At 42.5% G+C, this 57,671-nt stretch carries 54 protein-coding genes (2 of these 54 only partly in view); 48 read left to right on the forward strand and 6 right to left on the reverse strand.

The window, feature by feature from the left end; translation table 11 throughout:
- Together ACQVGT_RS02890 and wecB are read left to right on the forward strand one after the other, a co-directional pair.
- A protein-coding gene (locus ACQVGT_RS02890; RefSeq protein WP_015483776.1) for a glycosyltransferase crosses the window boundary here: on the forward strand, positions 1 to 890 show its end. The gene continues 1,021 nt to the left of window position 1, outside the view; only the last 890 of its 1,911 coding nucleotides appear in the window; its start codon lies beyond the left edge, outside the window; its stop codon occupies positions 888 to 890.
- Between the two features lie 22 nt (positions 891 to 912).
- Entirely contained in the window at positions 913 to 2,055 is a 1,143-nt protein-coding gene (gene wecB / locus ACQVGT_RS02895; protein ID WP_015483775.1) for a non-hydrolyzing UDP-N-acetylglucosamine 2-epimerase, read from the forward strand.
- A gap of 39 nt (positions 2,056 to 2,094) precedes the next feature.
- Here the strand turns inward: wecB and tagU are convergent, their stop codons facing one another.
- Positions 2,095 to 3,015, reverse strand: a complete 921-nt coding sequence (gene tagU / locus ACQVGT_RS02900; protein WP_015251104.1) for a polyisoprenyl-teichoic acid--peptidoglycan teichoic acid transferase TagU — start codon at positions 3,013 to 3,015, stop codon at positions 2,095 to 2,097.
- Between the two features lie 212 nt (positions 3,016 to 3,227).
- On the opposite strand from tagU, the gene lytA reads away from it, so the two are divergent.
- From lytA to ACQVGT_RS02965, 13 genes are all read left to right on the forward strand, one after another.
- Complete coding sequence (gene lytA, locus ACQVGT_RS02905; protein ID WP_015384797.1) at positions 3,228 to 3,551, forward strand: acidic lipoprotein LytA; 324 nt, start codon at positions 3,228 to 3,230, stop codon at positions 3,549 to 3,551.
- 27 nt (positions 3,552 to 3,578) lie between these two features.
- Entirely contained in the window at positions 3,579 to 5,732 is a 2,154-nt protein-coding gene (locus ACQVGT_RS02910) for a SpoIID/LytB domain-containing protein (protein WP_015483774.1), read from the forward strand.
- Positions 5,733 to 5,819: 87 nt separating this feature from the next.
- Positions 5,820 to 7,307, forward strand: coding sequence for an N-acetylmuramoyl-L-alanine amidase (locus ACQVGT_RS02915; protein WP_015483773.1), 1,488 nt, complete (start codon positions 5,820 to 5,822; stop codon positions 7,305 to 7,307).
- Between the two features lie 219 nt (positions 7,308 to 7,526).
- Complete coding sequence (gene tarQ / locus ACQVGT_RS02920; protein ID WP_015483772.1) at positions 7,527 to 9,431, forward strand: (poly)ribitol-phosphate teichoic acid beta-D-glucosyltransferase TarQ; 1,905 nt, start codon at positions 7,527 to 7,529, stop codon at positions 9,429 to 9,431.
- Positions 9,432 to 9,665: 234 nt separating this feature from the next.
- A complete protein-coding gene (locus ACQVGT_RS02925) occupies positions 9,666 to 10,325 on the forward strand; it encodes a sugar transferase (RefSeq protein WP_003242561.1) in 660 nt (219 codons plus the stop codon).
- 55 nt (positions 10,326 to 10,380) lie between these two features.
- On the forward strand, positions 10,381 to 11,832 hold the full coding sequence (gene tuaB, locus ACQVGT_RS02930; protein WP_015483771.1) for a teichuronic acid biosynthesis protein TuaB: 1,452 nt from the start codon (positions 10,381 to 10,383) through the stop codon (positions 11,830 to 11,832).
- Positions 11,829 to 12,998 (forward strand): teichuronic acid biosynthesis protein TuaC, encoded by a 1,170-nt coding sequence (tuaC, locus tag ACQVGT_RS02935; RefSeq protein WP_015483770.1) that lies wholly within the window; start codon positions 11,829 to 11,831, stop codon positions 12,996 to 12,998. The genes tuaB and tuaC overlap by 4 nt, the downstream gene beginning before the upstream one ends.
- A gap of 61 nt (positions 12,999 to 13,059) precedes the next feature.
- Complete coding sequence (gene tuaD / locus ACQVGT_RS02940; RefSeq protein ID WP_047183590.1) at positions 13,060 to 14,445, forward strand: UDP-glucose 6-dehydrogenase TuaD; 1,386 nt, start codon at positions 13,060 to 13,062, stop codon at positions 14,443 to 14,445.
- Between the two features lie 84 nt (positions 14,446 to 14,529).
- Entirely contained in the window at positions 14,530 to 15,996 is a 1,467-nt protein-coding gene (tuaE, locus tag ACQVGT_RS02945) for a teichuronic acid biosynthesis protein TuaE (RefSeq protein WP_041518083.1), read from the forward strand.
- Positions 15,997 to 16,024: 28 nt separating this feature from the next.
- The gene (gene tuaF, locus ACQVGT_RS02950; RefSeq protein ID WP_015483768.1) at positions 16,025 to 16,705 is read left to right on the forward strand and encodes a teichuronic acid biosynthesis protein TuaF; all 681 of its coding nucleotides are present in this window, start codon (positions 16,025 to 16,027) and stop codon (positions 16,703 to 16,705) included.
- A 23-nt stretch (positions 16,706 to 16,728) separates the two neighbouring features.
- The gene (gene tuaG, locus ACQVGT_RS02955) at positions 16,729 to 17,487 is read left to right on the forward strand and encodes a teichuronic acid biosynthesis protein TuaG (protein WP_003242619.1); all 759 of its coding nucleotides are present in this window, start codon (positions 16,729 to 16,731) and stop codon (positions 17,485 to 17,487) included.
- 28 nt (positions 17,488 to 17,515) lie between these two features.
- On the forward strand, positions 17,516 to 18,709 hold the full coding sequence (gene tuaH, locus ACQVGT_RS02960; RefSeq protein WP_080030751.1) for a teichuronic acid biosynthesis protein TuaH: 1,194 nt from the start codon (positions 17,516 to 17,518) through the stop codon (positions 18,707 to 18,709).
- A gap of 144 nt (positions 18,710 to 18,853) precedes the next feature.
- Positions 18,854 to 19,930, forward strand: a complete 1,077-nt coding sequence (locus tag ACQVGT_RS02965) for an MraY family glycosyltransferase (protein WP_003227975.1) — start codon at positions 18,854 to 18,856, stop codon at positions 19,928 to 19,930.
- Between the two features lie 72 nt (positions 19,931 to 20,002).
- Here the strand turns inward: ACQVGT_RS02965 and tagV are convergent, their stop codons facing one another.
- Both tagV and ACQVGT_RS02975 read right to left on the reverse strand, forming a co-directional pair.
- Positions 20,003 to 21,178, reverse strand: coding sequence for a polyisoprenyl-teichoic acid--peptidoglycan teichoic acid transferase TagV (gene tagV / locus ACQVGT_RS02970; RefSeq protein ID WP_015251114.1), 1,176 nt, complete (start codon positions 21,176 to 21,178; stop codon positions 20,003 to 20,005).
- Complete coding sequence (locus tag ACQVGT_RS02975; protein WP_003227979.1) at positions 21,178 to 21,831, reverse strand: YigZ family protein; 654 nt, start codon at positions 21,829 to 21,831, stop codon at positions 21,178 to 21,180. Before ACQVGT_RS02975 ends, tagV begins: the two co-directional genes overlap by 1 nt.
- A 216-nt stretch (positions 21,832 to 22,047) precedes the next feature.
- Between ACQVGT_RS02975 and degS the strand changes: the two genes are divergently transcribed.
- From degS to minJ, 30 genes are all read left to right on the forward strand, one after another.
- Positions 22,048 to 23,205: a two-component sensor histidine kinase DegS gene (gene degS, locus ACQVGT_RS02980; RefSeq protein WP_003227983.1), complete on the forward strand. Its 1,158-nt coding sequence runs from the start codon at positions 22,048 to 22,050 to the stop codon at positions 23,203 to 23,205.
- Between the two features lie 82 nt (positions 23,206 to 23,287).
- Positions 23,288 to 23,977, forward strand: coding sequence for a two-component system response regulator DegU (gene degU / locus ACQVGT_RS02985; RefSeq protein WP_003219701.1), 690 nt, complete (start codon positions 23,288 to 23,290; stop codon positions 23,975 to 23,977).
- Between the two features lie 97 nt (positions 23,978 to 24,074).
- Positions 24,075 to 24,920, forward strand: coding sequence for a DegV family protein (locus ACQVGT_RS02990; protein ID WP_003227986.1), 846 nt, complete (start codon positions 24,075 to 24,077; stop codon positions 24,918 to 24,920).
- A 105-nt stretch (positions 24,921 to 25,025) separates the two neighbouring features.
- Positions 25,026 to 26,417 carry an ATP-dependent helicase ComFA gene (comFA, locus tag ACQVGT_RS02995; protein ID WP_015384785.1) on the forward strand — a complete coding sequence of 464 codons (1,392 nt, stop codon included), beginning with the start codon at positions 25,026 to 25,028 and terminating at the stop codon, positions 26,415 to 26,417.
- A gap of 59 nt (positions 26,418 to 26,476) precedes the next feature.
- Positions 26,477 to 26,773 (forward strand): late competence protein ComFB, encoded by a 297-nt coding sequence (gene comFB, locus ACQVGT_RS03000; RefSeq protein WP_015483764.1) that lies wholly within the window; start codon positions 26,477 to 26,479, stop codon positions 26,771 to 26,773.
- Positions 26,737 to 27,459: a comF operon protein ComFC gene (comFC, locus tag ACQVGT_RS03005; RefSeq protein ID WP_015384784.1), complete on the forward strand. Its 723-nt coding sequence runs from the start codon at positions 26,737 to 26,739 to the stop codon at positions 27,457 to 27,459. Before comFB ends, comFC begins: the two co-directional genes overlap by 37 nt.
- Before the next feature lie 73 nt (positions 27,460 to 27,532).
- Positions 27,533 to 27,952 (forward strand): TIGR03826 family flagellar region protein, encoded by a 420-nt coding sequence (locus ACQVGT_RS03010; protein WP_003227995.1) that lies wholly within the window; start codon positions 27,533 to 27,535, stop codon positions 27,950 to 27,952.
- Between the two features lie 80 nt (positions 27,953 to 28,032).
- Positions 28,033 to 28,299 (forward strand): flagellar biosynthesis anti-sigma factor FlgM, encoded by a 267-nt coding sequence (gene flgM / locus ACQVGT_RS03015; RefSeq protein ID WP_015384783.1) that lies wholly within the window; start codon positions 28,033 to 28,035, stop codon positions 28,297 to 28,299.
- A gap of 15 nt (positions 28,300 to 28,314) precedes the next feature.
- The gene (gene flgN, locus ACQVGT_RS03020) at positions 28,315 to 28,797 is read left to right on the forward strand and encodes a flagellar protein FlgN (RefSeq protein ID WP_014481048.1); all 483 of its coding nucleotides are present in this window, start codon (positions 28,315 to 28,317) and stop codon (positions 28,795 to 28,797) included.
- An 18-nt stretch (positions 28,798 to 28,815) separates the two neighbouring features.
- Positions 28,816 to 30,339, forward strand: a complete 1,524-nt coding sequence (flgK, locus tag ACQVGT_RS03025; protein ID WP_015384782.1) for a flagellar hook-associated protein FlgK — start codon at positions 28,816 to 28,818, stop codon at positions 30,337 to 30,339.
- Between the two features lie 10 nt (positions 30,340 to 30,349).
- On the forward strand, positions 30,350 to 31,246 hold the full coding sequence (gene flgL / locus ACQVGT_RS03030) for a flagellar hook-associated protein FlgL (RefSeq protein ID WP_014478126.1): 897 nt from the start codon (positions 30,350 to 30,352) through the stop codon (positions 31,244 to 31,246).
- A gap of 46 nt (positions 31,247 to 31,292) precedes the next feature.
- Positions 31,293 to 31,868, forward strand: a complete 576-nt coding sequence (locus ACQVGT_RS03035; RefSeq protein WP_015384781.1) for a DUF6470 family protein — start codon at positions 31,293 to 31,295, stop codon at positions 31,866 to 31,868.
- A gap of 20 nt (positions 31,869 to 31,888) precedes the next feature.
- The gene (gene fliW, locus ACQVGT_RS03040; RefSeq protein ID WP_003228007.1) at positions 31,889 to 32,320 is read left to right on the forward strand and encodes a flagellar assembly protein FliW; all 432 of its coding nucleotides are present in this window, start codon (positions 31,889 to 31,891) and stop codon (positions 32,318 to 32,320) included.
- Positions 32,314 to 32,538, forward strand: coding sequence for a carbon storage regulator CsrA (gene csrA, locus ACQVGT_RS03045; RefSeq protein WP_003219727.1), 225 nt, complete (start codon positions 32,314 to 32,316; stop codon positions 32,536 to 32,538). The genes fliW and csrA overlap by 7 nt, the downstream gene beginning before the upstream one ends.
- Before the next feature lie 144 nt (positions 32,539 to 32,682).
- On the forward strand, positions 32,683 to 33,504 hold the full coding sequence (gene hag / locus ACQVGT_RS03050; protein WP_029725988.1) for a flagellin Hag: 822 nt from the start codon (positions 32,683 to 32,685) through the stop codon (positions 33,502 to 33,504).
- Positions 33,505 to 33,742: 238 nt separating this feature from the next.
- Positions 33,743 to 34,072 (forward strand): flagellar protein FlaG, encoded by a 330-nt coding sequence (gene flaG, locus ACQVGT_RS03055; RefSeq protein ID WP_009968250.1) that lies wholly within the window; start codon positions 33,743 to 33,745, stop codon positions 34,070 to 34,072.
- Positions 34,073 to 34,089: 17 nt separating this feature from the next.
- Positions 34,090 to 35,586 carry a flagellar hook-associated protein 2 gene (locus ACQVGT_RS03060; protein WP_015384779.1) on the forward strand — a complete coding sequence of 499 codons (1,497 nt, stop codon included), beginning with the start codon at positions 34,090 to 34,092 and terminating at the stop codon, positions 35,584 to 35,586.
- A 21-nt stretch (positions 35,587 to 35,607) separates the two neighbouring features.
- Positions 35,608 to 36,009, forward strand: a complete 402-nt coding sequence (gene fliS / locus ACQVGT_RS03065) for a flagellar export chaperone FliS (protein ID WP_014481041.1) — start codon at positions 35,608 to 35,610, stop codon at positions 36,007 to 36,009.
- Complete coding sequence (fliT, locus tag ACQVGT_RS03070) at positions 36,006 to 36,347, forward strand: flagella biosynthesis regulatory protein FliT (protein WP_014481040.1); 342 nt, start codon at positions 36,006 to 36,008, stop codon at positions 36,345 to 36,347. The genes fliS and fliT overlap by 4 nt, the downstream gene beginning before the upstream one ends.
- 9 nt (positions 36,348 to 36,356) lie before the next feature.
- A complete protein-coding gene (locus ACQVGT_RS03075) occupies positions 36,357 to 36,734 on the forward strand; it encodes a DUF8042 domain-containing protein (protein ID WP_003244377.1) in 378 nt (125 codons plus the stop codon).
- Between the two features lie 190 nt (positions 36,735 to 36,924).
- Positions 36,925 to 37,494, forward strand: coding sequence for a ribosome hibernation promotion factor (gene hpf, locus ACQVGT_RS03080; protein WP_003228031.1), 570 nt, complete (start codon positions 36,925 to 36,927; stop codon positions 37,492 to 37,494).
- A 167-nt stretch (positions 37,495 to 37,661) separates the two neighbouring features.
- Positions 37,662 to 40,187 (forward strand): preprotein translocase subunit SecA, encoded by a 2,526-nt coding sequence (secA, locus tag ACQVGT_RS03085; protein ID WP_003228033.1) that lies wholly within the window; start codon positions 37,662 to 37,664, stop codon positions 40,185 to 40,187.
- A 69-nt stretch (positions 40,188 to 40,256) separates the two neighbouring features.
- Positions 40,257 to 41,358, forward strand: a protein-coding gene (gene prfB / locus ACQVGT_RS03090) for a peptide chain release factor 2 (RefSeq protein ID WP_010886623.1) whose coding sequence is annotated in 2 segments (ribosomal slippage) — positions 40,257 to 40,328 and positions 40,330 to 41,358 — 1,101 coding nt in all. Because the reading frame shifts where the segments join, the coding sequence is not laid out codon by codon here.
- A 165-nt stretch (positions 41,359 to 41,523) separates the two neighbouring features.
- Positions 41,524 to 42,369: a YitT family protein gene (locus ACQVGT_RS03095; RefSeq protein WP_015483762.1), complete on the forward strand. Its 846-nt coding sequence runs from the start codon at positions 41,524 to 41,526 to the stop codon at positions 42,367 to 42,369.
- Positions 42,370 to 42,417: 48 nt separating this feature from the next.
- Positions 42,418 to 42,756 (forward strand): cytochrome c551, encoded by a 339-nt coding sequence (gene cccB, locus ACQVGT_RS03100; RefSeq protein WP_015483761.1) that lies wholly within the window; start codon positions 42,418 to 42,420, stop codon positions 42,754 to 42,756.
- Positions 42,757 to 42,989: 233 nt separating this feature from the next.
- Complete coding sequence (gene ftsE, locus ACQVGT_RS03105; protein ID WP_003228039.1) at positions 42,990 to 43,676, forward strand: cell division ATP-binding protein FtsE; 687 nt, start codon at positions 42,990 to 42,992, stop codon at positions 43,674 to 43,676.
- Positions 43,669 to 44,559 (forward strand): permease-like cell division protein FtsX, encoded by an 891-nt coding sequence (gene ftsX / locus ACQVGT_RS03110; protein WP_009968247.1) that lies wholly within the window; start codon positions 43,669 to 43,671, stop codon positions 44,557 to 44,559. Before ftsE ends, ftsX begins: the two co-directional genes overlap by 8 nt.
- A gap of 139 nt (positions 44,560 to 44,698) precedes the next feature.
- Positions 44,699 to 46,141 carry a carboxy-terminal processing protease CtpB gene (gene ctpB / locus ACQVGT_RS03115; protein ID WP_003228041.1) on the forward strand — a complete coding sequence of 481 codons (1,443 nt, stop codon included), beginning with the start codon at positions 44,699 to 44,701 and terminating at the stop codon, positions 46,139 to 46,141.
- Between the two features lie 383 nt (positions 46,142 to 46,524).
- Entirely contained in the window at positions 46,525 to 46,878 is a 354-nt protein-coding gene (gene swrA, locus ACQVGT_RS03120; RefSeq protein WP_015251121.1) for a swarming motility protein SwrAA, read from the forward strand.
- A gap of 78 nt (positions 46,879 to 46,956) precedes the next feature.
- Positions 46,957 to 48,150 (forward strand): cell division topological determinant MinJ, encoded by a 1,194-nt coding sequence (gene minJ, locus ACQVGT_RS03125; protein WP_015384773.1) that lies wholly within the window; start codon positions 46,957 to 46,959, stop codon positions 48,148 to 48,150.
- A 47-nt stretch (positions 48,151 to 48,197) separates the two neighbouring features.
- Here minJ and ACQVGT_RS03130 read toward each other — a convergent pair whose 3' ends face one another.
- From ACQVGT_RS03130 to ACQVGT_RS03140, 3 genes are all read right to left on the reverse strand, one after another.
- Complete coding sequence (locus ACQVGT_RS03130) at positions 48,198 to 49,532, reverse strand: MFS transporter (protein ID WP_015384772.1); 1,335 nt, start codon at positions 49,530 to 49,532, stop codon at positions 48,198 to 48,200.
- Positions 49,533 to 49,562: 30 nt separating this feature from the next.
- The gene (locus ACQVGT_RS03135) at positions 49,563 to 50,132 is read right to left on the reverse strand and encodes a TetR/AcrR family transcriptional regulator (protein ID WP_003244088.1); all 570 of its coding nucleotides are present in this window, start codon (positions 50,130 to 50,132) and stop codon (positions 49,563 to 49,565) included.
- 75 nt (positions 50,133 to 50,207) lie between these two features.
- The gene (locus ACQVGT_RS03140) at positions 50,208 to 52,703 is read right to left on the reverse strand and encodes a PEP/pyruvate-binding domain-containing protein (RefSeq protein WP_015483760.1); all 2,496 of its coding nucleotides are present in this window, start codon (positions 52,701 to 52,703) and stop codon (positions 50,208 to 50,210) included.
- A 446-nt stretch (positions 52,704 to 53,149) separates the two neighbouring features.
- Between ACQVGT_RS03140 and ACQVGT_RS03145 the strand changes: the two genes are divergently transcribed.
- The 3 genes from ACQVGT_RS03145 to uvrA all read left to right on the forward strand — a co-directional run.
- Positions 53,150 to 53,380 (forward strand): CsbA family protein, encoded by a 231-nt coding sequence (locus ACQVGT_RS03145; protein ID WP_003228053.1) that lies wholly within the window; start codon positions 53,150 to 53,152, stop codon positions 53,378 to 53,380.
- Between the two features lie 185 nt (positions 53,381 to 53,565).
- Positions 53,566 to 55,551: an excinuclease ABC subunit UvrB gene (gene uvrB / locus ACQVGT_RS03150; RefSeq protein WP_015384769.1), complete on the forward strand. Its 1,986-nt coding sequence runs from the start codon at positions 53,566 to 53,568 to the stop codon at positions 55,549 to 55,551.
- A gap of 7 nt (positions 55,552 to 55,558) precedes the next feature.
- On the forward strand, positions 55,559 to 57,671 hold the 5' portion of the coding sequence (gene uvrA / locus ACQVGT_RS03155; protein ID WP_014478114.1) for an excinuclease ABC subunit UvrA. The gene runs 761 nt beyond the window's last position; the window shows 2,113 of its 2,874 coding nt (coding positions 1-2,113); its start codon is at positions 55,559 to 55,561; its stop codon lies off the right edge, out of view.

Consider the following 57,671-nt stretch of genomic DNA (forward strand, 5'->3'; position numbering starts at 1 on the left):
ATCCCAGCCTTATCTCATATCATTTGGCAGAGAATGAACGGATTGTTGATGACAGAAACAAAATCAGTCATTACGTGAGCGAATTTCAAATGAAGGACAACACCTTCACATTAAGAGGGTCGGTTACCCACACGGCTTTACAACCAGAGCATCAAGCTATGCAAACTTTATACGGCATTTGGGTGCACCGTGATAGAAAAACTGAAAAAATCATTTCCCCAGTGTATTCTAAGGACGGAGAATTTGAATTTCTCACGAAGTTTACTGATTTGGCTATTCATGAAGAAGATATTGGTGTTTGGGATTTCTTTATTGAATCGGAGATAGACGGCTATAAAAAACGCGTCCGAATTGGCAGCAGCAGAGAACCGTATCCTTATTCAAAACATGCTAAATATATTGGGAATAACGGGGAATATGCTTTCAGCGCACGGCCGTACTTTACTAAAACCTATGATAATTTGTCGGTGGATATCAGAAAGCAGGAAGTTCTGAAAGTCGAATTCAGAGATAATGATTCGGACCAGCATTTAACGTTCGTATTTCCTGGAAGCCAATTGTTTTTTCCGAAGCAATCTTTATTATTGCTCGAATGCAATAACCAAGAGTTTTTAATACCAATAAAAAATCAAATCAGTTCAGCTGATGGGACAGTGATACAGGTTGATCGGAATCTCGTTCAGCAAAAGTTTGCTCCGGCTTATTTACAAAACACCAATATTGTTTTATCCATTAATTCTTATAAAACCACATTGGTTCCGAAAAAGGATGTCAGTGTGTACTTTTGCAGTAAAAATATTGAAAAAAAGCTATGGTGCTTTAAAATAAAGAAGAAAGTAGATCTATTTATACAATCGGACCAATCGAAATTCTATCTAACAGCCCGTTAAACAAAGAAACCAGGTGACAAATATGAAAAAACTAAAAGTGATGACCGTTTTCGGGACCAGGCCTGAAGCGATCAAGATGGCACCGCTTGTGCTTGAATTGAAAAAATATCCTGAAATAGATTCCTATGTAACGGTCACTGCACAGCACAGACAGATGCTCGATCAGGTGTTAGATGCGTTTCATATCAAGCCTGACTTCGATTTGAACATTATGAAGGAGCGGCAAACACTGGCAGAGATTACGTCTAACGCACTTGTAAAATTGGATGAGTTGTTTAAAGATATCAAACCCGATATTGTGCTTGTCCATGGTGATACGACGACGACGTTTGCCGGAAGCCTAGCCGCTTTTTACCATCAAATTGCTGTCGGTCATGTGGAGGCGGGGCTCCGTACAGGGAATAAGTATTCCCCGTTTCCGGAAGAGCTCAATCGACAGATGACAGGGGCGATTGCTGATTTGCATTTTGCTCCGACAGGCCAGGCGAAAGACAATTTATTAAAAGAAAACAAAAAGGCCGACTCTATTTTTGTAACGGGCAATACAGCGATTGACGCACTCAACACAACGGTTAGGGATGCTTACTCACATCCTGTTCTCGATCAGGTGGGTGAGGATAAAATGATTCTCTTGACCGCTCACCGCCGGGAAAATTTGGGTGAGCCAATGGAAAACATGTTCAAGGCCATCCGCAGAATTGTAGGGGAATTTGAAGATGTACAAGTCGTTTACCCTGTGCACCTGAATCCTGTTGTCCGGGAAGCGGCTCAGAAGCATTTTGGTGATTCTGACAGAGTGCATCTGATTGAACCTTTAGAGGTGATTGATTTCCATAACTTTGCAGCGAAATCGCATTTTATATTGACAGATTCGGGCGGCGTGCAGGAGGAAGCCCCATCTCTCGGGAAACCGGTGCTTGTTCTGCGTGATACGACGGAACGGCCTGAAGGAGTGGAAGCGGGAACGCTGAAACTTGCAGGGACGGATGAGGAAAACATTTATCAGCTGGCAAAACAGCTGTTAACTGATCATGATGAGTACAAGAAAATGTCCCAGGCTTCTAATCCGTATGGAGATGGAGAGGCTTCCCGCCGGATTGTGGAAGAATTGCTGTTTCATTACGGGTATCGGAAAGAACAACCGGATTCATTTACAGGCAAATAAAAAAGAAGCTTTGCACATTGTGCGAAGCTTCTTTTTGTTTTACTTTTCGAGGCTTTCCTTCAGCTCTTTTGTAATATCGGAAAGGGCGCTTTCATCAGCTTGGTAGTAGTAAATTCCATTGATTTTCGTGCCTGTACCTTTTAGTTCGTGCTGTTTAATATGTTTCCGGGCACCTTTGTAATCGGACTGGATATCCCACATGTTATCGAAGGTCAAGTTCGTTTTCACATTATCTTCAACAACTTTAAACATATCTCCGAATTTCGTGATAGAAGAAATATTAGCGCCTTTATTAATAATACCTTGGATGACTTGGCGCTGGCGGTCCTGGCGTCCGAAGTCGCCTCTCGGATCTTCTTTTCTCATCCGGGTATAAGCGAGTGCTTCTTTTCCATTCAGCGTGATTTCTCCTTTGCCGAACGAATAACCGTCATAACTAAACGCGAATGTGCTGTTAACTGTAATGCCGCCAAGTGTATCAACAACGTCTCTAAAGCTTTCCATGTTCACTTTTACAAAATAATCAACCGGGACATCGAGGAAGTTCTCAACAGTGTCTACCGTCATCTGCGTGCCGCCGAAAGCGTATGAATGGTTGATTTTATCCATTGTGCCTTTTCCGATAATTTTTGTATACGTGTCACGCGGAATGCTGACCATGTCGGTTGTATTCGTTTTTGGGTTAACGGTCATATAAATGAGCGTATCGGCACGGCCCTTATCGCCGTCGCGTTCATCCACACCCATGATTAAGACGGAAAAAGGATCTTTTTTATTGATACTGACTTCTTTATCCCTCTTTTTCGATTTATCAATGCTTTCATGAATACTTGCCACGGTTGAAGCTGCTTTATGCCATAAGTAGTATGCATAGCCGCCTGTTCCGAGTACAAATACGGCCACAATGGCTAAAATGACAAGTAACGCCTTTCTTTTTTTCTTTCTTTTTTCAGCTCTCATAATAAAGTCCTCGCTTTTTTGTAATCTAGTACGATTATAAGTTTCTTAATATTTGAAAACAACTAAAATTTGTCTGATTCTTTACAATAGACGGATCCTTGTAACAAATGTTTCGGTATTTTAAGAAAATCCGCAAAAATTTTTCGTTGTTTTGAAAGAAATCTTAAAATAAGCTTAAAATTGTCGATAAAAAGTGGAGAGGTGATATAGGAATGAAAAAAATTGCTATTTTAATGTTCTCAATGCTGCTTCTTTTGTCTGCGTGCGGCACAGCTCAGAACTCATCAGGAGCAGAAACAAATTCAGACAGCCAGGATGCGGCTGCAGAAGAGACAGTAACGAAGGAAGGCACTTTTGCCGGTTTGGCGGACAGCCATACAATTGCAGTCACTATTGATGATAAAGAGACGTCGATTCAGGTTGGTTCAGACCTTCAGGACAAAATGAACAGCATTTCAGAAGGGCAAAAAGTTGTTGTCAAATATACAAAAGATTCAAATGGCGCTTTAATGCTTAAGGATCTTGAGACAAAGTAATAAAAAACTCTTAGGGGGTTCCATGTTTTGAAAAAAATGAAGCTCTTGCTTCTATCGTCAGTCACTGCGGCGGCTGTAGCATGTCCGGCGTTTATGCAGACTGCGAAAGCCGCTGATAAAACCATTTCGGTTAAGCTGAGTAATTATGTAGGCAGCAAATCAAGTTTGGATGTCGATATCATAGGCGGATATGAAATTCCCGGCTCAAGAATTGCGGATACGGAGCGATATGGAGGAGCAACCCGTTTTGATGTTGCCAATAATGTCGCCTCTGCCGGATGGACAAATCCAACGACTGTGGTCATTGTGAATCGGGACGCTTTTGCCGATGCGCTCTCAGCAACCCCGCTTGCCAAAAAGTACGATGCACCGATTTTATTAACAGATGCAGATTCGCTAACACCAAAAACAGAAAGCGAAATTGCAAAATTAAATCCTGACAATATTCTCATCATTGGTGGGACAATCAGTGTTTCTAAAAATGTAGAAAATACATTAAAAAAATATGGTTCTATCGATCGGATTGGAGGAGCAACCCGTTACGAGGTTTCTAAAAACATAGCCGATCGGATGGGGAATTACAGCCAGGCAGTAGTGGCCACAGGCATGGTCTTTACGGATGCCCTGTCAATCGCGCCATATGCTGCAATGAACGGTTATCCGATTTTACTTGCGGGAGACAATAACATCCGCAGTGATTACAAAATTCCAAGCAAGGTTACAATTGTCGGCGGTCCGTTGAGTGTCAGCACTGGTGTGGAAGCTGCATTAAAAAAGAAGGCAACTGTGAAACGGATTGGCGGCGTTTCCCGATATGAGGTATCTGCCAATATCGTTAAAGAATTAAATATGAAAGCAACAAAGGTATTTATGTCAAACGGCCAAACATTCGCGGATGCATTAACGGGATCTGTGCTTGCAGCAAAGCAGGGAAGCCCTTTACTGCTGGTTGAATCAGGCAGCCTGCCGTCACCAGTCGCTGATGTAGTAGCGTCAAAAGGAACTCAGTCATTTGCGCTGCTTGGAGGAAGCATTTCCATCAGTGATACGCTAAAGAACAAACTGGCAGATACTTTTGCAGGAACTGGATATACAGTCAAGTTAACCGGCGGAAACCTAGTGCTTTATAAAAACAGTACTGCAATCAAGACGCTTGGAACGTCTTTTACAGCACAGCCTAAAAAATATGCAACTGCAAATTCTATCAGTCTGAACGGAACGCCATATCTCGGAAACATGAAATTTACAATAGAGTCAGGCAAATATGTTCGGCCAATCAATGTGAATATCCCCTTTGAAGATTATTTAAAGGGTGTTGTTCCTCATGAAATGCCGGCCAGCTGGCAGAAAGAAGCGCTTAAAGCCCAAGCTGTCGCAGCGAGAACTTATTCCATCAGTTCGGCCGGAAAAGAAGTACAAGACACCACCGCTTTTCAGGTATATGGCGGATATGACTGGAATTCAAAAACTTCAGAAGTGGTCGAAGCTACAAAAGGAAAAGTTTTGAAATACAATGGGAATTTGATTTCAGCTACGTATTCCTCAAGCAACGGCGGCTACACAGAAGCGAGCGGTGAGGTGTGGAGCAGCCAGCTTCCTTATTTAATCGCCAAAAAAGATACGTACGACCCGCAAATCAGCTGGTCTCTGTCTTTAAATAAAACCCAGCTTGATAAGAGCAGTCTGAATCTGAAAAGCCCGGGTTCTTGGTGGAGCTCTAAAAATGAAACAAACTCATCATATTTGAGCGGTTTGAAAAGCTGGTTTATTAAAAATAAATACAGCAATGCCGAGTCTATCAAAATCACGAAAATATCCAGTGTGAAATTCAGCACGGAGAAAACTGCCGGTCAGCGGCCGGAAACAGCAAGCGTCACATTCTCATATTTCGTGAAAGAAAAATCAAATGGCTATATTCTGTCAAATGGAAGCCTCAGTGAAAAAACAGCAACAATTACTGTACCTGCAGCAGAGCTGAGAACGATGCTTGGCGCTTCCAATATGAAGAGTACATATGCTTCTGTCTCAAGCAATACAAACGCCTTTCTCATTAGCGGTAAAGGATACGGACACGGCATAGGCATGAGTCAGTACGGAGCCAATGCCAGAGCAGCTGCCGGACAATCTTATACAACAATTTTAAGTTTTTACTATCCGGGAACAACTCTATCAAGCTATTAAAAGATTGTTAGAGTCAAAGGAGGCGAGATGCCTCCTTTGTTCGTTATTTGATTTATGAATCATTATGAATCTTTGGAGGGACTATCTTTGCGGATCTTTCTTAAAAGCATACCTATGCTGATACTAGGAGTCGTGTTATTTGTACCAAATGCGTTTGCGGCCAACTCTGTTACAAGGCTGGATGGAGCAAGCAGATATGAGGTTGCAGTAAATGTATCAAAACAAGGCTGGAGCAGTGCAGGCACGGTTGTTATAGCAAACGGAACAGCATATGCCGATGTATTAACTGCTGCACCTTTGGCTTACAAATACAATGCCCCGATTCTATTGACGGAATCATCTAAACTGACTGCACCGACGAAAGACAGAATCAGCCAGCTTAAACCGAGCAAGGTCATCGTCATTGGCGGAACGATCAGTGTTTCTAACAACGTTGTAAGCGACATTAAAAAATTGGGTATTTCCAATGTGGAACGGATCGGCGGAAGAAGCCGCTATGAAGTTGCTCAAAATATTTCTAAAAAATTGTCTTCAAATTCAAAAGCAGTAATCGCAAATGGAACGGCATATGCTGACAGTCTGGCAATCGGTTCTTATGCTGCCCGTAATGGTATTCCAATTCTTCTGACGACTGAAAGCTCTATTCCCGAACCAACGAAAAATGCGATGAACAGCAAAGGAACAACATCGACTATTGTGGTCGGGGGAGAAATCAGTGTCTCAAAAAGCGTTTACAGCCAGTTGCCATCACCAACAAGGATCGGCGGGAACAGCCGTTTTGAAGTGGCTGCCAACATAGCGAAAAAGTATTATTCTTCATCAAAAGCTGCATTTGTCAGCAATGGCTATCAATATGCAGATGCTTTAGCGGGTTCTGTGCTGGCGGCGAAGCAAAATCGCCCAATGCTATTTACTGACGCCGGTTCATTGCCGACTGCGACAAGAACAGTCATCGGATCAAATAGCAAGAACACTTTCACAGTTCTTGGGGGAACCATTTCAGTTACCACAAATGTTGTGAATCAGCTGAAAAATGTGATTGTTGGCAAAAAGGTATTTGTGGATGCAGGACATGGTGGTTATGACAGCGGCGCGGTAGGTAATGGTTTAAAGGAGAAAGATGTTAACCTTGCCGTTGCTAAGCTTGTAAACAGCAAACTTTCCAATGGTGGAGCCATTCCGATTATGGCCAGATCTACAGATGTTTTCTTGGAGCTTTCAGAGCGGGTTGCAAAAGCAAAAAGCAATAATGCAAACCTGTTTGTGAGTATTCACGCCAATTCAGCGAGCCCAGCAGCAACCGGTACTGAAACCTACTATTATACAAAATATGAGTCAGAAAACAGCAAACGGCTTGCGACAGAAATACAAAACAGACTCTATAAAGCACTCAATACTCAAAACCGCGGCGTGAAAATCGGGAATTTCCATGTCATCAGAGAATCAACGATGCCGAGCAGTTTAGTGGAGCTGGCGTTCATTTCAAATGCGAACGACGCAAGTAAGTTAAAGAGTGCTTTGTATCAAGAAAAAGCAGCTCAAGCAATATATGAAGGAATCATTGGATATTATTAGGGGATTAAATTAGTAGACATCAATAGCGGCTTGCCGGCAGAACCTATCAGGAATTGCCGGCAAGCTTTTTTATACGATAAAATGAGAAAAATTTTAAACCACATATGCTATGTAAAAGTTTAACAAAATTTAAGGTTAGGCCTATTCTTATTGACAGATGTTTTTGATATAATTATCAGGCAAAAATATAACCGATCCATTAGGGTAGTGAGGTAATCGATGAAAATAAGCATTGTTATCCCTGTATATAATTCAGAAGATCTTATTTCCGAATGTCTTGATAGCTTAGTTAACCAAACGATGCCAAAAGAGGATTATGAGATTATATGTGTCGATGATAAATCTACGGATTCATCTTTAGACATTTTGAATCGATATAAAAAGAAATATGACAATATTGTTGTTGTTGAAAGAACCGTAAATTCAGGCGGTCCAGGTGCGCCGCGGAATGATGCAATAAAAATTGCCAAAGGTGAATACATCCTGTTTGTTGATTCCGATGACTATCTAGGCAATGAAGCATTGTTAAGATGGTACAATTTCTCAAAAGAGAATGATTCAGATATTACTTTAGGTAAGTTAAAAGGGATAAACGGCCGAGGTGTTCCCAAATCAATGTTTAAGGAAACAAACCCAGATGTTGATTTGGTTGATTCCAAAATTGTTTTCACATTGGGACCCCAAAAACTGTTTAAAGCCTCACTTTTAAAAGAAAATCAAATCATCTTCCCTACTCACATAAAAGCAGCGGAAGATCAAGTCTTCACAATGAACGCTTATTTAAAGGCAAAGAAGATTTCTGTTTCAGCTGACTATGATTATTACTATCTGGTCAAAAGAGACGGTGAACATATGAGTGTTGCTTATGTTCCCCCAGAGAACTTTTATGGAGCAATGGAAGATATTATTTCTGCTATCAAGGCTAGTGACCTGGAAGAAGGAAGAAAAATTAAACTGATGGCAGTATTTTTAAACAGGCATTTCGATTTTTCGCGGACAAAAAATGTCACAATAAAAATGAAGACCGATGAAGAAAGAGCTGAATGGTTTAAATATTTGTCTTCATTTATTCATGCAGTACCTGAAGAGGCTGATCAATTTGTGCTTCCGCATATCAAATTGCGTCTGCTGTTTATTCGGAATAATGATTTGCAGGGGTTAACCCAGTATGAGCGTGAGGAACAAGACATTAAAAAGTTCTGTGTTGTATATAACGGGGATTTAATTGCACGTTATCCGAGCTTAGAGCGATATCCAATTTCTGAAGAACTATTAAAAGTGAATTATAAAAATAAGCTTGAGCATTATCTGCAAAATATTGAATTTAACGATCGCAGCCTCAGCATTCAAGGAACCATTAAACACAAATTGGTTGATGATGAAATGAATCAAAATCAATCTCTGACAGGAGTATTTGTTCATCGCGATACAAAGGCGGAAAAATACATTTCGCCGGCTAAGTATGAAAATTCAACATTTACATTTGAGTGCAAGTTTGATGAACTGGCATCTGCAGAAGAAGATTTAGGCGTTTGGGATTTCTTTATTGAATCGTCGATAGACGGCTACAAATTAAGGGCGAGAATCGGAAACAAGCGTGCTGCGTATAAGTATTCTACAAAAACGATGTATTTAGGGCATAATGCTTTGTTTGTCTTCAGTGCAAGACCATATTTCACAATGAACTACGATAATCTTTCGATTGATATAAAGAAACATGCCTATACAGAAGCAGAACTTTCATATGAAACAGAATCAAAAGATTTATCATTTATTTTTAAAGATAAGCAAATCTGTTTGCCAAATCATTCAAAAATCATTGTGAATACCGGACAGTCTGAAATCTCATTACCGGTAAAACGTATAGAGTTAGAGCCTAATTGTACAAAATTGACGGTAAACGTGCAGAGTTTGCTTGAACAGCTAGTTCATGTAAAGAAAGAGCGATTAATTGAATTTGCGATAAATACTTCCCAAAATAAAATCAGTGCAAAAGTGGATAACCAAACAATTGTCCTGGACACACGGAACGTGGAACGAAAATCCATGTTATTCTTTAGTAAAATGGTTGAGGTTCAATACAAGCTGTTAACCTCTAAATCAAAGTTTTATTTTCAATATTAAATGCTTCTCAACGAAAAGAGACAAATCAGTAAAATGATTTGTCTCTTTTTTTAAACAATATGCTTAATTTTTAAAAAAAGTGTCTAAAACAATAAAAAGTTTACGGATAAATGTCAGAAAAAATAACAAATTCACACTTCTTAACATACCATTTACATCCAATTAACATCCGTCTGCTAAACTGACTGGCATAGGTCATCATAACATCCCAAACAAATCGTGAGGTGTGTGTCAGTGAGTGCAGAGAAAAGCATGAATGTGAGTCGTGAATTCTCAGTTCAGCAAATACATTCTTTTACATTATCTGAAAAGACGGCTCGTTATTTGGCAATAAAGCGCGTAATGGATATTTGGTTTGCGCTCATTGGGTTGGCGATTGCGCTGCCAATGATTGCGGTATTTTCAATATTGATTTGTTTGGAGACGCCGGGGCCTGCCATTTATACGCAGGAACGCGTAGGGAAAGGCGGGAAACCATTTAAGCTTTATAAGCTTCGTTCCATGAAAATAGATGCCGAGAAGTCTGGGGCGGTTTGGGCACAGAAGCAAGATCCGCGGGTGACAAGGATCGGAGCTTTTATCAGAAGAACGAGAATTGACGAACTTCCTCAGCTGTTTAATGTGCTGAAAGGCGATATGAGTATGATTGGCCCTCGTCCGGAACGGCCTGTATTTACGGAAAAATTCCAGAATGAGATTCCAGGCTTTACACAGCGTCTGGCTGTTAAACCGGGATTGAGCGGCTGGGCTCAAGTGAACGGCGGTTACGATATGACGCCGAAGGAAAAGCTGATATTTGATTTATATTACATTCGCAATCTGACTTTCACTTTAGAATTAAAAATTATGTTAAAAACTTGTAAAGTAGTTTGGACGGGTGATGGTGCAAGATAAAACAGAATGCCATTATTCACCATCAATCTGAGCTTAAAAAGAAGTAGGGAATATGATGCCAAGTATTACAAAACAAATCATGAGCGGTGCAAAGTGGACAAGTATTTCAACTATGTGTATTACAATCATACAAATTGTTCAGTTTGCCCTGCTTGGAAATATGATGACCTTAACAGAATTTGGGCTTGTCGGCATGATCACAACGGTTACAGTTTTCGCCCAGATTGTGCTCGATATGGGTTTTGGCGCAGCATTAATTCAGAGAGACGACGCGACGGAGCGCCAGCTGTCAACATTGTATTGGCTTAACATTATGACGGGCGTTTTGCTGTTTGTTCTTTTATATGTGAGCAGTCCTGTCATTGCGGGATTTTATCAAAGAGAAGAGCTGGTGTTTCTGGTTCGGATTCTGGCGATTATGTTTTTGATCGCGCCAATTGGACAGCAATATCAGTATATGCTGCAAAAGCAGCTGCACTTTAATACGTTAAGCAAAATAGAGATTTTTTCAAATGTATTGTCATTCGGATATTTAGCGATAGCGGTTTTTATGATGGATGCGATTTTGGCGTACGTGATTTCTCAAGTCCTGCTGCAGTCCAGTAAAGGGATTTTATATTGGGCTGTATACCGAAAAAAGTGGCATCCTGCTTTTGTTTTTGATTTGAGAGGCATGAAGGATTTCTTTTCTTTTGGAGCCTTTCAGCTTTCATCCCGTCTTGTGAACAGACTGGGAGCAAATATCGACATGATTTTGATCGGCCGGTTTATTGGTGCTGAAGCATTGGGGATTTATAACCTCGCTTATCAGATTGTCACCATTCCGGTTTTGAAGATCAATCCGATTGTCACACGGGTGGCATTCCCTGTTTTCGCAAAAAACAAATATGAAAACAGCGTGATCAGAGAAGGCTTTCTGAATATGACAAAAATGCTGGCGCTTGTTTCGTTTCCGCTGTTAATCGGGCTCGTGTCTGTGTCAGACGCCTTTATCACAGCGGTTTTCGGAGAAAAGTGGCTTGCTGCTGTTCCGATCCTGAATGTTCTGGCCATTGTCGGGATACTAAGAGTGCTCATGAATCCAAATGGATCTGTACTGCTGGCAAAAGGAAGAGCTGACTTAGCGTTTTATTGGGATTCCGGCGTACTGCTGCTGTACGGATTATCACTGTTTGCAGCTGTACAGACGGGAAGCCTGCTGACAGTCGCATGGGTGTATGCCATTATCAGCGTTGTTAATTTCCTGATCGGGCGCTGGCTCCTGGCATATGTCATCAAGCTTAACCTTTCAGCTTATTTCCAGTCGATTATGAAGCCATTTCTGATTACTGCGGCGATGGGCATCATCGCGTTTGGTGTAAGCCTCAGTACCGAACACTTCAGTATGCAGGCAGAAATGCGGCTGGCCATTTCAGTTGCGGCCGGGGCGCTGTGCTATCTCTTTCTTTTGGTAAAAGCGTACCCTCAAACGAAAAACAAACTACTAAGAAAAGGGCGTTTGTCATGAAGATTTTGTGGATCACAAGCGTATATCCGAGCAGTATGAAACCCGGAGAGGGTGTGTTTCATGAGACACAGGTGCAAGAGCTGCAAAAACTCGGGCTTGATATCACTGTGATATGCCCACGGCCTTTTCATTCAGCACCTGTCCGCATGCTGAAAAAGACATATCGAAAAAAGGATGCCAGACCGGAGTATGAGATTAGAAAAGGGATACCGGTTTACCGGCCTTTCTATCGGGCAGTTCCCGGCCAGCTGAAGTGGGCGCAGCCTCATCGGAGAATCGCATCAGCCGTTTTAAAAACAATGAAACAGCGCGACCTATATCCGGATCTGATCCATGCTCATTTTGCCATGCCATCGGGCGGGGCTGCGGCAGTCGTGTCAGAGTCAGCGCAAATTCCTTATATCCTGACCTTGCATGGCAGTGATGTGAATGTCTATCCGCATTATAGCAAAGGAGCGTTTAAAGCCTTCAAGCGTGCCGTAGGTTCTGCGTCAGTTGTTTTAGCAGTCAGCCACAAGCTTCAGGAAGAAGCCAAAAAGCTTTCGGGCTTTGACAGCTCGGTTTTGCCAATTGGCATACAGCTCAGCCGTTTTCAGGAGAATGAGGAGACGAAAGAGGAAATCAGAGAAAGACTCGGACTCCCGCTTGATCAGCGTCTGGCTGTCTATGTCGGCCGGCTGGTCAGAGAGAAAGGCATTTTTGAACTGTCTGAAGCGATCGAATCGCTGCAGGACCCACCTCAGGCAGTCTTTGTCGGGGATGGTCCCGCAAAATCGACGCTGACGCAGAAGGGGCATATCGTCACAGGCCAAGTGCCGAATCATCATGTAAGAGACTATTTACTTGCGGCAGATCTATTCGTGCTTCCTTCTTACAGTGAGGGGATGCCGACTGTTGTGATTGAGGCGCTGGCGCTAAGGGTTCCTGTTATCTGTACGGATGTTGGCGGAGTGTCGTCTTTATTCGGAAAGCACCAACATCTGCTGATTAAACCGAAATCCGCTCAAGCCTTGGCGGAAGCGATCACTCGGTACGAACATGAGCAAATATGGAAGCCGGAAGTAGCAGATGACTTGTATGAAACCGTGCAGGCTCAATTTGACGCAGGAAAAAACGCCAAGGCTTTGCATCATCAGTATCAGACGGTCACGAAAACGTCCGTTTAATCGTAAGAAACTGCGACCAATATAAATAGGAAGATCATTTTACAGGAGAGGGATGAGCGCTGTGAAAAAAATAGCTGTCATTGGAACAGGTTATGTAGGACTCGTATCAGGCACTTGCTTTGCGGAAATCGGCAATAAAGTTGTTTGCTGTGATATCGATGAATCAAAAATCAGAAGTCTGAAAAATGGGGTAATCCCAATCTATGAACCAGGGCTTGCAGACTTAGTTGAAAAAAATGTGCTGGATCAGCGCCTGACCTTTACGAACGATATCCCGTCCGCCATTCGGGCCTCAGATATTATTTATATTGCAGTCGGAACGCCTATGTCCAAAACAGGTGAAGCTGATTTAACGTATGTCAAAGCGGCGGCGAAAACAATCGGTGAGCATCTTAACGGCTACAAAGTGATCGTAAATAAAAGCACAGTCCCGGTTGGAACAGGGAAACTGGTGCAATCTATCGTTCAAAAAGCCTCAAAGGGGAGATACTCATTTGATGTTGTATCTAACCCTGAATTCCTTCGGGAAGGGTCAGCGATTCATGACACGATGAATATGGAGCGTGCCGTGATTGGTTCAACAAGTCATAAAGCCGCTGCCATTATTGAGGAACTTCATCAGCCATTCCATGCTCCTGTCATTAAAACAAACCTAGAAAGTGCAGAAATGATTAAATACGCCGCGAATGCATTTCTGGCGACAAAGATTTCCTTTATCAACGATATCGCAAACATTTGTGAGCGAGTCGGCGCAGACGTTTCAAAAGTTGCTGATGGTGTTGGTCTTGACAGCCGTATCGGCAGAAAGTTCCTTAAAGCGGGTATAGGATTCGGCGGTTCATGTTTTCCAAAGGATACAACCGCATTGCTTCAAATCGCAAAATCGGCAGGCTATCCATTCAAGCTCATCGAAGCTGTCATTGAAACGAACGAAAAGCAGCGTGTTCATATTGTAGATAAACTTTTGACTGTTATGGGAAGCGTCAAAGGGAGAACTATTTCAGTCCTGGGATTAGCCTTCAAACCGAATACGAACGATGTGAGATCAGCTCCAGCGCTTGATATTATCCCAATGCTGCAGCAGCTGGGCGCCCATGTAAAAGCATACGATCCGATTGCTATTCCTGAAGCTTCAGCGATCCTTGGCGAACAGGTCGAGTATTACACAGATGTGTATGCTGCGATTGAAGACACTGATGCATGCCTGATTTTAACGGATTGGCCGGAAGTGAAAGAAATGGAGCTTGTAAAAGTGAAAACCCTCTTAAAACAGCCAGTCATCATCGACGGCAGAAATTTATTTTCACTTGAAGAGATGCAGGCAGCCGGATACATTTATCACTCTATCGGCCGTCCCGCTGTTCGGGGAACGGAACCCTCTGAAAAGTATTTTCCGGGCTTGCCGCTTGAAGAATTGGCTAAAGACTTGGGAAGCGTCAATTTATAAAAAGAAAAAGTGTTACTTGGTTGAAGCTGCCGGCTGCTAGGCTCGGCCGCCGGCTCCTGAAACATCAGGAAAGGGGTTAAACATGTGAGTATCAAACGATCAGCGGTCCATACGCTAGCGTTACTGGCCGCTGCTATATTTGGAGTCGTCCTATTGCTGGGAGCCATCCATAAAGATATAGGTTTCATGCAGATGGCTGCTGTGCTTGCGGTGTTGGCAATTGGCCTGTTTTTACTGACGCTTGCAACCGCATTTACAACAAGAGAACGGCTCTTTATGGCTGTAATCTATATTTTGATCGGCTGCACTTTTTTAAATAATGCATTTTTCGCTATACATCTTGGATTTTTCAGTTTGTTCCTTTACCGGCTTCTGCTCATTGCAGCGGGTTGCCTTCATATTTTCGGCATGGTTCGGAATCGAACCCATATTGAAAGATGGCATGGGCTGCAAGTAAAAGGGATATTGCTCTTTTTCGCCTTTTGGTTTATATATGGCCTTGTTTCTCTGCTGTGGGCCAAGTCGGTAACAGTTGGCCTCAAGTATTTAGCCTTATTGGCAATGGGAATTTTCTTCATTTATCTTATTGTCATGTACGTGCAAAAAATGGAGCGGCTGATGATTGTTTATGCCATTTGGCTGGTGATGACGGTATTTCTGATGATCATTGGTTTTTACAATCATATCACCCACCATCATCTTGCGAGTTCCACATTGTACAGCGGACCGGAGTATAAGCAGCATTATCCGACATCGGTCTTTTTTAATCAAAATGACTTTGCGACCTTTTTATCCATCAGCTTCTTTTTTTACATCACGATGATGAAAAACATTAAGAATGGATACATCAAGGCAATTGGCCTTGTGCTCTCGCTCTGTGCGTTGTATTTAATTTTTGCCACTGGTTCAAGAGCCAGCCTTCTGGGGATTTTTGCAGGTATTGCTGTCTACATCTTCATTGTATTGCCGCCTGTTTTAAAGAAAATGGCTATATGGCTGTCGGCGGCAGGAATTGCTCTTTTCGCGGTTCTTTTCGCCAGCAAAATCTATTCAAAGTTTTGGGAGCTGTTTCTGGCCCCGCAGACGCTGCATTCATTTCATGACAGGCTTCCATCAAATGTGGCTCGGGCAAATCTGCTGAAAAACGCTTGGCATTTTTTCCTTGATTCATACGGATTCGGAGTCGGAGCAGGAAATGTATCCTATTATCTTGAGCATTATGCTGTATATGATACTGACAATGTGGCAGAGGTGCATAACTGGCTTGTTGAAATTCTTGCTAATTTTGGCTTGTTCATCATGCTGGGATATCTGTCCGTTTATGCCTACCTCATATGGGTGCTTTACAAGTTTTATGAAAGAAAATTAGAAAATCAGTCAAAACTGATCACAGAAGGACTTATTACCGCTATGGTCAGTTTCCTGGTATCAAGTATCAGCCCAAGCTCTGTTTCAAATTTATTTTTCCATTGGGTGTTTATGGCGCTCGTCATCGCCGCCGTGAATGTGTTAAGGCGGTCCAGACAAATGCCTGAGCTGATGTACAGATAAACAGACTACAAAAAGCAGGGAGACTTATATGAACGATATATTGATAAGAATAACCCGTCGCATAAAAAAAAATATCATTTGGATCATAGCGGTGCCAATTATATTAGGTGCGGCGGGGTATATCCTGCCGTCACAGATCGCTGATCAAAAGAGCTATACAGCTGAAGATACTTTGGCTGTGGGGAGCTATGATCATCCGGTTTATAACAGCACAGAAGAGATTCCGCTTCTGCTAAAGAGCGACTCTTTTTTGAAGGAGGCGCTTCCTGATGAAAAGGATGAAGATGTAGCAGAAATCAAAGAGAAGCTTACCATCAAAACGGAATCCAAATCGTTACTGACTTTAAGCTATAGCGACGAGGATAAGGATAGAACGGAATCTGTCTTAAACGCCATATCCTCCACCTTTCTCAAAAACGATCAAAAGCTGTATGCAGAAAGAGAAGCCGTCATCCGCAGCAGCATAGACGCGCTTGAAGGCGAGTCGGTGAGCGAGGATTCCAAAGTGGATAAAGAGAGATTTTTGTATGAGCTCAAAAACACACAGCTTAACCTGAAAGCGGCAAGTGTTACTGATTCCGAAACCGTAAGTGAGACAGCAGGCGGCGGAATGTCTCCGAAAAAGAAAGCAGTTCTCGGCGTTATGATTGGCCTTACGATTGCCTTTATGTTCGTTGTCATTCCTGAATTTTTCAGAGAATCCTTTTAAAATCATACGATGGAGATGTGATCATGACCAATTGGAAACCTCTCGTATCTGTCATTACACCTTCCTATAATGCGCGTGACTATATTGAAGACACGGTTCATTCGGTATTAGATCAGAGCCATCCTCATTGGGAAATGATTATCGTGGATGATTGCTCAACGGATGGGACCCGCGACATTTTACAGCAGTATGAAAAAATAGACGAAAGAATTCATGTGGTGTATTTGGAAGAGAACTCCGGAGCTGCGGTTGCTCGCAACAAAGCGTTGGAACGCGCTCAAGGGCGCTACGTAGCATTTTTGGACAGTGATGACAAATGGAAAAAAGACAAACTGGAAAAGCAGCTTGAGTTTATGATGGAGCGCTCCTGTGCGTTTTCTTTCACGGGCTACAGCTTAATGGCGCAGGACGGGACCCCACTCGATAAATTTATTCATGCGCCGGAAAGCCTGACGTACGATGACGCCCTGAAAAATACAATTATCGGCTGCTTGACGGTGATGATTGACAGGGAGCAAACGGGACAGATCCAAATGCCGAATATCAGAACGAGACAGGACTTAGCCACATGGCTGTCTCTTTTAAAAAAAGGATTTACTGCCTATGGAATGAATGAATGCCTGGCTGAATATCGGCTTGTCAATAACTCAATTTCCAGCAACAAATGGAAGGCTGCGAAAAAAACGTGGTTTGTCTACAGGGAGATCGAACGGCTTCATTTTATGAAAGCAACATGGTGTTTTGTTCAATATGCAAAAAACGCGGTAAAAAAAAGATTATAGCCGCAAACAGAGAGAAAAGGTGATGAAGGTGGAAACAAAAGAAGCAATCATTCATGTCATCGTTGCCACTGCTGAATGGGGAAAAGACCAATTGAGATACAGAAGGCACCGGCTGGCAGAATTTTTAGCTGCTCAGGAGGAAACGAAGGAAGTTATTTGGGTATGTCCGGCTCCGCGTGCCCAAGGGAAAGAGTTTCAGGAAGTCCATTCTGGCATCAGGCAATTCGCTGTCAAAGACCTGCTGCAGAAAAAAATGTTTCGTTTCGGACGATATACAGATGTCTTTTACAGACATAAGCTCTCCCCATTACTCGATGAGCTTACATTAGCTTCTGCAAACGGTGAACGCTGCTGTTTATGGTACACGTTTCCCGGATTCCCGCTGCTGTCTTCGCTGTATCCTTGGGATCAGGTCATTTATGACTGCAGTGACTTATGGGCGGCGCCGATCAGCGGCCGCTCAAATCTGCTGTCTGAATTTCGGCGAAAAGTCATTAAATCGGCAGAGCTGAGAATTATACAACGAGCAGATTCAATAACCTGTTCATCAGATTATCTTCACAAGGAAGTAGACAAAAAACTGACTGCAGGACGAGAGAAGGTTCATACTGTGGAAAACGGTGTGGAGTATGAGCTGTTTTCTGCAAATAAACAAGCTCCCGATCGCAGTATACTGCAGGGGAGAGAAGGAACAGTGTTAGGTTTTATCGGCGGAATTAAACCGAAGCTCGATTTTAAAATGATTGAAGAAGCCGCCCTGCAAAAGCCTGATTGGACATTTTTATGGGTTGGCCCGGATGCCACCAATGGTGACGTTTCGTTTCAAGAGCTGCTGAGGCTTCCAAATGTCATATGGACCGGCCCGGCAGATCCGAAAGAAGTTCCGCATTTTATGGAGCTTATCGACATTGGCATCATGCCTTATAAAAAATCATCGTATAATCAAGCTGTATTTCCGCTGAAACTATTTGAATTTTTAGCGGCAGGAAAACCTGTCGTCGGCTCTAATCTTCCGTCAACCTCAAAAATGCAAAAGCCGTATGTATACGAATATGTAGAAGGTGATCATCCAATTGATTTTATAGCAGCTTGTGAAAAAGTTCTCGAACAAAACGGAGACGAAACCTATAAAGAAATGCGCCGAAACATCGCTCGCACACAAGATTGGAATTGCTTATTTAGACAAATTATGAAATATACAGGGATTCAAAAACATGCGTAGTCCTATAAATTGGGATGCGCGTTTTTTGATTATACGTGTTTCTTTTTGATGAAGCTTGTTATAATAACTAAGGAGAAGGTATAATGGAAGGAACGGTTCTCTATATAAATAAAGACTTCATTTAATTCCAAAGGAGACTTCTTTATGCTTGACGAACGCATGATTCGCATTGTTGTTGCGTTTATTGTCTCGCTGCTGACAGTTTTAATCATAACCCCAATCGTAAAAAGGATTGCGATTAAAATAGGTGCAGTTGACCAGCCCAGCAATCGAAAAGTACATGACAAAATCATGCCCCGCATGGGCGGGCTGGCCATATTTATCGGGGTGGTTGCAGGCGTGCTTGCATCCGGTATTTACACAGAAACAAGGATGACGGCAATTACAGTCGGAGCATTCATCATTATTGTGTTAGGTATTCTTGACGATAAATATCAATTAAGTGCAAAAGTTAAGTTTTTGATTCAATTAGGTGTAGCCATTATGATTGTAAGCACTGGCTTAAAAATGGATTTTTTCTCAGTACCTTTTTTAACAGAACGGTTTGAGTTAGGGTGGATGGCTTATCCGCTGACGGTATTATGGATTGTCGGCATCACGAACGCAATTAACCTGATTGATGGATTGGATGGCCTTGCTGCCGGTCTTTCTGTTATCGGCCTGTCCACGATCGCTGTCATGGCGCTATCCGGCGGAAAAGTGCTCATTCTGTCACTCTCATTAGTCGTTATTGCCAGCACGCTGGGGTTTTTGTTTTACAACTTCCACCCGGCAAAAATCTTTATGGGAGATACGGGATCACTTTTTTTAGGGTATAGTATTTCGATTCTTTCATTATTAGGCCTGTATAAAAGTGTCACATTGTTCAGTATCGTTATCCCGATTATTATATTAGGCGTACCGATTTTTGATACAACATTTGCTATCATCAGGAGAATATTAAACAAACAGCCGATTTCAGCGCCTGATAAGTCGCATATTCACCATAGACTGATGGCCTTTGGCCTTTCACATCGGATGTCGGTCTTAGTTATTTATTTGATTGGATTTATTTTCAGTATCAGTGCGATTGTACTTAAAAGTGCCACAATTTGGCTTTCTTTGTTTATTATCTTCATTTTAATTATTTTTATGCAAATCATAGCAGAAGTGACAGGACTCGTGAATGAAAAATTTAAGCCGTTTACAAAGTTTTATAAACGGCTGGTGAAAAGGAATTAAAAATTCCGGCTTATGTGCCGGAGTTTTTTTCTGCGCAAAAATGCCCGATCCTCTAAAAGGACCGGGCATTTTTTAATAGGATGAATCAGTTGTTGAATTCGTTGTACTGTTGTTTGAGCTTGTGCTGCTGTCATTCGAATAGCTGCTTCCGCTCGTCGTCCCGTCAGTTGTTGTGCCAGTGCTGCCAGAACTGCTTGAGCTGTCAGTCCCGTCTGTGGCACTTCCGGTACCGGAAGTGCCAGTGCTTGTATCAGGAGTATAATCTAAATGCTCTTGAAGCGTTTTTCTGACTTTCTCGAGATTTGTAGCATCAGGTTCAAAGTAATATGTGTTGTTAGGCCCTAAATACAAATCAGAACCTGTAATGCTCAATGTGTCGATTTTTTTGCTGGTAAAGCCGCTGTAAATCTGCTGAAGCGCTAAACCTTCAGTAATGCGAATATTGGTTTCAACGTTTTCGCTGGCTTTTTCTGCGATTTTATCAATTTTAGCAATGTTGCTTGCACTTGACATTCGATCAATCAGCGCGTTTAAGATTTGTTTTTGTCTGTCATTACGGCCAAAGTCTCCGCGTTTATCCTGTTTTCTCATCCGGGCATATGCTAAGGCTTCTTCGCCGTTCAAATGCATCTCGCCTTTTTTGAAGTAAATCCGTTTGCTTTCGTCTACATCACTTTTTTCATCGAAATCGAAAGGCACGTCAACATCAATACCGCCGACTTCATTAATCACATCTTTAAATCCGTCAAAATCAACTGTGACATATTTATCAATCGGGATTTGCAAGAAGTTTTCAACAGTTTCAACTGTCTCATCTTTACCGCCTTTGCTGTAAGCGGCATTGATCTTCGTCTTGCTTCCCGTTGTGTCACCAGCTAATTGCACACGTGTGTCACGCGGAATGCTCAGCATTTTCATGGTTTTATTTTTGGGATCCAGGGTAACAACAATAAGAGAGTCTGATCTCCCTTTTTGTCCTTTAGTCGCGTAATCCTCTATTCCCATAAATAAAATAGAAAACGGTTTTTTCTTCATGTCTACAACTTCGTTGCGAAGATTTGATTTATTCCCGCGGGATAGGGCATCGTACGATTCATCCGCAGCGTTAATGGTTTTATAAAGTTTATACCCGCCAAGCCCTACAACTACCAATAGTGCAAGGGCGAACAATAACATAATTCTTTTTAAAATTTTCCTGCGTTTGCTCTTTTTCTTTTTTCGCACACGCACTCTAACGCGTTCAGCCATTATTCAGTCTCCTTTATGTGATTGACGGCTTTTTCAAGATACGTCAACTCTCCCTCTTTAATATCACTCTTTCCATTTGTCAGTTCCGTCATCCATTCAGAAAAAGCGTTTGTTTCTTTTTCTTCGACGTATGTTTCGAATTCAACATTTTCTGAATAATGGATTTCCTTTAACAGAAATTGTGACTCCCTTAATTCGTTTTCAATCTTGCCAAGCCATGTGTAATCTGCAGAAGTATGCATGATTCGCATAAGCTTCCGTTCTACAACACCTATATGATTTAATCCTTCAGACACTGATTTCCCATAAGCACGAATTAATCCGCCAGCACCAAGCTTAATGCCTCCGAAGTAGCGTGTAACGACGGCGCAAGTATCCTTCAGTCTGCGTTTTTTTAAAACCTCGAGCATCGGCACTCCCGCTGTACCGCTTGGTTCCCCATCATCATTGGCTTTTTGGATATGATCATTCTCGCCAATAACATAAGCCGAGCAATTATGAGTCGCATTCCAGTGCTGTTTCTTTATTTTCTGTATAAATTCCTGTGCCTCTTGTTCGGTAGAAACACGGCTTAAATGACAGATAAAACGCGATTTTTCTATAACAATCTCGTGTTCTCCTGCTTCTTTCACAGTAAAATAGCTGTGCAGCATGCTAGCTGACCCTCCTGCTAAGCATAAAAGACTGCCTATACAAATTCGTACAGTCTTTAGAATTTTTGTGCGTATTTTGGTATCATAAAGAGTAGATAGTATATAAAAATGTTTTTTTCTAGAATATACGCATTCTTTCATTATAATTCGACATAATTTGCAGATCAATTACATTTATAATAAAAATATATGACAACGCCGTGACGGAGGGAAATTATGAATAAAACAAAGATGGATTCCAAAGTGCTGGATTCTATTTTGATGAAGATGCTGAAAACCGTTGACGGGAGCAAGGACGAGGTTTTTCAAATTGGGGAGCAGTCACGCCAGCAGTATGAACAGCTGGTCGAAGAACTGAAACAAATTAAACAGCAGGTGTATGAAGTGATCGAGCTTGGCGATAAACTTGAAGTGCAAACCCGCCATGCGAGAAACCGTTTATCCGAGGTCAGCCGTAATTTTCATAGATTCAGTGAAGAGGAGATCCGCAATGCTTATGAAAAAGCCCATAAGCTGCAGGTAGAATTGACGATGATCCAGCAGCGTGAGAAGCAATTGCGCGAACGGCGGGACGATTTGGAGCGCAGATTGCTAGGGCTTCAGGAAATCATTGAGCGGTCAGAATCATTAGTAAGCCAAATTACAGTTGTGCTCAACTACTTGAATCAGGATTTGCGCGAAGTTGGACTGCTTCTTGCTGATGCTCAGGCAAAACAGGATTTCGGCTTAAGAATTATTGAGGCGCAGGAAGAAGAGCGAAAAAGAGTCTCAAGAGAAATCCATGACGGACCCGCTCAAATGCTGGCGAATGTTATGATGAGATCGGAATTAATCGAGCGGATTTTCCGTGACCGGGGCGCAGAGGACGGATTCCAAGAAATTAAAAATCTACGCCAAAATGTTCGGAATGCCCTTTACGAAGTGAGAAGGATTATATATGATTTAAGACCGATGGCCCTTGATGACCTAGGCCTGATTCCAACTTTAAGAAAATATCTATATACAACCGAGGAATATAACGGGAAGGTCAAAATACATTTTCAGTGCATTGGAGAAACAGAGGATCAGAGGCTAGCGCCTCAGTTTGAGGTTGCGCTCTTCAGGCTCGCACAGGAAGCTGTGTCTAATGCGCTAAAGCATTCTGAATCTGAAGAAATTACAGTCAAAGTTGAGATCACAAAGGATTTTGTGATTTTAATGATAAAAGATAACGGTAAAGGGTTCGACCTGAAGGAAGCGAAAGAGAAGAAAAACAAATCATTCGGCTTGCTGGGCATGAAAGAAAGAGTAGATTTATTGGAAGGAACGATGACAATAGATTCGAAAATAGGTCTTGGGACATTTATTATGATTAAGGTTCCGTTATCTCTTTGACTATGATTTGTAAAATAGAGCCAAAAGGCATATTGACCGAATGCTAGAGTATATAGAACAATAATACAAGGAGGCGTGGCTTGTGACTAAAGTAAACATTGTTATTATCGACGACCATCAGTTATTTCGTGAAGGTGTTAAACGGATATTGGATTTTGAACCTACCTTTGAAGTGGTAGCCGAAGGTGATGACGGAGACGAAGCGGCTCGTATTGTTGAGCACTATCATCCTGATGTTGTGATCATGGATATCAATATGCCAAACGTAAATGGTGTGGAAGCTACAAAACAGCTTGTAGAGCTGTATCCTGAATCTAAAGTAATTATTCTATCAATTCACGATGACGAAAATTATGTAACACATGCCCTGAAAACAGGTGCAAGAGGTTATCTGCTGAAAGAGATGGATGCTGATACATTAATTGAAGCGGTTAAAGTAGTGGCTGAGGGCGGATCTTACCTCCATCCGAAGGTTACTCACAACCTCGTTAACGAATTCCGCCGCCTTGCAACAAGCGGAGTTTCTGCACACCCTCAACATGAGGTTTACCCTGAAATCCGCAGACCATTACATATTTTAACTAGGCGGGAATGTGAAGTGCTGCAGATGCTTGCAGACGGAAAAAGCAACCGCGGAATTGGTGAATCATTGTTTATCAGTGAGAAAACCGTTAAAAACCATGTCAGCAATATTTTACAAAAAATGAATGTAAACGACCGGACGCAAGCCGTTGTGGTCGCCATTAAAAATGGTTGGGTAGAAATGAGATAGTATAATAGGAGACTTGCCTTTTTCTAGGCAGGTCTTTTTTTAGGCTGCCGTTTCCCTTACAATAGAGTTATAAAGCAATAAGGCAGGTATCGAAGCTATGAATATTGCAGTCGTAACAGACAGCACGGCATATATTCCGAAAGAAATGCGTGAACAACATCAGATACATATGATCCCTCTCCAGGTTGTTTTTGGGGAGGAGACTTACCGTGAAGAAATTGAGTTGGACTGGAAAAGCTTTTACGAAGAAGTGAAAAAACATAATGAGCTCCCGACGACTTCTCAGCCGCCAATCGGCGAGCTGGTTGCGTTGTATGAAGAGCTTGGCAAGTCTTATGATGCGGTTATCAGTATCCATCTTTCCAGCGGGATCAGCGGAACATTCAGCAGTGCAGCAGCGGCTGATTCGATGGTCGACAATATTGATGTGTATCCATTTGACTCAGAGATCAGCTGCTTGGCTCAAGGCTTTTATGCCCTTAAAGCTGCTGAATTAATCAAAAACGGAGCATCATCGCCGGAAGATATTATAAAAGAACTGGAAGAAATGAAAAAAACAGTTCGAGCTTATTTTATGGTAGATGACTTAGCTCATCTTCAGCGCGGCGGGCGATTAAGCAGCGCCCAAGCCTTCATTGGTAGTCTTCTAAAGGTAAAGCCTATCCTTCATTTTGACAATAAGGTAATTGTGCCTTTTGAGAAGATTCGCACACGTAAAAAAGCAATTTCGCGTATTTATGAGCTTTTAGACGAAGATGCGAGTAAAGGGTTGCCTATGCGAGCTGCTGTTATCCACGCTAATCGAGAGGAAGAAGCAGCGAAAATCATTGAAGAGCTTTCTGCAAAATATCCTCATGTTGAATTTTATAACAGCTATTTTGGCGCGGTAATCGGCACTCATTTGGGTGAAGGTGCGTTAGGAATTTGCTGGTGTTTTAAATAATGTAGAATCTCCGTTTTTTAGAGCGGAGATTTTTTATATTCTTATTTTAATAGTTGGACAGAAAATATTCATTCAGGCATACTGTCTCGAAAGGAGGCGTGCTATGTGAATGTGCCAGTTGAAAAAAACAGTTCCTTTTCAAAAGAATTGCAGCAGACGCTTCGGAGCCGTCATTTGCTCAGGACTGAACTCTCATTTTCCGATGAGATGATTGAATGGCATATCAAGAATGGATATATCACTGCTGAAAATTCTATATCCATAAATAAACGGGGATATAGATGTAATAGGTGCGGCCAAACTGATCAGCGGTATTTTTCTTTTTATCACTCATCTGGAAAGAATAAGCTGTATTGCCGTTCCTGTGTCATGATGGGCAGAGTGAGTGAGGAGGTTCCTTTATATTCATGGGAAGAGGAAAATGAACCAAACTGGAAGTCAATTAAACTGACATGGGATGGCAAGCTTTCAAGCGGACAACAAAAAGCCGCCAATGTATTAATTGAAGCAATATCAAAAAAAGAAGAGCTCCTCATCTGGGCGGTTTGCGGCGCTGGCAAAACAGAAATGCTGTTTCCTGGTATTGAATCAGCGTTAAATCAAGGACTGCGTGTATGTATTGCAACACCTCGCACCGATGTTGTATTAGAGCTTGCTCCAAGACTCAAGGCTGCCTTTCAGGGTGCTGACATTTCAGCGCTTTACGGAGGAAGCGATGACAAAGGGCGGCTATCTCCGCTTATGATTTCCACTACGCATCAGCTTTTGCGATATAAAGATGCAATCGATGTTATGATCATTGATGAAGTTGACGCTTTTCCATATTCTGCTGATCAAACCCTTCAATTCGCTGTTCAAAAAGCAAGAAAGAAAAACAGCACCCTCGTTTATTTAAGTGCAACACCTCCTAAAGAATTAAAAAGAAAAGCACTGAACGGACAGTTACATTCAGTTCGCATCCCCGCAAGACACCACCGGAAACCTTTACCCGAACCGCGCTTTGTATGGTGTGGAAACTGGAAGAAGAAATTAAACCGAAATAAAATTCCGCCAGCGGTGAAAAGATGGATAGAGTTTCATGTAAAAGAAGGGAGGCCTGTTTTTTTATTCGTTCCTTCCGTTTCTATTCTGGAAAAGGCTGCTGCGTGTTTTAGAGGTGTTCATTGCCGAACCGCATCTGTGCACGCGGAAGACAAGCATAGAAAGGAGAAAGTGCAGCAATTCAGAGATGGTCAGCTCAATCTATTAATCACAACAACAATACTGGAAAGAGGCGTCACAGTCCCCAAGGTGCAAACGGGTGTACTAGGAGCGGAATCACCTATCTTTACGGAAAGCGCACTTGTTCAAATTGCAGGAAGAACCGGCCGGCATAAAGAATATGCGGACGGCGATGTCATTTTCTTTCACTTCGGCAAAACAAAGAGTATGCTCGATGCAAGAAAGCATATAAAAGAAATGAATGAATTGGCAGCAAAAGTTGAATGTACAGACTAGCCATTATTTGAAAACGTGGTACAGTATACTCATATAACCGATGATGAGGAGCTGTAAAAATGCTTGTCAATTCAAAAGAAATCGTAATGAAAGAACTGCTCGACCGATATATGGACCAGCTTCATATGGCCTGTACTTGCCAAGTATGCCAAAACGATGTATTGGCACTTTCTTTAAACAAAGTGAGTCCATCCTACGTTACTGATCTTAAAAAGATCGCATATACGAAAGCTGAGCTGGTAGATAAACAAAAAAACACAGCAATGCTTGTCATTTTGGCTGAATCTGCTGCTGTAGTTTCAGAGAGTCCAAGCGATTTATGTCAAACGAAGCAGGAGGAGGCATTCATAAACTGATCTGTTTATTATGTGATTCGCAATTTTCTCAAGATGTTACATGGAGAGCCCTTTTTTTATTAAAGCCTGATGAAAAGGTTTGTTATTCTTGCAGAAGCAAATTAAATAAAATCACAGGACATATTTGCACTCTGTGCGGCAGACCTCAATCTGTTCATGCCGTATGCAGGGATTGCGAGGTGTGGAGAACAAGGATCAGAGACAGTTTGCTATTGCGTCAAAACCGTTCAGTTTACACATATAATGATATGATGAAAGAAACGCTCTCCCGTTTTAAATTTAGAGGAGATGCAGAAATCATAAATGCATTTAAAAGTGATTTTTCTTCAACCTTTTCTAAGGTTTACCCCGATAAGCATTTTGTTCTTGTACCTATTCCGCTGAGCAAGGAACGGGAAGAAGAGCGCGGATTTAACCAGGCACAGCTCTTGGCAGAATGTTTAGACCGGCCTTCCCACCATCCCCTCATTCGCCTGAATAATGAGAAACAGTCAAAGAAAAAGAAAACAGAACGCCTGCTGTCAGAGCGCATTTTTGATACAAAAAATAATTCAGCAGAAGGTATGAATATCATTTTAATAGACGATCTTTATACAACAGGCGCCACCTTGCACTTCGCAGCCCGCTGCTTATTAGAAAAAGGAAAAGCCGCTTCAGTGGCATCTTTTACCTTGATCAGAAGCTAAATGATTCTGTTTTTATGCCGATATAATCACTAGAAATTGACAAAGGCATATTATTGAATAAGGAGAAAAAAAGATGGGAGAACTGGCGAATTGTCCGAAATGCAATGCTTTATTTTTAAAAACAAAGCTGCAAACCGTATGTCAGGCGTGTATTAAGGAAGAAGAAAAATCATTTGAGACTGTCTATAAATTTTTAAGAAAACAGGAAAATCGGCAATCAACTTTGAGCCGGATAACTGAGGAAACAGGTGTGGAAGAAGAGCTGATATTGAAATTCATCAGGCAGAAGCGAATTCAGATCACTCATCTTCCTAATTTGGCATACCCTTGTGAAAGGTGCGGGACATCGATTAGAGAAGGCAAGTTCTGCAAGGCTTGCCAGTCCGATATTAAGGATCAAATGGATCATTTGAACCACGAGGATGCTCTGAAAATCGAGAAAGAAAATAGTAAAAAAGACACATACTATGCCTATAATACCAAAAACAGCTGATTCCCTAAACTAACTGAAAACGCAGTCGATAAAAGGGTTAAGATTGTTTAAAGACTGCAACGGAAAGCGAGAGGAATCCTATGAAAATCAATCAATTTGGAACACAATCCGTTAATCCATATCAAAAAAATTATGATAAGCAAGCGGTGCAAAAAACTGCTGCACAGCCTCAAGATAAAATTGAAATTTCATCACAGGCTAAAGAAATGCAACATGCATCCGACGCAGTCGCTGGTTCACGACAGGAAAAAATTGCGCAGCTTAAAGCGCAAATTGAAAACGGGTCATACAAAGTAGACGCAAATCATATCGCGAAAAATATGATTAATTTTTATAAAAAGCAATAAAAAAGGAGAAAGCCCATGTCAGCGAAGGCAATTATTGAACAATTGAAGCGACTTTGCGTTCTGCATGAGCACCTGCTCACGCTGTCTGAAGAAAAGACGGAAGCGCTCAAAGCCGGCAAAACAAAAGAGCTTTCTAACATTTTGACAAAAGAGCAAAAATATATTCAAGCGATCACGCAGACAGAAGATGACCGGATCAAAACAACTTCGGCCTTTCTCGGATATAGCGAAAATAATACTATTTCCGCATGTATCGCCAAAACCTCAGGCAGTGAAAAGGAAGAGCTGGAACAACTATACGAATCTCTTTCTCAAGTTCTCGGACGTCTGAAAAAAGTAAATGAGATGAATAGGCAGCTGACAAGAGACGCGCTGCAATTCATCTCTATTTCGTACGATATGCTGGTTCCTAAGGAAAATAACTTCAATTACAGCAAATCAATTAAAGCTGAGCTGCCGAAAAGCAGCCAAATGAAACTGTTTGATTCAAAAGCTTAGCAGAAAGGAATTCAGAAAATGACATCTACCTTTATGGGGCTTGAAACTGCAAGGCGGGCGTTAAGCGCTCAGCAGGCAGCGTTAAGCACTACTGCAAATAACGTGGCAAATGCCAATACTGATGGTTATACAAGACAGCGGGTCTCATTGGAGGCAACTGACTATTTCCCTGCTGTATCTAAAAACGCAGAAAAAACAGCGGGACAAATGGGTACGGGCGTTCAAGGAAAATCAGTTGAGAGAATAAGAGATATCTTTCTTGACTACCAATACCGTCTTCAAAACAACAGTGCCGGATACTATGACACGAAGGCCAAAGCTCTGTCCCAAATGGAAGGCGTTTTAAATGAAGCGGATGACAGCGGCTTGAACAGTGTGCTCAATTCGTTTTGGAATTCTCTGCAGGAATTATCGAATAATACAAATGAAGAAAGTGCACGTTCTGTTGTTGCTCGAAAAGGACAAGCTGTAGCTGAAACGTTTAATTATATTTCTGAATCACTTACAAATGTCCAATCGAATTTAAAAGCAGAGCTAAATACAACTGTGTTGGATGTCAATTCTCTGCTTTCTCAATTAAACAGTTTAAATAAGCAAATTGCACAAGTAGAGCCGGTCGGGCTTCTTCCGAATGGTTTATATGACCAGCGAGATTTGCTGATCGATAAATTATCCTCAATGGTTGATATCAAAGTCAGCTACAACAAATCAGGCGGGAATGCACTTGCATCTGCTGAAGGAACTGTATCAATTGAAATCCTTGATAAGAATAAACAGTCGCTAGGAACTGTTTTGGACGGTAAAAATTACGAGGTTTCAGAACTTGCAGCCAACTATGATAATGAAACTGGGTTAGTATCAAGTATTTCAATCGGAGATACAGCTGTGCAGGCGGAGTCCTTCAGCAGCAAGGGATCCCTTTTAGGATTTATAGAGTCTTACGGGTATATAACAGCAGATGGCCAAGAAAAGGGCGTATACCCGGAAATGCTTTCTGATCTTGACAATATGGCGCTTGAATTCGCGAAAGCTTTCAATGAAGTGCACAGAAATGGTGTGACCAAGAGCGGTGAACAAGGCGGAGACTTTTTTGATTTTACTGGCGGTGAAACTGAACCTGCCAAGGGCGCGGCGGGCAAGATCAAAGTGGCTGACAGCATAATAGATTCAAAAGGCGCAAACATTGCTTTCTCACTGACTGGTGCAGCCAACGATAACGCAAATGCTACAAAATTAGCAAATGTTTTAACCGGTAAAATAACCATTAACGGTAAAGAAACTAGTGTTTTAGATTATTATGCGGGTCTGATTGGCGAGCTAGGGATCGAAGCTCAAGAGGCTAATCGACTGGCGTCTAATACAGAAACACAGCTAAATGATGCTGACATAAACCGTCAGCAAATGAGCGCAGTTTCTTTAGACGAAGAAATGACGAATATGATTCAATTCCAACACGCATACAATGCAGCTGCAAGAATGGTGACTTTACAAGACGAATTACTTGATAAAGTGATCAACGGCATGGGTGTTGGAGGAAGGTAGGTAGAGTCACATGAGAGTAACACAAGGCATGATACAGCAAAACTCACTGAGATATATCGGTTCGAGCTACTCGAAGCTGGATAAACTCCAGTCGCAGATTTCTTCAGGGAAAAAAATCTCAAAAGCTTCCGACGATCCTGTAGTAGCAATGAAAAGCTTAAAGTATAATACGCAACTGTCTCAAGTGCAGCAGTACAAAAGCAATGCTTCTCAAGCCTTTACCTGGCTCGAAAACACAGAAACAAACATTACAGAAGGAATTGACATCTTGTCAAAGGTCAGAGAATTAGCGGTTGAAGCTCAAAATGATACAAACGGCGAGTCGGAACGGCAAGCGATTGGCGTAGAGGTAAAGCAGTTAAAGGAACAGCTTTTAAATATTGCGAATACACAAGTGAACGGCAGATATATCTTTAATGGCACAAATTCAGATAAGCCTCCGGTTACAGATAACGGAGACGGAACTTATACAATTTCTGATACAGCTGATGTCGTAGTCAATATATCAAATAATATGTCATTGAAAGTGAATTCAGATCCAAAGTCAGCTTTTGGAGGCACTTCTGAAAGCGGGCAAAATGTATTTGAAATGCTTGATTCTTTTGAGAAAGCACTAAATTCTGGTTCGCTAGATGGCATGGACAATGTTTTAGATGATATTGATCATTTTTCTGACGGCATGAGTGCTGAACGATCTGATCTTGGAGCGAGATATAATCGTCTTGAACTGGTTAATACAAGACTGTCAGCTCAAGAAGAAACAGCTACAAAAGTGTTATCAGATAATGAAGATGTAGAACTGGAAGAAGTAATAACTGAATTTATTGCGCAGCAAAGCGTTCACAGGGCTACTCTGGCTGTTAATGCGCAAATTGTTCAGCCTACATTGATTGACTTTTTAAAGTAAGCGGCTCTTAGGAGTTCGCTTTTTTTATAGTTCAGGAGGTAGAGTGATGCAGATTCCCAGATTGATTATGCATAGTGTTCAAGGAAAAATTGGTTTAACAACGACGCCTGCCAGCTTAAAAATGGAGCAGCCTCAAGCTGATCTAGAGATCGAACAGCCGAGTGCGGAAATGGAAATATCGGTGACACCTGGAAAACTCACGATTGACCAGACACAAGCATGGGAAGAACTAGACAGAAAGCATGTTTTCAAGAGAATTGAAGAAGCCGCCCAACAAGGGCATGAGGATGTAATGGAGGGAATAGCACGCACTGCAGAAGAAGGCGACGAGCTTATGAGGATTGAAAATAAGGGGAACCCAATCGCTTCACAAGCAAGGAGGAACTCTGAAATGCACCAAATTCAATTAGGCGAAAATTATGCTCCTTCTCTATCTAGGGTGAAAATACAATATACTCCGTCACAGCTTGATGTTCAGATTACGCCGCGAAAGCCTGTTATTCAGGCTGAGCCGCATAAGCCAATTGTTGAATATACGCCAGGAAATGTTAAGGTTGACATGCTCCAATACCCTGATTTAAATATAGATGTAGAATACCCGAAAGAATCACCCGAAAAGTAAAAAGAAAAGGATCGTGAACAATGATCATTCATACGAAGTACCATGGCCAAATGAACATAAAAGAAGAGCAAATCATTCTTTTTGAAAGCGGGATTCCAGGCTTTTTAGAAGAAAAACAATTTGTCATACTTCCGCTTTCAGAAGACTCTCCATTCGTGGCACTGCAGTCCGTCACTTCAGAAAATCTTGCATTCATCGTCGTAAGTCCGTTTATCTTTTTTAAGAATTATGAATTTGACCTTGATGAATCAACTGCTGAACTTTTGGATATCGATAATATTCAAGACGTAGAAGTCATGACGATATTGACTATGGCAGAGCCATTTGAAAAGTCTACTGCGAATTTATTGGCTCCCATTATTGTGAATCGCAAGAACATGATGGCTAAGCAAGTCGTTTTACACGACTCCTCATATACGACAAAGCATCCGATTGGAGGAGAATCATGCTAGTTTTATCGCGGAAAATAAACGAAGCGATTCAAATAGGTGCTGATATTGAAGTAAAAGTGATTGCGGTTGAGGGGGATCAAGTGAAGCTTGGAATTGACGCCCCAAAGCATATTGATATTCACAGGAAAGAAATTTACTTGACCATTCAGGAAGAAAATAACCGTGCAGCAGCGTTATCCAGCGATGTGATCTCCGCATTATCCTCACAAAAAAAGTGAGGATTTTTTTATTTTTGTATTAACAAAATCAGAGACAATCCGATATTAATGATGTAGCCGGAAGGAGGCGCAAATGACTCCGCCAGTTACAAAAATAAGGCACAAGGACGTGCCTAAACAACATATTCAGGGAGGAACAAAACAATGAGAATTAACCACAATATCGCAGCACTTAACACACTGAACCGTTTGTCTTCAAACAATGGTGCAGCGCAAAAGAACATGGAGAAACTTTCTTCAGGTCTACGTATCAACCGTGCGGGAGATGACGCAGCGGGTCTAGCGATCTCTGAAAAAATGAGAGGACAAATCAGAGGTCTTGATATGGCTTCTAAAAACTCTCAAGACGGAATCTCTCTTATCCAAACAGCTGAGGGTGCATTGACTGAAACTCATGCGATTCTTCAACGTATGCGTGAACTTACTGTTCAAGCTGGTAACACTGGCACACAGCAACCTGAAGATTTAACTGCAATTAAAGATGAAATGGATGCTTTAACTGAAGAGATCGATGGAATTTCTCAACGTACTGAATTTAACGGAAAAAAACTTCTAGACGGTAGTGTAACAGCAGGTTTTACATTCCAAATCGGTGCAAATGCTACCCAAAATATTAATGTTACAATTGGCAACATGGATGCGACAACTTTAGGAGTAAAAGGTATTGATGTGTCATCAGCTACTTTTAGTTTTGACACTGAGATCGCTAAAATCGATACTGCAATTACAAGTGTTTCAAGCCAACGTTCAAAACTTGGTGCGGTACAAAACCGCCTAGAGCACACTATTAACAACCTTAGTGCTTCTTCTGAAAACTTAACTGCTGCTGAGTCTCGTATCCGTGACGTTGACATGGCGAAAGAAATGAGCGAGTTCACAAAGAACAACATTCTTTCTCAGGCTTCTCAAGCGATGCTTGCTCAAGCAAACCAACAGCCGCAAAACGTACTTCAATTGTTACGTTAATTTTAAAAAAGACCTTGGCGTTGCCAGGGTCTTTTAATTTATATTTCTATCTCTATCTCCGAATCATTCCTCATCCTGTCACTAACTCATGATATAATAACCGGATTCTCCACTAACTTTTTATAAATGTATTTCCAAACAAGAAATCTAAAACAGAAGATTTTTTTCCAAAAATATGTGTAATCTTATCTCCATTTAGTCGATATAAACGATAGATTGGGGCATAGGGGATGATCAATTGAACATTGAAAGGCTCACTACGTTACAACCTGTTTGGGATCGTTATGATACTCAAATACATAATCAGAAAGATAATGATAACGAGGTTCCTGTTCATCAAGTTTCATATACCAATCTTGCTGAAATGGTGGGGGAAATGAACAAGCTGTTGGAACCTTCGCAAGTTCATCTGAAGTTCGAGCTTCATGACAAGTTAAATGAATACTATGTAAAGGTAATAGAGGACTCTACAAATGAAGTGATCCGCGAAATTCCACCAAAACGGTGGCTTGATTTTTATGCGGCTATGACTGAATTTCTTGGGTTATTTGTAGATGAAAAAAAGTAGAATAGGAGTGGTTTGAGATGGTCACAAGAATAACAGGTCTGGCGTCAGGAATGGATATAGATGATATTGTATCAAAGCTGATGCAGACAGAAAGAGCGCCGCTTGATAAGCTGACACAAAAAAAGCAGACTCTTGAATGGCAGCGTGACAGCTATCGTGAAGTAAACTCAAAAATAAAAGAATTACAAGATTATATGTCTAATAATAAGCTGACATATCCGAGTACGTTTCAGAGTAAAACTGTAACAAGTTCAAACGAATCTGTTTTAACTGCTACAGGAACTGCAAGTGCAGCAAACTCTTCTTCTACTGTTGAAGTGGCGAGCTTGGCAACCGCAGCAACGTATAAGGCAAACAATTATACGGGATACACTCAAGGCGATTACAATTTGGCATTTAACGTTGTTGCGCCTGGCGAAACAACGGCAAAAACAGTGAACATTAGTGTGACGAGCGCCGATACGATTGATAATGTGATTTCTAAACTTAACAGCTCAGATCTAGGAGTATCAGCTTTTAAAGATAAAATTTGGAATGGTACAGAGTACGTAGAAACAATTGCGTTTTCTTCTAAAGCAACAGGTGCAGGAGGCAGTATACAGGCAGCAGACTCTGCTACAGCTGACTTTATGTCCGGTCAGCTTGGTTTTTCTTTGGATGCTGATAATAAGCTCACTGCTTACAAAGAAGGCACAAATGCCAAAGTCACAATTAACGGCTTTGAAATGGAGAAGCTGACAAACAACTTTACAGTTAATGGTGTTACCTACACAATTAAAAATACAACTGCAGCAACAGGCCCTGTTACCACATCTGTATCTACTGATGTTGACGGGATTTATAACCAAATCAAAGAGTTTGTAGATAAATACAATGAACTGGTTGACAGCCTGAATGGAAAGCTGAAAGAAGAAAAATACCGAGACTATGCGCCGCTGACGAGTGAACAAAAAGAAGCAATGACCGATAAAGAGGTAGAACTCTGGGAGGAAAAGGCAAAAAGCGGTTTGCTGAAAAATGATACTAGTATCAGCACTGGTACGAACCAAATGCGGACTGATTTTTATTCTCAAGTTAATGCGGATGGAAAAACCTATCAATTAACTGAATTTGGCATCACAACGTCAGGTGCTTACCAAATGCGAGGACATCTAGAGATTAATGAAGACAAACTGAAAGCTAAGATACAAGAAGATCCGCAAAGTGTCGCCGCTTTATTTACAAGTGGGTCGAACAGCAGCGCCTATAGTGATAAAGGGATTATGAAACGCATCGGTGACACCCTGAAAAGTACGGTGAAAAGCATTGAAGCAAAAGCCGGTAACTCGACAATGGGAACCAATGATTATTCAATCGGTAAAAATTTAAACACGATCAGCACTAATATTACCAAAATGCAGGACCGGTTGACCACAATAGAAAACCGCTATTATTCAAAATTCAGTGCAATGGATTCTGCGATTCAAAAAATGAACGAACAAGCGTCCTATTTATCACAGCTTCTTGTACAATAAATGTAATTTGGAGGATGACACATGGCGATCCAAAATCCATATACAGCCTATCAGCAAAATTCAGTGAATACGGCTACACCCGGGGAGCTGACGCTTATGCTGTATAATGGCTGTTTAAAATTTATAAGACTTGCCTCTCAGGCCATTGAGAATGATGATATGGAACGTAAAAATGAGAATCTGATTAAAGCGCAAAATATTATTCAGGAATTAAATTTTACACTTAACCGTAACATAGAGCTTTCCGCTTCCATGGGTGCGATGTACGATTATATGTATCGAAGATTGGTACAGGCAAATATCAAAAATGATACGGGCATGCTGGCTGAGGTTGAAGGCTATGTAACAGATTTTCGCGATGCTTGGAAACAAGCCATTCAAAGTGAACGGAAGGACCGGCACGGATCAGGCGGGATCGCATGAATAACATAGATCAACTATACACTGAGACGAAGAGTATGCTGTCACACATACAAAATACGCCGGAAAGCGATGAGCTTTTAAAACAAATTGAAGACTTTGTGGCTAAACGGTCTGAACTGATTCAGGAGATATCTCTGCCGCTTTCAGAAGAAGAGCGAAAGCAGATGAAGCTAGTGCTGACATGGGATCAGCTTATTGTGAAGGAAATGGAACGACTGAAGCAGTCAATCGCAGCAGAACTTCAGCAGATGAAAAGAAAACGTGTGATGCATACGACGTATTTAAACCCTTATAACAACATTACGATTGACGGCACATATTATGACAAGCGTAAATAGGTGAGTGCCTTGAAGAGCATTGAAGATTATACGCTTTTATCAGCTTATTATCATCTTCTTTTTACCATTGAAGAAGGGTTGTGTTATTTGATAGAGGCTGAAGAGAATTTATCAAAAACAGAAGGGGATCGGATCTACCAAGATCTGATCCAAGCCTTTTTTTATTTGGATTCAACACATTCAACACTTCTCTTCATTATGGATTCGCGGTGTGCTGAAATTTGTGTGAAAGCATTTGACCAAATTTTTGCGGAGTTTGATCAATTGGTCTCTTTCTCTTTTCCCTCTCATGAGTTCTGTGAGTATTTAAAGGAACATTTTCTGATTCATTATAGAAAATGGATGCTGTCTATTCATCAATGTATGGAACCCTTTTTAATCAATTAGGCGTGTGTGAGGTATTTGTTTCGTTCAATCAGCATATACATATACCTCCGAACCGCCAATAACAGAGCAAATACAAACAAAATTCGACAAAGTTCACTGAATTTTCACAAAAGATTTATGTTTCAGCAGGAATTGTAAAGGGTAAAAGAGAAATAGATACATATCCTTAATAAAAGGGAGGCGTTCTTTGATGAACTATAACATCAGAGGAGAAAATATTGAAGTGACACCCGCGTTAAAGGATCATGTCGAGAGGAAGATCGGCAAGCTGGAGCGCTATTTTGACCATAGCGTGGATGCTGATGTGAACGTCAACTTGAAGTTTTACAATGACAAGGAGTCTAAGGTTGAGGTTACGATTCCGATGACAGATCTGGCGCTTCGGTCCGAGGTGCATAACGAGGATATGTACAACGCAATTGATCTCGCAACAAACAAACTGGAACGTCAAATCCGTAAGCATAAAACGAAAGTAAACCGTAAATTCCGTGAGCAGGGCTCTCCAAAATATTTATTGGCAAACGGTCTTGGCTCTGATACAGATATTGCGGTTCAGGATGACATAGAAGAGGAGGAGAGCTTGGATATCGTCCGTCAGAAACGCTTTAATTTAAAGCCGATGGATAGTGAAGAAGCGATCCTGCAAATGAATATGCTCGGCCATAATTTCTTTGTTTTCACAAATGCGGAAACAAACCTTACAAATGTCGTGTACCGCAGAAATGACGGGAAATATGGCTTAATTGAACCGACTGAATAATGAAGAGAAGCCTTCCGTGATGTCCGCGGAAGGTTTTTGTTTTTCTTATTTGCAAATTCTTTGGAAATAACAAAAGGTATGATATGATAATGAGAGGTATACATGGACTAGTAAATTATTTATACATGCCTCTAAAATAGGCATGTGATGATAGAGGAGCGTTATAAATGCTTGGAATTTTAAATAAAATGTTTGATCCAACAAAACGTACGCTGAATAGATACGAAAAAATTGCTAACGATATTGATGCGATTCGCGGAGACTATGAAAATCTCTCTGACGACGCGTTGAAACATAAAACAATTGAATTTAAAGAGCGTCTTGAAAAAGGGGCGACAACGGATGATCTTCTTGTTGAAGCTTTCGCTGTTGTTCGAGAAGCTTCACGCCGCGTGACAGGCATGTTTCCGTTTAAAGTCCAGCTCATGGGGGGCGTGGCGCTTCATGACGGAAATATAGCGGAAATGAAAACAGGGGAAGGGAAAACATTAACGTCTACCCTGCCTGTTTATTTAAATGCGTTAACAGGTAAAGGCGTACACGTCGTGACTGTCAACGAATACTTGGCAAGCCGTGACGCTGAGCAAATGGGGAAAATTTTTGAGTTTCTCGGTCTGACTGTCGGTTTGAATTTAAACTCAATGTCAAAGGATGAAAAACGGGAAGCTTATGCCGCTGACATTACTTACTCCACAAACAATGAGCTTGGCTTCGACTATTTGCGTGACAATATGGTTCTTTATAAAGAGCAGATGGTTCAGCGCCCGCTTCATTTTGCGGTAATAGATGAAGTTGACTCTATTTTAATTGATGAAGCGAGAACACCGCTTATCATTTCTGGACAAGCTGCAAAATCCACTAAGCTGTACGTACAGGCAAATGCTTTTGTCCGCACGTTAAAAGCGGAGAAGGATTACACGTACGATATCAAAACAAAAGCTGTACAGCTTACTGAAGAAGGAATGACGAAGGCGGAAAAAGCGTTCGGCATCGATAACCTCTTTGATGTGAAGCATGTCGCGCTCAACCACCATATCAACCAGGCCTTAAAAGCTCACGTTGCGATGCAAAAGGACGTTGACTATGTAGTGGAAGACGGACAGGTTGTTATTGTTGATTCCTTCACGGGACGTCTGATGAAAGGCCGCCGCTACAGTGAGGGGCTTCACCAGGCGATTGAAGCGAAGGAAGGGCTTGAGATTCAAAACGAAAGCATGACCTTGGCGACGATTACGTTCCAAAACTACTTCCGGATGTACGAAAAACTTGCCGGTATGACGGGTACGGCTAAGACAGAGGAAGAAGAATTCCGCAACATCTACAACATGCAGGTTGTCACGATCCCTACCAACAGGCCAGTTGTCCGTGATGACCGCCCGGATTTAATTTACCGCACGATGGAAGGAAAGTTTAAGGCAGTTGCGGAGGATGTCGCACAGCGTTACATGACGGGACAGCCTGTTCTAGTCGGTACGGTTGCCGTTGAAACATCTGAATTGATTTCTAAGCTGCTTAAAAACAAAGGAATTCCGCATCAAGTGTTAAATGCCAAAAACCATGAACGTGAAGCGCAGATCATTGAAGAGGCCGGCCAAAAAGGCGCAGTGACGATTGCGACTAACATGGCGGGGCGCGGAACGGACATTAAGCTTGGCGAAGGTGTAAAAGAGCTTGGCGGACTCGCTGTTGTCGGAACAGAACGACATGAATCACGCCGGATTGACAATCAGCTTCGAGGTCGTTCCGGACGTCAGGGAGACCCGGGGATCACTCAATTTTATCTTTCTATGGAAGATGAATTGATGCGCAGATTCGGAGCTGAGCGGACAATGGCGATGCTCGACCGCTTCGGCATGGACGACTCTACTCCAATCCAAAGCAAAATGGTATCTCGCGCGGTTGAATCGTCTCAAAAACGCGTCGAAGGCAATAACTTCGATTCGCGTAAACAGCTTCTGCAATATGATGATGTTCTCCGCCAGCAGCGTGAGGTCATTTATAAGCAGCGCTTTGAAGTCATTGACTCTGAAAACCTGCGTGAAATCGTTGAAAATATGATCAAGTCTTCTCTCGAACGCGCAATTGCAGCCTATACGCCAAGAGAAGAGCTTCCTGAGGAGTGGAAGCTTGACGGTCTCGTTGATCTTATCAACACAACTTATCTTGATGAAGGTGCGCTTGAGAAGAGCGATATCTTCGGTAAAGAACCGGATGAAATGCTTGAGCTCATTATGGATCGTATCATCACAAAATATAATGAGAAGGAAGAGCAATTCGGCAAAGAGCAAATGCGCGAATTCGAAAAAGTTATCGTTCTTCGTGCCGTTGATTCTAAATGGATGGATCATATTGATGCGATGGATCAGCTCCGCCAAGGGATTCACCTTCGTGCTTACGCGCAGACGAACCCGCTTCGTGAGTATCAAATGGAAGGTTTTGCGATGTTTGAGCATATGATTGAATCAATAGAGGACGAGGTCGCAAAATTTGTGATGAAAGCTGAGATTGAAAACAATCTGGAGCGTGAAGAGGTTGTACAAGGCCAAACAACAGCTCATCAGCCGCAAGAAGGCGACGATAACAAAAAAGCAAAGAAAGCACCGGTTCGCAAAGTGGTTGATATCGGCCGAAATGCCCCATGCCACTGCGGAAGCGGGAAAAAATATAAAAATTGCTGCGGCCGTACTGAATAGTTCGCTCCGGCAAGTTTACTGACCGCGGCGCCTGCAGGCGCCTGCGGATCTTTTAATGAGGTGAATGAAATGGAATTATCAGAAATCAGAGCAGAGCTCGAAAATATGGCTTCTCGTTTAGCGGACTTTAGGGGGTCTCTTTGACCTCGAATCAAAGGAGGCTCGCATTGCTGAGCTAGATGAACAAATGGCTGATCCGGAATTCTGGAATGATCAGCAAAAAGCTCAAACGGTTATAAATGAAGCAAACGGTTTAAAGGATTATGTCAATTCGTATAAAAAATTGAATGAATCTCACGAAGAATTACAAATGACTCATGATCTTTTGAAAGAAGAGCCGGACACTGATCTCCAGCTTGAGCTTGAAAAAGAACTAAAATCATTAACAAAAGAGTTCAATGAGTTTGAGCTTCAGCTTCTTCTCAGCGAGCCGTATGATAAAAATAACGCGATTTTAGAACTGCACCCTGGTGCTGGCGGTACAGAGTCACAGGACTGGGGCTCTATGCTTCTTAGAATGTATACAAGATGGGGAGAGCGCCGCGGCTTTAAAGTAGAAACACTCGATTACCTTCCAGGTGACGAGGCTGGAATCAAGTCAGTGACATTGCTCATCAAAGGACACAACGCTTACGGGTATCTCAAAGCAGAAAAAGGTGTCCATCGTCTTGTGCGGATCTCACCATTTGATTCATCAGGCCGCCGCCACACATCTTTCGTTTCATGTGAAGTCATGCCTGAATTTAACGATGAAATTGATATTGATATTCGTACGGAGGATATTAAAGTTGACACGTACCGTGCAAGCGGCGCGGGCGGACAGCACGTCAATACGACGGATTCAGCCGTTCGGATTACTCACTTGCCGACGAACGTAGTTGTGACATGCCAAACGGAGCGCTCACAAATTAAAAACCGTGAAAGAGCCATGAAAATGCTGAAGGCCAAGCTGTATCAGCGCAGAATTGAAGAGCAGCAGGCAGAGCTGGATGAAATTCGCGGTGAACAAAAAGAAATCGGCTGGGGCAGCCAAATCCGTTCTTATGTATTCCATCCGTATTCCATGGTAAAAGACCATCGGACCAATACAGAAATGGGGAACGTTCAAGCTGTAATGGATGGTGACATTGATACGTTCATTGATGCCTACCTCCGTTCTAAGCTTTCATAAGCTGAAAAACACACCTGATGCATACGGGTGTGTTTTTTTATTCCTTATATCCTTGATTTCACTGCTGCTTTAGCATATTACCACTGTATTTGGGTGTTATTTACATCTAATCAGGGAAGGATTAAAATGCTATCGGAGAGCATTGGAAGAAACGGAGGATATATGATGGACGTACGGAATAAAACATTGTGGATTTTGCGGGATTATGTATACATATTGTTAGGAGCAGCGATTACGGCCGTGTCCTTTAATGTATTTTTGCTTCCGAACAAGATTGCCGCCGGCGGTGTCAGCGGGATCAGTACGATTTTACAATCATATGGTTTTGAAGCAGCGTATGTACAGTGGATTATTAATATCCCTTTATTTATTGCTGGCGTCATTTTGCTCGGCGGGAAATTTGGACTAAAGACACTTGCAGGTTCTGTGTTTTTGCCGCTAGTAGTGTTTTTGACAAGGGATATTCAGCCCGCCACTCATCATGAACTCTTGGCGGCGATTTTTGGCGGTGTCGGGATAGGTATCGGAATTGGTATTGTGTACTTAGGGAAAGGTTCGACGGGAGGTACAGCCTTGGCTGCACAGATCATTCATAAGTACTCCGGTCTGTCATTGGGGAAGTGCCTCGCCATCATTGACGGAATGATTGTTGTTACGGCTATGATCGTATTTAATATTGAGCAAGGCTTATATGCCATGCTTGGCGTCTATGTGTCCAGCAAAACCATTGATGTTGTGCAAGTCGGCTTTAATCGCTCAAAAATGGCACTCATCATTACAAAGCAGGAGCAGGCTGTCAAGGAGGCTGTCTTACAGAAGATTGACAGAGGCGTGACAAAAATTTCTGCAGTCGGCGGATATACTGACGATGACCGTCCGATTTTAATGTGCGTGGTTGGGCAAACTGAATTCACCAAATTGAAACAAATCGTCAAACAGATTGATGAGTCAGCTTTTGTGATTGTAGCAGACGCGAGCGAGGTGCTGGGCGAGGGTTTCAAACGCGCTTAAACGAGGTTATAATATGGAAGAGATCGTAAAGGAGTTGTGCTTCTCAACATGAAATCAAAGTTATCGATACTAATGCTTGGATTTGCGCTTTCTGTTCTGTTGGCTGCCTGCGGATCAAACGATGCAAAAGAAGAGAAGACAGACACCGGCAGCAAGACGGAAGCCACTGCATCTGAAGGAGAAGAATTATATCAGCAAAGCTGCGTAGGCTGCCACGGCAAGGATTTAGAAGGTGTGTCAGGGCCTAATCTCCAAGAGGTCGGAGGCAAATACGATGAACACAAAATTGAAGGCATTATTAAAAACGGCCGCGGCAATATGCCAAAGGGGCTTGTAGATGATAACGAAGCCGCTGTTATTGCCAAATGGCTGTCAGAAAAAAAGTAAGATAAAAACATCCTTGCTGAGTGCCGGCAAGGATGTTTTTATGCTTTGACAATATGAATGAAAAGAAACTGTAATAGTATTATGTCTAAATTTGACGTATAATGAAGTGTATTGAAAAAGGGAACTTTCAGATTTTTCATCTTTTTACAAATGAATGGGTCATAAATTGTCGAATGCATTCGAAGAGTATGACCGTGTGATAGATAAAATGATATAAAAGATTAGGTGATTTCATGATAGAGATGAAGGAAGTATATAAAGCCTATCCGAACGGCGTAAAAGCGCTCAATGGGATTTCTGTTACCATCCATCCCGGCGAGTTTGTGTATGTTGTTGGTCCGAGCGGAGCGGGTAAATCTACTTTTATTAAAATGATTTACAGAGAAGAAAAACCGACAAAAGGACAAATTTTAATCAATCATAAAGATCTCGCGACAATTAAAGAAAAAGAGATTCCTTTCGTGCGCCGCAAAATAGGCGTTGTCTTTCAGGATTTCAAGCTTCTTCCGAAACTTACTGTTTTTGAAAATGTGGCATTTGCCCTTGAAGTGATTGGAGAACAGCCGTCTGTCATTAAGAAACGGGTGCTTGAAGTGCTTGATCTCGTGCAGCTGAAGCATAAAGCGCGACAATTTCCTGACCAGCTTTCAGGCGGGGAGCAGCAGCGTGTATCTATTGCCAGATCAATTGTGAACAACCCTGATGTTGTCATTGCTGATGAACCGACAGGAAACCTTGATCCGGATACGTCCTGGGAAGTCATGAAGACGCTGGAGGAAATTAACAACCGCGGGACAACAGTCGTGATGGCGACACATAATAAAGAAATTGTAAACACCATGAAGAAACGTGTCATTGCAATCGAAGATGGTATCATTGTGCGTGATGAGTCAAGAGGGGAGTATGGTTCATATGATTAAAATTCTCGGGCGCCACTTGCGTGAGAGTTTTAAATCTCTCGGGAGAAACACATGGATGACATTTGCGTCCATTAGTGCTGTAACCGTTACGCTGATTTTAGTCGGCGTGTTTTTAGTGATTATGCTGAATTTGAATAACATGGCCACGAATGCAGAAAAGCAAGTCGAAATCAAAGTGTTGATTGATCTGACTGCAGATCAGAAGGCGCAGGACAAGCTTCAGAACGATATTAAGGAACTGAAGGGCATTCAGAGTGTCACTTTTTCATCTAAAGAAAAAGAGCTTGACCAGTTGGTTGACAGTTTTGGTGACAGCGGAAAATCTCTGACAATGAAGGATCAGGAAAACCCGCTTAATGATGCGTTTGTCGTCAAAACGACAGATCCGCATGATACGCCGAACGTGGCGAAAAAGATCGAAAAAATGGATCATGTTTATAAAGTCACTTATGGAAAAGAAGAGGTCAGCCGTTTGTTTAAAGTGGTCGGCGTTTCCCGCAACATTGGAATCGCGTTAATTATCGGCCTGGTATTTACGGCGATGTTCTTAATTTCCAACACCATTAAAATTACAATTTTCGCAAGAAGAAAAGAAATTGAAATCATGAAGCTTGTCGGCGCGACAAACTGGTTTATTCGCTGGCCGTTTTTCCTTGAAGGATTGCTGCTAGGCGTATTCGGTTCTGTGATACCGATTGCACTGGTGCTGAGCACTTACCAATACGTCATCGGATGGGTCGTTCCAAAGGTTCAAGGATCATTTGTCTCTCTTCTTCCTTATAATCCATTTGTATTCCAAGTTTCGCTAGTGCTGATTGCAATCGGCGCAGTAATTGGAGTATGGGGAAGTCTGACTTCCATCCGCAAGTTTTTGCGAGTATAAAGTGAAAAAGCCGTCCCGCTTTCGGGACGGCTTTTCATTTGCCTTCTTTTTCTTCTATGATTACATGAAATCTCCATCCTTTACATATACTATCTCTAGGTTTTGGTAAAGACAGTCTGGCATACAGGAGGAGTAAAGGATGAATCAAAAAATAATGGCTGTGATAGCAGCAGGGAGCATGCTGTTCGGAGGCGCCGGTGTATATGCGGGAATCAACCTGCTTGAGATGGATAAGCCCCAGACTGCAGCAGTTCCCGCGACGGCCCAAGCTGACTCTGAACGGGATAAAGCTATGGACAAAATCGAAAAAGCGTATGAGTTAATTTCGAATGAGTACGTAGAAAAAGTAGATAGAGAAAAGCTGCTCGAGGGAGCCATCCAGGGAATGCTGTCTACGCTAAATGATCCTTATTCTGTTTACATGGACAAGCAGACAGCTAAGCAATTTTCTGATTCTCTTGATTCCTCATTTGAAGGCATCGGGGCTGAGGTTGGCATGGAAGACGGCAAAATTATTATTGTTTCCCCATTCAAGAAATCGCCAGCGGAAAAAGCCGGGTTGAAGCCTAATGATGAAATTATCAGCATCAATGGAGAATCGATGGCCGGCAAGGATTTAAACCACGCTGTGTTAAAAATAAGAGGAAAAAAAGGGTCCAGCGTTTCAATGAAGATTCAGCGGCCTGGAACGAAGAAGCAGCTGTCATTCCGGATCAAGAGAGCTGAGATTCCGCTCGAAACGGTTTTTGCATCAGAGAAAAAAGTACAGGGGCATTCTGTCGGGTATATTGCCATCTCTACTTTTTCTGAGCACACCGCAGAGGATTTTGCAAAAGCGCTAAGGGAGCTTGAGAAAAAAGAAATAGAAGGACTTGTCATTGATGTACGCGGCAACCCGGGCGGATATCTTCAAAGTGTGGAAGAAATTCTTAAGCATTTCGTTACAAAGGACCAGCCGTATATTCAGATTGCTGAACGCAATGGAGATAAAAAACGTTATTTTTCAACATTGACCCATAAAAAAGCGTACCCTGTCAATGTGATTACGGATAAAGGAAGTGCCTCTGCATCAGAAATTCTTGCCGGCGCATTAAAGGAAGCTGGCCATTATGATGTTGTAGGCGATACGTCTTTTGGAAAGGGAACGGTTCAACAGGCTGTGCCAATGGGGGACGGCAGCAACATCAAATTAACGCTTTACAAGTGGCTGACGCCAAATGGAAACTGGATTCATAAGAAAGGAATTGAACCGACCATTGCGATTAAGCAGCCCGATTATTTTTCCGCCGGGCCCTTACAGCTGAAAGAGCCGCTTAAAGTGGACATGAACAATGAAGACGTCAAGCATGCGCAGGTATTGTTAAAAGGTCTCAGCTTTGATCCGGGACGTGAGGATGGCTATTTCAGCAAAGACATGAAAAAAGCGGTTATGGCTTTTCAGGATCAAAACAAGCTGAATAAAACCGGTGTGATTGACACTCGCACTGCAGAGACATTAAATCAGCAGATAGAAAAGAAAAAATCAGATGAAAAAAATGATTTGCAGCTTCAAACAGCATTGAAATCATTATTTGTCAATTAAAGGAGATGGTATTCCATCTCCTGTTTCTTTGTGCTTAAAGAGATTATGGATCATAAGTCACATAAAAAATGAGTTTTTGACAAGAAATTAAAAAAATTTTCACAAATAAACATTTATAAAGGACTGTTATTACCCGATATCAATATATGAGAGAGACTTTCTAACGAGTTAATATGCATTTAAAATGAAACTTTTGCAAGTTGCCTAGTCTTTGTTTACTTCATACAATATAAGAAGGTTCTAAAAAGAACAGTAATCAGGTTAATGGCAGCTGAACGACAGGTATTTAAAGAGTAACGTTAGCGAGAATGCTTGTTAGCACTCCAGTACTGCTGCTTATACTGGCCCGTGCTTATCTGTATAAAGAAAATGGGGGTTCACAATTGAAGAGGGCAAGTATTGTGCGTGAAAAAAAATATTATGAATTAGTGGAACAATTAAAAGACAGAACACAAGACGTAACATTTTCAGCTACAAAAGCACTAAGTCTTCTTATGCTGTTCAGCAGATATTTGGTCAATTACACCAATGTCGAATCAGTAAATGACATTAATGAGGAATGCGCCAAACATTATTTTAACTACTTAATGAAAAACCATAAGCGATTAGGAATTAATCTGACAGATATAAAAAGGTCGATGCATCTAATCAGCGGGTTATTGGATGTGGATGTCAACCACTATTTAAAGGATTTTTCACTATCGAATGTCACGCTGTGGATGACGCAAGAGAGATAAACTCTCCTGAGGATATCCAAGCCATTTAATATTTGATAGAATATGAGTAACATGTTTGGCTTGAGGCGGTGAGAGATAGTGTCTGTTCAATGGGGAATTGAACTGTTAAAAAGCGCGGGCTTGTTCTTCTTACACCCGCTTTTCTGGTTTTTTATCATCATAACCCTGGCTTTCGGCTATGTAAGAATCAAACGGGAACGAAAAACCTTTCATACAAGAATAGCAGATATTTATGATGATCTGAAATTTACATATACAAAGGGACTGATTCCAGGTCTTCTTTTGTCAGTTATTTTAGGTGGACTCGGAATATCGATTCCTCTCGGTTTACTTGCGATTATTGCCGTTATCACTGCAGCGGCAGCGTTCACTCTTCGCGCAAACTGGATGTCTGCTGCATATATCGTCAGTGTGAGTATGCTGATAGGTTTTGGACTGCAAATATATCAGGCGGAGCCCTTTCTGGAGAGATTTCCGCAAGGATTTGCAGTTGTTTGGCCGGCTGTGGCTGTGTTTCTAGGTTTGCTGATTATCACTGAAGGAGCGGTTGCTTATCGTTCTGCGCATGTGAGAACATCACCGGCACTTGTCGTAAGCAGCCGCGGTTTGCCGATCGGACAGCAGCTGGCAAACCGGGTTTGGCTTTTGCCGCTGTTCCTTCTCGTGCCCGGTAATGGTTTAGAATCGCACCTTAGCTGGTGGCCCGTGTTTACTGTTCCCGGCGGCTCATTCCATTTTCTATGGGTTCCTTACTTTGTCGGATTTGGACAAAGGGTACAGGGATCGCTGCCCGAAACGAGTATAAGGGTCACAGCGAAACGCGTTTGTATTCTCGGTCTTGCCGTCGCAGTTCTCGGTGCAGCGAGCTTACTGTGGACGCCGCTTGCGGGTGCAGCGGTCTGTACTGCTTTGTTAGGGCGCATTTTTCTGTCCATAAAGCAAAGAGTGAATGATAACGCGGCTCCGTTTTATTTCTCGAAAAGGGATCAGGGCTTAATGGTGCTTGGAATTATCCCAAATACGCCGGCTGAGGATCTGGAATTGAAAATCGGGGAAATCATAACGAAAGTCAATGGCATACCGGTTAAGAACGTTTCTGATTTCTATGAAGCGCTTCAGCATAATCGTGCATATGTGAAGCTTGAAATTATCGGTTTGAATGGAGAAATTCGTTTTGACCAACGAGCTTCTTATGAAGGAGAACATCATGAATTGGGCATCCTCTTCGTAAAGGATGACCGTGAAGACGAAGCAGCCGCTTCTGGATCATAAAAGGCAGCCCGGCACCGCAGGAAGATGCGATGCCGGGCTGTTTTGTGTTACGCTGAGTTTTTTTCTATCCGTGCCGTTTCATCAGATTTGATGCCCAATGAAACAAAAACGCCGATGATGGATACAGCAAAGAGAATCATAAATAGGATGTGATATCCCGAAATCAGGCCAATTAAGGCTGATGAAATGATGCTTCCGAAATAACGGAAGGTCGAGAAAATCCCGGATGCCACTCCTGACATACCGGGGTCTACTGTGGCAAGGGATGAAACCTGCATGCTGGTCAGACCGACTCCGGAAGCGAGCCCGCCAAGGATAAGAGAGAGCATGAGGAACAAGACAGAATGCGAGCTGCTTAACAGAAAAAATAATAGATTCGCACCAGCCATCATGGCAAATGAAAGAAAAATGATTTTTTTTGCTCCCCATTTGTGATGGAGCTGCGCGCCCACCCAGTTGCTGGCTGACATGAAGATCGAAAATACAGAAAGCGCCATCCCGCTGTTAGACGTATTAAGCCCAAATTGGCTCGTCATAAATAACGGCATAATCAATAAGACGGCATACATCATCAAATTGCTTAACAAGACTGATAGATTCGCATTTGTAAAGGTTGAGCTTTTAAACAGTTCAAAGTCAATGATGGGGTGCTGGGTACGTTTTTCTCTTCTGAAAAAAAGCGGAACAAAAAGAAGTATCAATACACTGTATACCGCATATCCCCATGGAGCCTCATTTTTCGTCAGCAGGATAATTGAAACGATGCTGCCTGCAAGCAAGAGAGAGCCGATGATATCCAGCGGCGCGTCAGATTTATTTTCTTTATATTGAGGAAACATCGTTAATGCCGTAAATAAAGCAATGGCGAGGAACGGGATGTTGACCCAAAAAATCGAATGCCAGCTGAAGCTGTCAATCAGTATAGAGCCGATAAAAGGCCCGAGTGCTGCACCAAGTCCCGCACCCAGTCCGAAAAATCCAAACACTTTCGGTAGGCGTTTTTCAGAAACAACATGCCGGATAATGGCAATGCTGTTTGGCGTAAGCAATGCCCCGCCGACAGCCTGCAATGCCCGAAAGACAATTAACAGGAGCAGACTCGGTGAAAGGGCGCAGCCTAGAGATGCGATTAGAAAAAGGCCGACTCCCCATAAGTACATTGTTTTATTGCCGTACATGTCACCGAGCTTTCCTGCAATCGGCTGTGTGACTGCCATCACGATTAAATAAACGGTAACCACCCAAGTGATGCTTGCGATGGACTCGTTATACGTATGGGAGATAGATGAGAGCGCGACCGCGATCATCGTTGAATTAATGGGAACCAGAATGGCCCCCAATAATAGCGAGACGATCAGCGCCCATTCTTTTCTTGAGCTCATTGGGATCCTCCTTTTTATTATGCCAAGGAGTTAATCAGCAGAAATTCCTTTGACAAATAGAGCTGTGCTGTGCTCCAGCATTTTTTCCTGGGGCATTGATATGACCCGGTCTCCTAAGTGGAGACGGTGAATGAAATAACCGAAGATAATCGACATGAACACGTCGGCATGCTCCGCTTCATTTCCTGTCTGAATAACCCCTTTCTCACCCATCGTTTTGAGATAATCAACCAATAGCTGTTTCATAGATTGGGGATATTCAGTGACGTGGTTAATGACATCCTGAAACATGGCCGGTTCACGAAAGCTGATTTTAATGATATCTTTTCTATGTTCGAGCTCCTCCAAGAGACAGGTTCCGATATGAAGCAGGTCTTTGTACAAATCCCCTTCTGTTTGTTCCAAAATGCTGCCTCTGTTTGAAGAATGCTGAGAAAGCAAAGCCTCAACTAGTCCTTGTTTGTTTTTAAAGTTCCTGAAAATCGTCGCTTCACTTACATTTGCTTTTTCTGCAATTTCTTTTGTAGTCGTTGCGCGATATCCTTTTTTGACGAGCAGCTGCATGGCAGCGTCAAGGATTCTCTTGTTTGTCGGTCTCAATACGTTTCACCTCACGAATATACTGGCAGGACAAGTATACACCCGCCCCGCTTGTATAAGAAAGAGGGGGACGCATCAGGACCGGCTGACAACTGTGATTTTGCCGCTGCTTCCGTCAACAGTGATGATGTCACCGTCTCGCAGTCTTTCGGTTGCCGTGCGTGTGCCGAGAACGGCTGGAATGCCGTATTCACGGGCAATAATCGCAGCGTGAGACAAAATGCCGCCTGTGTCTGTAATTATTGCTTTGGCGTCTTGAAACAGGCTGGTCCATAGCGGTGTGGTCATCTTGCAAACGAGTACGGCCCCAGGCGCGAATTGAGAAAATTCATTGGCGTCCCGAATGATTTTCACCGGACCTGTCGCAATGCCGCTTGATGCCGCAATGCCAAAAATATGATTCTCTGTGTTTTTTTCATCCTCTATCACAGCGCCGACAATTTCTTCAGCAGCTTTGAGCTGTTCTTTTGTCGGGGTGCCGAGATAGGCCGGGGCTTGGGCTAGCTCATACTCATGAAAAATCTGTCTGCGTTTTTCAGCCTTTTCTTGCAGGGATACAGGGTGAAGAAGCGCTTGTTCCACTTCGTCGTCATATAAGAACCAAAGGTCCTCACGATCTTGAATGACACCGTTTTCCGCCAGCAATTCACCTATCTTCAGCAAAAAGATTCTCGCCTTGGCATCCAGCATGGCATCAATATAAAAGTGGTGATCATCTTTTATATTTGCAGAGTTCAGTGTCCATTGATAATAGCGGTCAAATTCGGTGCGTAAACCGGGATCTTCTATGTTTTCCAAGAATTCATTGTATAATTTCTCTCGTTTTTCTTTCGTTTTCTGAAATTCATTGTCAAAATGATAGCCATTACGGACATAATTTTGAATATTGGCCAGAGCGAAATACGGATTTTCCACCCAGATTTGTTCAATCAGATCATGACTTTTAACAGATCTCCATCCGTATTCTTGCAAGAATTCATGGACGTTCTTCAGGAAGTGTCTTCCCTCACCTGTTTGTTCCAATTTCTCCTGGAGCTGTTCAGGCTTGTTGTTTTCAAAAATGGCCAAAAGGTTCGGGTTCTCCTGAACTTCCACAGAAAATAACCATAAGCAACGGTCCGTTTCCAGTGATTTGTTCATTTTTCCTGTCAGCATCTCGTAAAAATGAGCGTTTTCGGACTCTCCTTGAATGTCCTGATACATCGCTTGCAGTTTGTTTGTTAAAAGGATTTGCGGGAAAACGATATTGAAGTGCTCTTCATAAGCCGTGAGATAAAAGGCCTTTAGTTTTTGAAAAGCATCCAGTGCGCTTTCTGCGGTATGCTCAGTTTGTGCGAGCTGGTCCAGTGTCCGGTAAAAAGGGAGGTATGTGTGATTGATGATGTCATACATATGCTCCGATAAAATCGGGAAAAGCTCTTTGCCACAGTCTTCAGAAGGAGGCTGCTGTCCGCCTTGGTTTTTGGAATAAATATGTCCGCGATAAAGTTTTACTTCATCAACAACTACACCAATCGGAAACTTTTGCATGCTCTTCTTCAAGCCATATTCCAATGCCGGCACGATGAAGGATGAAAATAACGGACTCACCGGACCTTCAATATTAGACTCCATGTTAAGCCAGAAATCATTCATATCAGCGTCGGTAATCATGAAGCTGCGTTTTTCTTCTGCCGCCTTTTTGTCCTGATCAATGGTTGTAATCGGGCGAGCTTGCAGAAGGTATATTTGATGATCAGCAATTCCAAATTCTATATCGACAGGATATCCGTACAGGTCTTCGGTTTTTTTTGTGATTTCAGCCAATTCAATCACTTGTTCATCTGTAAGGCAAAAACGGCTGCGCATGTCTTCACTCGTTTCTTTTTCAGCAATTCCTTCTGCCGCAGACTCCATGTAGATTTCCTTTGCACCTATTTCTTTCTGAATCTCAAACGAAGATTTATTAACAATGAACGTGTCTGGGGTAACACTTCCTGAAACAACAGCTTCACCCAACCCGTAGCTGGCGCTGATTAAAAGCTCTCTATCATCATGGGTAACAGGGTTGCGGCTGAAGATAACACCTGACATTTCTGAATCGATCAGCCCCTGAACGACTATTCCCATTAACGGCTCTGCGATTTGATTGTTCATTTTTTTCTTATAGCTGCTGACCCGCCCAGAAAAAAATGAGGCCCAGCATTCTTTCACTTTAGCCAGAAACTCTTCCTCTGTTTTGATATTTAAGTAGGTTTCATATTGACCCGCGAATGAGGCGCCTTCTAAATCTTCCGAGGCAGACGAAGAACGCACGGCTACGGATCGATATGATTCTCTAAGCTTATAAAAGGAACTAGTCAGCTCATTTTTCAGCTCATCCGAAAATGTTCCGGAAATGATCCCGCTTTCGACGTTTTCGCTAGTCTCTTGAAGCTGGTTGTCCTCCATAAAACGTGCGAGCGCATTCGTTTGAATAATAAACCCGTCCGGAACAGGAAGACCGTGTTTGGTCAATTTAATCAAATTCATTCCTTTTGCTCCAGCCAGCTGGCTGGACTCTTCTGCCTGGCGAAATAAAACAGAATACATATTTGAAACCCCTCTTTTCTTCATTCATTTTGTTTTTCTCTCTAGTCTTTTTATTGCGGAGCCTGTGTTTAAAAAAATGATAGTAAACACTATCATTCAATTGTAGTTTTTCAGGAAAATGCTGTCAAACGCAGAAAGTCCTAAATAAAATGAATAGTTAAGTTGGTTATATTATCCTGAAAAATGCGGCCGTACTGGTACTGTATGCCTATTTTCTCTTATTCTCGGAATCTGGCGGCGGACTTGATGATGTAATAAAAAAAGTGCCGCTGATTAGAACAGCGGCACCATGGAATAAGTTTTGACCGGCACCAAAATGCAAATATGGTGATTGATTTTGGCTGAAAAGGGGTATGGTGTAGCAGAGGGAGCGAATGCACGATTGTCCGATTCTTCATTTTTTACTATAATCAGATCAGATGAAGAATCCCTGAGGAGGGTTTTTGTTGATTACAAAAGCCGTTTTTGCATTGTTTTTCCCTTTTATGCTTGTTGTTCTATTTACTAGAGTCACCTTTAATCATTATGTGGCGATCGCTTTAACAGCTGCATTGCTGTTTGCCTCTTATTTAAAAGGCTATACAGAAACGTATTTTATTGTAGGATTGGATGTTGTGTCTCTTGTGGCTGGGGGACTGTATATGGCCAAAAAAGCTGCAGAGAAAAAAGAAGAATAAATCGGACATAATGAATATAAAGACTGAATGCCTGCTTTTACGATTTAAAAGCAGGTTTTTTATACACAAAAACAGCTGGAAATAAAAAACCACCGAACTTTAGTTCGTATTTTTGGTGATTTTGCTTTCCATTGTGTTACTATATCTATAGGAAGATTTCGTTAAAGAAACGGAGGCTTATTTTTGTGAAAGATCGCTTTGAGTTAGTCTCGAAATATCAGCCCCAGGGAGATCAGCCGAAAGCCATTGAAAAGCTTGTGAAAGGAATTCAGGAGGGCAAGAAGCATCAGACTCTGCTGGGTGCGACAGGAACTGGGAAAACATTTACGGTGTCTAATTTGATTAAAGAAGTCAATAAGCCGACTCTCGTGATTGCCCATAACAAAACCCTTGCTGGACAGCTTTACAGTGAGTTCAAGGAATTTTTTCCGAACAATGCTGTCGAGTATTTTGTCAGCTACTATGATTATTATCAGCCGGAGGCGTATGTGCCTCAAACGGATACATTTATAGAGAAAGACGCTAGTATTAATGATGAAATTGATAAACTGAGACACTCCGCCACATCAGCTTTGTTTGAGCGCAGAGATGTCATTATTATTGCGAGTGTGTCTTGTATATACGGCCTCGGTTCGCCTGAGGAATACCGGGAAATGGTTGTGTCACTGCGGAGTGAAATGGAAATTGAGCGCAACGAGCTGCTCAGAAAACTTGTAGACATCCAATATGCCCGCAACGATATCGACTTTCAGCGCGGTACATTTCGTGTGCGCGGGGATGTAGTGGAAATTTTTCCGGCATCCCGTGATGAGCATTGTGTCAGAGTTGAATTTTTCGGTGACGAAATTGAACGGATTCGGGAAGTGGATGCGCTGACAGGAGAAATTCTCGGCGACCGAGATCATGTTGCGATTTTCCCGGCATCCCACTTCGTAACGCGGGCCGAGAAAATGGAGAAGGCGATTCAAAATATCGAGAAAGAGCTTGAGGAGCAGCTGAAGGTCATGCACGAAAACGGCAAGCTGCTTGAAGCGCAGCGTTTAGAGCAGCGGACAAGATATGATCTTGAAATGATGCGTGAAATGGGGTTCTGCTCCGGCATCGAGAACTATTCAAGACATTTGACTCTGCGGCCTCCAGGTTCAACGCCGTATACGCTTCTTGATTATTTCCCAGACGATTTTATGATCGTGGTGGATGAGTCGCATGTGACAATTCCTCAGGTGCGCGGCATGTTTAACGGAGACCAGGCGCGGAAACAGGTGCTCGTGGATCACGGCTTTCGGCTTCCATCAGCGCTTGATAACCGTCCGCTTCGTTTTGAGGAATTTGAAAAGCATATGCACAATATCGTGTATGTATCAGCAACACCAGGGCCGTACGAGATTGAACATACAGATGAAATGGTCGAACAGATCATTCGTCCGACGGGGCTTCTTGACCCGCTTATTGACGTACGTCCAATCGAAGGCCAGATTGACGACTTGATCGGCGAAATTCAAACAAGAATCGAGCGGAATGAACGGGTGCTTGTGACAACTTTGACGAAGAAGATGTCAGAGGATCTGACCGATTATTTAAAGGAAATCGGCATTAAAGTAAACTATCTGCATTCTGAGATCAAAACGCTTGAACGGATTGAAATTATCCGCGACCTTCGCCTTGGCAAGTACGATGTGCTTGTCGGCATCAACCTGCTGAGGGAAGGTTTGGACATTCCCGAAGTATCCCTTGTTGCGATTTTGGATGCGGATAAGGAAGGTTTCCTTCGTTCGGAGCGTTCGCTGATCCAGACCATTGGACGGGCAGCGAGAAATGCGGAAGGCCGCGTCATTATGTACGCCGATAAAATAACAAAGTCTATGGAAATTGCGATTAATGAAACAAAACGCCGCCGCGAGCAGCAGGAGCGGTTTAACGAAGAGCACGGCATTACGCCGAAAACAATAAATAAAGAAATTCGCGATGTCATTCGTGCCACAGTAGCAGCTGAGGATAAAGCGGAATACAAAACAAAAGCCGCGCCGAAGCTGTCGAAAATGACGAAGAAAGAACGCCAGAAAGTCGTTGAACAGATGGAGCATGAAATGAAGGAAGCCGCCAAGGCGCTTGACTTTGAAAGAGCCGCGGAGCTTCGCGATTTACTTTTAGAGCTAAAAGCGGAAGGATGATGAACAAATGGCTATGGATCGGATAGAGGTGAAGGGAGCCAGGGCGCATAACCTGAAAAATATAGATGTAACGATTCCGAGAGATCAGCTTGTTGTTGTCACGGGTTTGTCCGGATCAGGTAAATCCTCCCTTGCCTTTGACACGATATATGCTGAAGGACAGAGACGGTATGTCGAGTCGCTGTCTGCTTATGCCCGCCAGTTTTTAGGGCAAATGGATAAGCCTGATGTGGATGCAATTGAGGGGCTCTCTCCCGCCATCAGCATTGATCAGAAAACAACGAGCCGCAATCCGAGGTCTACTGTCGGTACGGTAACTGAGATTTATGATTATCTGCGTCTTTTATATGCGAGAGTAGGGAAGCCTCATTGTCCGGAGCACGGAATTGAGATTACATCCCAGACCATCGAGCAAATGGTGGACAGAATTCTGGAATACCCGGAACGGACGAAGCTTCAGGTGCTGGCGCCGATTGTCTCAGGCCGAAAAGGCGCTCATGTCAAAGTGCTTGAACAGATTAGAAAACAAGGCTATGTCAGAGTCAGAATTGACGGCGAGATGGCTGAGCTTTCCGACGATATCGAATTAGAAAAGAACAAGAAGCATTCTATTGAGGTAGTCATTGACCGGATTGTCGTGAAAGAAGGCGTGGCAGCCCGGCTGTCAGATTCATTGGAAACGGCGCTCCGTTTAGGGGAAGGACGGGTTATGATCGATGTCATCGGTGAGGAAGAGCTGATGTTCAGCGAGCATCATGCCTGTCCGCACTGCGGATTTTCAATTGGTGAGCTTGAGCCGCGTCTGTTTTCGTTTAACAGTCCGTTCGGGGCGTGTCCGACGTGTGACGGTCTCGGAATGAAGCTTGAAGTGGATGCCGATCTTGTCATCCCCAATCAAGATTTGTCATTGAAGGAGAATGCGGTTGCCCCTTGGACACCGATCAGCTCACAATATTATCCTCAGCTGCTTGAGGCAGTCTGCACCCACTACGGGATTGATATGGATGTGCCGGTCAAAGATTTGCCGAAGCATCAACTGGATAAAGTGCTGTACGGCAGCGGAGATGACCTGATTTATTTCCGATATGAAAATGATTTTGGACAAATCCGCGAAGGTGAAATTCAATTTGAAGGCGTATTGCGCAACATTGAAAGACGCTATAAGGAGACAGGCTCCGATTTCATCCGTGAGCAAATGGAGCAGTATATGTCTCAGAAATCTTGTCCGACGTGCAAAGGCTATCGGTTAAAGAAAGAGGCGCTTGCCGTACTGATTGACGGCCGCCACATTGGAAAAATTACCGAGCTGTCTGTCGCCGACGCACTTGCCTTCTTTAAAGATCTCACCCTTTCTGAGAAGGATATGCAGATCGCCAATTTGATTTTGCGCGAAATTGTGGAGCGCTTAAGCTTTCTGGACAAAGTCGGCCTCGATTACCTGACATTGAGCAGGGCAGCGGGTACATTGTCCGGGGGAGAGGCGCAGCGCATCAGGCTGGCGACTCAAATTGGCTCGCGTTTATCCGGTGTGCTTTATATTTTAGATGAGCCGTCTATCGGTCTGCATCAGCGTGATAACGACCGCTTGATCAGCGCTCTGAAAAATATGAGAGACCTCGGGAACACGCTGATTGTTGTCGAACATGATGAGGACACGATGATGGCAGCAGATTATTTAATAGACATTGGACCGGGAGCCGGCATTCATGGCGGACAGGTGACATCTGCGGGTACGCCGGAAGAAGTGATGGAAGATCCAAACTCATTAACGGGCAGCTATTTATCAGGGAAAAAGTTTATCCCATTGCCTCCTGAAAGAAGAAAGCCGGACGGACGTTACATTGAAATTAAAGGTGCTTCAGAAAACAACCTGAAAAAAGTGAATGCCAAGTTCCCGCTTGGGACGTTTACAGCAGTTACAGGTGTTTCCGGTTCAGGAAAGAGTACACTCGTCAATGAAATTTTGCATAAGGCGCTGGCGCAAAAGCTTCATAAAGCGAAAGCGAAGCCCGGCAGCCATAAAGAGATTAAAGGTTTGGATCATTTAGACAAAGTCATTGACATTGACCAGGCGCCAATCGGAAGAACGCCGAGATCCAACCCTGCGACATACACCGGTG

This window comes from Bacillus sp. SCT118, assembly GCF_058566435.1.

Coding starts and splice junctions, on each gene's coding strand:
- fliS (WP_014481041.1), top strand. CDS start 35,608: ATGGCGATCCAAAATCCATATACAGCCTATCAGCAAAATTCAGTGAAT.
- ftsE (WP_003228039.1), top strand. CDS start 42,990: ATGATAGAGATGAAGGAAGTATATAAAGCCTATCCGAACGGCGTAAAA.
- tuaB (WP_015483771.1), top strand. CDS start 10,381: ATGCCAAGTATTACAAAACAAATCATGAGCGGTGCAAAGTGGACAAGT.
- comFC (WP_015384784.1), top strand. CDS start 26,737: ATGTCAAACGAAGCAGGAGGAGGCATTCATAAACTGATCTGTTTATTA.
- ACQVGT_RS02990 (WP_003227986.1), top strand. CDS start 24,075: ATGAATATTGCAGTCGTAACAGACAGCACGGCATATATTCCGAAAGAA.
- ACQVGT_RS03035 (WP_015384781.1), top strand. CDS start 31,293: ATGCAGATTCCCAGATTGATTATGCATAGTGTTCAAGGAAAAATTGGT.
- degS (WP_003227983.1), top strand. CDS start 22,048: ATGAATAAAACAAAGATGGATTCCAAAGTGCTGGATTCTATTTTGATG.
- flgL (WP_014478126.1), top strand. CDS start 30,350: ATGAGAGTAACACAAGGCATGATACAGCAAAACTCACTGAGATATATC.
- ACQVGT_RS03140 (WP_015483760.1), bottom strand. CDS start 52,703: ATGTATTCTGTTTTATTTCGCCAGGCAGAAGAGTCCAGCCAGCTGGCT.
- secA (WP_003228033.1), top strand. CDS start 37,662: ATGCTTGGAATTTTAAATAAAATGTTTGATCCAACAAAACGTACGCTG.
- tuaF (WP_015483768.1), top strand. CDS start 16,025: ATGAACGATATATTGATAAGAATAACCCGTCGCATAAAAAAAAATATC.
- wecB (WP_015483775.1), top strand. CDS start 913: ATGAAAAAACTAAAAGTGATGACCGTTTTCGGGACCAGGCCTGAAGCG.
- ACQVGT_RS02965 (WP_003227975.1), top strand. CDS start 18,854: ATGCTTGACGAACGCATGATTCGCATTGTTGTTGCGTTTATTGTCTCG.
- ACQVGT_RS03060 (WP_015384779.1), top strand. CDS start 34,090: ATGGTCACAAGAATAACAGGTCTGGCGTCAGGAATGGATATAGATGAT.
- ACQVGT_RS03010 (WP_003227995.1), top strand. CDS start 27,533: ATGGGAGAACTGGCGAATTGTCCGAAATGCAATGCTTTATTTTTAAAA.
- hpf (WP_003228031.1), top strand. CDS start 36,925: ATGAACTATAACATCAGAGGAGAAAATATTGAAGTGACACCCGCGTTA.
- tarQ (WP_015483772.1), top strand. CDS start 7,527: ATGAAAATAAGCATTGTTATCCCTGTATATAATTCAGAAGATCTTATT.
- tagU (WP_015251104.1), bottom strand. CDS start 3,015: ATGAGAGCTGAAAAAAGAAAGAAAAAAAGAAAGGCGTTACTTGTCATT.
- tuaG (WP_003242619.1), top strand. CDS start 16,729: ATGACCAATTGGAAACCTCTCGTATCTGTCATTACACCTTCCTATAAT.
- ACQVGT_RS02975 (WP_003227979.1), bottom strand. CDS start 21,831: ATGCTGCACAGCTATTTTACTGTGAAAGAAGCAGGAGAACACGAGATT.
- cccB (WP_015483761.1), top strand. CDS start 42,418: ATGAAATCAAAGTTATCGATACTAATGCTTGGATTTGCGCTTTCTGTT.
- ctpB (WP_003228041.1), top strand. CDS start 44,699: ATGAATCAAAAAATAATGGCTGTGATAGCAGCAGGGAGCATGCTGTTC.
- fliW (WP_003228007.1), top strand. CDS start 31,889: ATGATCATTCATACGAAGTACCATGGCCAAATGAACATAAAAGAAGAG.
- comFB (WP_015483764.1), top strand. CDS start 26,477: ATGCTTGTCAATTCAAAAGAAATCGTAATGAAAGAACTGCTCGACCGA.
- ACQVGT_RS03095 (WP_015483762.1), top strand. CDS start 41,524: ATGGACGTACGGAATAAAACATTGTGGATTTTGCGGGATTATGTATAC.
- fliT (WP_014481040.1), top strand. CDS start 36,006: ATGAATAACATAGATCAACTATACACTGAGACGAAGAGTATGCTGTCA.
- tuaC (WP_015483770.1), top strand. CDS start 11,829: ATGAAGATTTTGTGGATCACAAGCGTATATCCGAGCAGTATGAAACCC.
- ftsX (WP_009968247.1), top strand. CDS start 43,669: ATGATTAAAATTCTCGGGCGCCACTTGCGTGAGAGTTTTAAATCTCTC.
- ACQVGT_RS03130 (WP_015384772.1), bottom strand. CDS start 49,532: ATGAGCTCAAGAAAAGAATGGGCGCTGATCGTCTCGCTATTATTGGGG.
- lytA (WP_015384797.1), top strand. CDS start 3,228: ATGAAAAAAATTGCTATTTTAATGTTCTCAATGCTGCTTCTTTTGTCT.
- flgK (WP_015384782.1), top strand. CDS start 28,816: ATGACATCTACCTTTATGGGGCTTGAAACTGCAAGGCGGGCGTTAAGC.
- flgN (WP_014481048.1), top strand. CDS start 28,315: ATGTCAGCGAAGGCAATTATTGAACAATTGAAGCGACTTTGCGTTCTG.
- flgM (WP_015384783.1), top strand. CDS start 28,033: ATGAAAATCAATCAATTTGGAACACAATCCGTTAATCCATATCAAAAA.
- hag (WP_029725988.1), top strand. CDS start 32,683: ATGAGAATTAACCACAATATCGCAGCACTTAACACACTGAACCGTTTG.
- tagV (WP_015251114.1), bottom strand. CDS start 21,178: ATGGCTGAACGCGTTAGAGTGCGTGTGCGAAAAAAGAAAAAGAGCAAA.
- csrA (WP_003219727.1), top strand. CDS start 32,314: ATGCTAGTTTTATCGCGGAAAATAAACGAAGCGATTCAAATAGGTGCT.